General features: G+C 66.6%; 60 protein-coding genes and 1 tRNA gene (1 of these 61 only partly in view). 16 read left to right on the top strand and 45 right to left on the bottom strand.

Features of this window, described 5'->3' with window-relative positions; translation table 11 throughout:
• Positions 1-790 carry the 5' portion of a hypothetical protein gene (locus BST13_RS32510; RefSeq protein ID WP_142282888.1) on the bottom strand. The gene continues 77 nt to the left of window position 1, outside the view, so only the first 790 of its 867 coding nucleotides appear in the window; the start codon lies at positions 788-790; the stop codon falls past the left edge of the window.
• A gap of 394 nt (positions 791-1184) precedes the next feature.
• Between BST13_RS32510 and BST13_RS32505 the strand changes: the two genes are divergently transcribed.
• Positions 1185-1520, top strand: a complete 336-nt coding sequence (locus BST13_RS32505; protein WP_083169516.1) for an ArsR/SmtB family transcription factor — start codon at positions 1185-1187, stop codon at positions 1518-1520.
• 132 nt (positions 1521-1652) lie between these two features.
• Here the strand turns inward: BST13_RS32505 and BST13_RS32500 are convergent, their stop codons facing one another.
• From BST13_RS32500 to BST13_RS32470, 7 genes are all read right to left on the bottom strand, one after another.
• Positions 1653-2531 carry a metal ABC transporter permease gene (locus BST13_RS32500; RefSeq protein WP_083169482.1) on the bottom strand — a complete coding sequence of 293 codons (879 nt, stop codon included), beginning with the start codon at positions 2529-2531 and terminating at the stop codon, positions 1653-1655.
• Entirely contained in the window at positions 2528-3253 is a 726-nt protein-coding gene (locus BST13_RS32495) for a metal ABC transporter ATP-binding protein (protein ID WP_158087239.1), read from the bottom strand. Before BST13_RS32495 ends, BST13_RS32500 begins: the two co-directional genes overlap by 4 nt.
• Positions 3250-4263 carry a WD40 repeat domain-containing protein gene (locus BST13_RS32490; RefSeq protein WP_158087238.1) on the bottom strand — a complete coding sequence of 338 codons (1014 nt, stop codon included), beginning with the start codon at positions 4261-4263 and terminating at the stop codon, positions 3250-3252. Before BST13_RS32490 ends, BST13_RS32495 begins: the two co-directional genes overlap by 4 nt.
• Complete coding sequence (locus BST13_RS32485; protein WP_083169476.1) at positions 4260-5267, bottom strand: CobW family GTP-binding protein; 1008 nt, start codon at positions 5265-5267, stop codon at positions 4260-4262. Before BST13_RS32485 ends, BST13_RS32490 begins: the two co-directional genes overlap by 4 nt.
• Positions 5242-5550: a hypothetical protein gene (locus BST13_RS32480; RefSeq protein WP_095533799.1), complete on the bottom strand. Its 309-nt coding sequence runs from the start codon at positions 5548-5550 to the stop codon at positions 5242-5244. Before BST13_RS32480 ends, BST13_RS32485 begins: the two co-directional genes overlap by 26 nt.
• Positions 5535-6485, bottom strand: coding sequence for a metal ABC transporter solute-binding protein, Zn/Mn family (locus tag BST13_RS32475; RefSeq protein WP_083169474.1), 951 nt, complete (start codon positions 6483-6485; stop codon positions 5535-5537). The genes BST13_RS32480 and BST13_RS32475 overlap by 16 nt, the downstream gene beginning before the upstream one ends.
• A gap of 308 nt (positions 6486-6793) precedes the next feature.
• A complete protein-coding gene (locus BST13_RS32470; RefSeq protein WP_083169472.1) occupies positions 6794-7309 on the bottom strand; it encodes a helix-turn-helix domain-containing protein in 516 nt (171 codons plus the stop codon).
• A 56-nt stretch (positions 7310-7365) separates the two neighbouring features.
• Here BST13_RS32470 and BST13_RS32465 point away from each other — a divergent pair, with 56 nt between their 5' ends.
• Positions 7366-8568, top strand: coding sequence for a benzoate/H(+) symporter BenE family transporter (locus tag BST13_RS32465; RefSeq protein ID WP_083169470.1), 1203 nt, complete (start codon positions 7366-7368; stop codon positions 8566-8568).
• Between the two features lie 6 nt (positions 8569-8574).
• A complete protein-coding gene (locus tag BST13_RS39155; RefSeq protein ID WP_158087237.1) occupies positions 8575-8751 on the top strand; it encodes a hypothetical protein in 177 nt (58 codons plus the stop codon).
• 79 nt (positions 8752-8830) lie between these two features.
• Here the strand turns inward: BST13_RS39155 and BST13_RS32460 are convergent, their stop codons facing one another.
• Positions 8831-9232: a hypothetical protein gene (locus BST13_RS32460; protein ID WP_142282887.1), complete on the bottom strand. Its 402-nt coding sequence runs from the start codon at positions 9230-9232 to the stop codon at positions 8831-8833.
• 85 nt (positions 9233-9317) lie between these two features.
• Between BST13_RS32460 and BST13_RS32455 the strand changes: the two genes are divergently transcribed.
• A complete protein-coding gene (locus BST13_RS32455) occupies positions 9318-9989 on the top strand; it encodes a hypothetical protein (RefSeq protein ID WP_083169466.1) in 672 nt (223 codons plus the stop codon).
• A gap of 79 nt (positions 9990-10068) precedes the next feature.
• On the opposite strand, the gene BST13_RS32450 is transcribed toward BST13_RS32455, so the two are convergent.
• The 4 genes from BST13_RS32450 to BST13_RS32435 all read right to left on the bottom strand — a co-directional run bounded on the left by BST13_RS32450 (position 10069) and on the right by BST13_RS32435 (position 12756).
• On the bottom strand, positions 10069-10923 hold the full coding sequence (locus BST13_RS32450) for an SDR family NAD(P)-dependent oxidoreductase (protein WP_083169464.1): 855 nt from the start codon (positions 10921-10923) through the stop codon (positions 10069-10071).
• Between the two features lie 72 nt (positions 10924-10995).
• On the bottom strand, positions 10996-11853 hold the full coding sequence (locus BST13_RS32445; RefSeq protein WP_083169462.1) for an aldo/keto reductase: 858 nt from the start codon (positions 11851-11853) through the stop codon (positions 10996-10998).
• Complete coding sequence (locus tag BST13_RS32440) at positions 11850-12323, bottom strand: cupin domain-containing protein (protein ID WP_083169460.1); 474 nt, start codon at positions 12321-12323, stop codon at positions 11850-11852. Before BST13_RS32440 ends, BST13_RS32445 begins: the two co-directional genes overlap by 4 nt.
• A gap of 28 nt (positions 12324-12351) precedes the next feature.
• On the bottom strand, positions 12352-12756 hold the full coding sequence (locus BST13_RS32435) for a DUF2255 family protein (protein ID WP_083169458.1): 405 nt from the start codon (positions 12754-12756) through the stop codon (positions 12352-12354).
• 168 nt (positions 12757-12924) lie between these two features.
• Between BST13_RS32435 and BST13_RS32430 the strand changes: the two genes are divergently transcribed.
• The 4 genes from BST13_RS32430 to BST13_RS32415 are packed head-to-tail and all read left to right on the top strand — an operon-like array spanning position 12925 to position 16071.
• The gene (locus BST13_RS32430; protein ID WP_083169512.1) at positions 12925-13842 is read left to right on the top strand and encodes a helix-turn-helix transcriptional regulator; all 918 of its coding nucleotides are present in this window, start codon (positions 12925-12927) and stop codon (positions 13840-13842) included.
• A gap of 56 nt (positions 13843-13898) precedes the next feature.
• Positions 13899-15161, top strand: a complete 1263-nt coding sequence (locus BST13_RS32425) for a hypothetical protein (RefSeq protein ID WP_245839897.1) — start codon at positions 13899-13901, stop codon at positions 15159-15161.
• Between the two features lie 35 nt (positions 15162-15196).
• Positions 15197-15583 (top strand): ArsR/SmtB family transcription factor, encoded by a 387-nt coding sequence (locus BST13_RS32420; protein ID WP_083169456.1) that lies wholly within the window; start codon positions 15197-15199, stop codon positions 15581-15583.
• Positions 15580-16071 carry an SRPBCC family protein gene (locus BST13_RS32415; protein WP_083169454.1) on the top strand — a complete coding sequence of 164 codons (492 nt, stop codon included), beginning with the start codon at positions 15580-15582 and terminating at the stop codon, positions 16069-16071. The genes BST13_RS32420 and BST13_RS32415 overlap by 4 nt, the downstream gene beginning before the upstream one ends.
• Positions 16072-16204: 133 nt before the next feature.
• Here the strand turns inward: BST13_RS32415 and BST13_RS32410 are convergent, their stop codons facing one another.
• Positions 16205-16711, bottom strand: coding sequence for a hypothetical protein (locus BST13_RS32410; protein ID WP_083169452.1), 507 nt, complete (start codon positions 16709-16711; stop codon positions 16205-16207).
• Between the two features lie 18 nt (positions 16712-16729).
• Here BST13_RS32410 and BST13_RS39150 point away from each other — a divergent pair, with 18 nt between their 5' ends.
• Both BST13_RS39150 and BST13_RS32405 read left to right on the top strand, forming a co-directional pair.
• Complete coding sequence (locus tag BST13_RS39150) at positions 16730-17017, top strand: hypothetical protein (RefSeq protein ID WP_158087236.1); 288 nt, start codon at positions 16730-16732, stop codon at positions 17015-17017.
• On the top strand, positions 17010-18107 hold the full coding sequence (locus tag BST13_RS32405) for a GGDEF domain-containing protein (RefSeq protein ID WP_158087235.1): 1098 nt from the start codon (positions 17010-17012) through the stop codon (positions 18105-18107). The genes BST13_RS39150 and BST13_RS32405 overlap by 8 nt, the downstream gene beginning before the upstream one ends.
• Positions 18108-18178: 71 nt before the next feature.
• Here BST13_RS32405 and BST13_RS32400 read toward each other — a convergent pair.
• The 4 genes from BST13_RS32400 to BST13_RS32385 all read right to left on the bottom strand — a co-directional run bounded on the left by BST13_RS32400 (position 18179) and on the right by BST13_RS32385 (position 21395).
• Positions 18179-18255, bottom strand: a tRNA-Pro gene (locus BST13_RS32400).
• A gap of 77 nt (positions 18256-18332) precedes the next feature.
• On the bottom strand, positions 18333-19115 hold the full coding sequence (locus tag BST13_RS32395; protein ID WP_158087234.1) for a nitrilase-related carbon-nitrogen hydrolase: 783 nt from the start codon (positions 19113-19115) through the stop codon (positions 18333-18335).
• Between the two features lie 4 nt (positions 19116-19119).
• Entirely contained in the window at positions 19120-20496 is a 1377-nt protein-coding gene (locus tag BST13_RS32390) for an APC family permease (protein WP_083169446.1), read from the bottom strand.
• Positions 20497-20507: 11 nt separating this feature from the next.
• Positions 20508-21395, bottom strand: a complete 888-nt coding sequence (locus tag BST13_RS32385) for a carbon-nitrogen hydrolase family protein (RefSeq protein WP_083169444.1) — start codon at positions 21393-21395, stop codon at positions 20508-20510.
• 101 nt (positions 21396-21496) lie between these two features.
• Here BST13_RS32385 and BST13_RS32380 point away from each other — a divergent pair, with 101 nt between their 5' ends.
• Positions 21497-22246, top strand: a complete 750-nt coding sequence (locus tag BST13_RS32380) for a FadR/GntR family transcriptional regulator (protein ID WP_083169442.1) — start codon at positions 21497-21499, stop codon at positions 22244-22246.
• A 1-nt stretch (position 22247) separates the two neighbouring features.
• Here the strand turns inward: BST13_RS32380 and BST13_RS32375 are convergent, their stop codons facing one another.
• From BST13_RS32375 to BST13_RS32300, 16 genes are all read right to left on the bottom strand, one after another.
• A complete protein-coding gene (locus tag BST13_RS32375) occupies positions 22248-23015 on the bottom strand; it encodes a sulfite exporter TauE/SafE family protein (protein WP_425437081.1) in 768 nt (255 codons plus the stop codon).
• A gap of 88 nt (positions 23016-23103) precedes the next feature.
• The gene (gene der, locus BST13_RS32370; protein ID WP_083169438.1) at positions 23104-24522 is read right to left on the bottom strand and encodes a ribosome biogenesis GTPase Der; all 1419 of its coding nucleotides are present in this window, start codon (positions 24520-24522) and stop codon (positions 23104-23106) included.
• Positions 24519-25205: a (d)CMP kinase gene (gene cmk, locus BST13_RS32365; RefSeq protein WP_083169436.1), complete on the bottom strand. Its 687-nt coding sequence runs from the start codon at positions 25203-25205 to the stop codon at positions 24519-24521. The genes der and cmk overlap by 4 nt, the downstream gene beginning before the upstream one ends.
• Positions 25202-25945 carry a pseudouridine synthase gene (locus BST13_RS32360; RefSeq protein ID WP_083169434.1) on the bottom strand — a complete coding sequence of 248 codons (744 nt, stop codon included), beginning with the start codon at positions 25943-25945 and terminating at the stop codon, positions 25202-25204. The genes cmk and BST13_RS32360 overlap by 4 nt, the downstream gene beginning before the upstream one ends.
• Position 25946: 1 nt before the next feature.
• Positions 25947-26660 (bottom strand): SMC-Scp complex subunit ScpB, encoded by a 714-nt coding sequence (gene scpB, locus BST13_RS32355; RefSeq protein ID WP_083169432.1) that lies wholly within the window; start codon positions 26658-26660, stop codon positions 25947-25949.
• A gap of 6 nt (positions 26661-26666) precedes the next feature.
• A complete protein-coding gene (locus tag BST13_RS32350; RefSeq protein WP_170064365.1) occupies positions 26667-27485 on the bottom strand; it encodes a segregation/condensation protein A in 819 nt (272 codons plus the stop codon).
• A gap of 41 nt (positions 27486-27526) precedes the next feature.
• Complete coding sequence (locus tag BST13_RS32345) at positions 27527-28396, bottom strand: ParA family protein (RefSeq protein ID WP_083169428.1); 870 nt, start codon at positions 28394-28396, stop codon at positions 27527-27529.
• A gap of 128 nt (positions 28397-28524) precedes the next feature.
• Entirely contained in the window at positions 28525-30831 is a 2307-nt protein-coding gene (locus tag BST13_RS32340; RefSeq protein ID WP_083169426.1) for an MMPL family transporter, read from the bottom strand.
• Positions 30828-31976 carry a flavin-containing monooxygenase gene (locus tag BST13_RS32335; RefSeq protein ID WP_083169424.1) on the bottom strand — a complete coding sequence of 383 codons (1149 nt, stop codon included), beginning with the start codon at positions 31974-31976 and terminating at the stop codon, positions 30828-30830. Before BST13_RS32335 ends, BST13_RS32340 begins: the two co-directional genes overlap by 4 nt.
• Positions 31977-31985: 9 nt before the next feature.
• Positions 31986-33047, bottom strand: coding sequence for a pyridoxal phosphate-dependent aminotransferase (locus BST13_RS32330; RefSeq protein ID WP_083169422.1), 1062 nt, complete (start codon positions 33045-33047; stop codon positions 31986-31988).
• Entirely contained in the window at positions 33044-34846 is a 1803-nt protein-coding gene (locus BST13_RS32325) for a fatty acyl-AMP ligase (protein WP_083169420.1), read from the bottom strand. The genes BST13_RS32330 and BST13_RS32325 overlap by 4 nt, the downstream gene beginning before the upstream one ends.
• The gene (locus tag BST13_RS32320) at positions 34843-35112 is read right to left on the bottom strand and encodes an acyl carrier protein (protein ID WP_083169418.1); all 270 of its coding nucleotides are present in this window, start codon (positions 35110-35112) and stop codon (positions 34843-34845) included. Before BST13_RS32320 ends, BST13_RS32325 begins: the two co-directional genes overlap by 4 nt.
• Positions 35109-36143, bottom strand: coding sequence for a 3-oxoacyl-ACP synthase III family protein (locus BST13_RS32315; RefSeq protein WP_083169416.1), 1035 nt, complete (start codon positions 36141-36143; stop codon positions 35109-35111). The genes BST13_RS32320 and BST13_RS32315 overlap by 4 nt, the downstream gene beginning before the upstream one ends.
• The gene (locus BST13_RS32310; protein ID WP_083169414.1) at positions 36143-36838 is read right to left on the bottom strand and encodes an SRPBCC family protein; all 696 of its coding nucleotides are present in this window, start codon (positions 36836-36838) and stop codon (positions 36143-36145) included. The genes BST13_RS32315 and BST13_RS32310 overlap by 1 nt, the downstream gene beginning before the upstream one ends.
• Positions 36819-38579 carry a thiamine pyrophosphate-binding protein gene (locus BST13_RS32305; RefSeq protein WP_083169412.1) on the bottom strand — a complete coding sequence of 587 codons (1761 nt, stop codon included), beginning with the start codon at positions 38577-38579 and terminating at the stop codon, positions 36819-36821. The genes BST13_RS32310 and BST13_RS32305 overlap by 20 nt, the downstream gene beginning before the upstream one ends.
• A gap of 709 nt (positions 38580-39288) precedes the next feature.
• Entirely contained in the window at positions 39289-39534 is a 246-nt protein-coding gene (locus BST13_RS32300) for a hypothetical protein (RefSeq protein ID WP_083169410.1), read from the bottom strand.
• 330 nt (positions 39535-39864) lie between these two features.
• Between BST13_RS32300 and BST13_RS32295 the strand changes: the two genes are divergently transcribed.
• Genes BST13_RS32295 through BST13_RS32285 form a run of 3 tightly spaced genes read left to right on the top strand, consistent with a single transcriptional unit; the run spans position 39865 to position 43316 of the window.
• Positions 39865-41184, top strand: coding sequence for a cytochrome P450 (locus tag BST13_RS32295; protein WP_083169408.1), 1320 nt, complete (start codon positions 39865-39867; stop codon positions 41182-41184).
• Between the two features lie 33 nt (positions 41185-41217).
• A complete protein-coding gene (locus BST13_RS32290; RefSeq protein ID WP_083169406.1) occupies positions 41218-42543 on the top strand; it encodes an FAD-binding oxidoreductase in 1326 nt (441 codons plus the stop codon).
• Between the two features lie 44 nt (positions 42544-42587).
• A complete protein-coding gene (locus BST13_RS32285) occupies positions 42588-43316 on the top strand; it encodes an O-methyltransferase (RefSeq protein ID WP_083169404.1) in 729 nt (242 codons plus the stop codon).
• Here the strand turns inward: BST13_RS32285 and xerD are convergent.
• The 6 genes from xerD to BST13_RS32255 form a co-directional block, all read right to left on the bottom strand.
• Positions 43313-44239, bottom strand: a complete 927-nt coding sequence (gene xerD, locus BST13_RS32280) for a site-specific tyrosine recombinase XerD (RefSeq protein ID WP_083169508.1) — start codon at positions 44237-44239, stop codon at positions 43313-43315. The genes BST13_RS32285 and xerD overlap by 4 nt on opposite strands.
• 53 nt (positions 44240-44292) lie before the next feature.
• Positions 44293-44913 carry an NUDIX domain-containing protein gene (locus tag BST13_RS32275; RefSeq protein WP_083169402.1) on the bottom strand — a complete coding sequence of 207 codons (621 nt, stop codon included), beginning with the start codon at positions 44911-44913 and terminating at the stop codon, positions 44293-44295.
• Positions 44906-46672 (bottom strand): CTP synthase, encoded by a 1767-nt coding sequence (locus BST13_RS32270; RefSeq protein ID WP_083169400.1) that lies wholly within the window; start codon positions 46670-46672, stop codon positions 44906-44908. Before BST13_RS32270 ends, BST13_RS32275 begins: the two co-directional genes overlap by 8 nt.
• A gap of 163 nt (positions 46673-46835) precedes the next feature.
• Positions 46836-47774, bottom strand: a complete 939-nt coding sequence (locus BST13_RS32265) for a copper transporter (protein ID WP_083169398.1) — start codon at positions 47772-47774, stop codon at positions 46836-46838.
• 14 nt (positions 47775-47788) lie between these two features.
• Positions 47789-48973, bottom strand: a complete 1185-nt coding sequence (gene steA / locus BST13_RS32260) for a putative cytokinetic ring protein SteA (protein WP_083169396.1) — start codon at positions 48971-48973, stop codon at positions 47789-47791.
• A gap of 100 nt (positions 48974-49073) precedes the next feature.
• The gene (locus BST13_RS32255) at positions 49074-49592 is read right to left on the bottom strand and encodes a CGNR zinc finger domain-containing protein (RefSeq protein ID WP_083169394.1); all 519 of its coding nucleotides are present in this window, start codon (positions 49590-49592) and stop codon (positions 49074-49076) included.
• Positions 49593-49737: 145 nt separating this feature from the next.
• Here BST13_RS32255 and BST13_RS32250 point away from each other — a divergent pair, with 145 nt between their 5' ends.
• Positions 49738-50199 carry a VOC family protein gene (locus tag BST13_RS32250; protein WP_083169392.1) on the top strand — a complete coding sequence of 154 codons (462 nt, stop codon included), beginning with the start codon at positions 49738-49740 and terminating at the stop codon, positions 50197-50199.
• Positions 50200-50254: 55 nt separating this feature from the next.
• A complete protein-coding gene (locus BST13_RS32245; RefSeq protein WP_083169506.1) occupies positions 50255-51097 on the top strand; it encodes a pyridoxamine 5'-phosphate oxidase family protein in 843 nt (280 codons plus the stop codon).
• A gap of 16 nt (positions 51098-51113) precedes the next feature.
• On the opposite strand, the gene recN is transcribed toward BST13_RS32245, so the two are convergent.
• From recN to BST13_RS32220, 5 genes are all read right to left on the bottom strand, one after another.
• Complete coding sequence (gene recN, locus BST13_RS32240; protein ID WP_083169390.1) at positions 51114-52877, bottom strand: DNA repair protein RecN; 1764 nt, start codon at positions 52875-52877, stop codon at positions 51114-51116.
• Positions 52878-52881: 4 nt separating this feature from the next.
• On the bottom strand, positions 52882-53805 hold the full coding sequence (locus tag BST13_RS32235; protein WP_083169388.1) for an NAD kinase: 924 nt from the start codon (positions 53803-53805) through the stop codon (positions 52882-52884).
• On the bottom strand, positions 53802-54611 hold the full coding sequence (locus BST13_RS32230) for a TlyA family RNA methyltransferase (RefSeq protein WP_083169504.1): 810 nt from the start codon (positions 54609-54611) through the stop codon (positions 53802-53804). The genes BST13_RS32235 and BST13_RS32230 overlap by 4 nt, the downstream gene beginning before the upstream one ends.
• A gap of 6 nt (positions 54612-54617) precedes the next feature.
• On the bottom strand, positions 54618-54827 hold the full coding sequence (locus BST13_RS32225; protein WP_083169386.1) for a hypothetical protein: 210 nt from the start codon (positions 54825-54827) through the stop codon (positions 54618-54620).
• Between the two features lie 77 nt (positions 54828-54904).
• Positions 54905-55711 (bottom strand): tetratricopeptide repeat protein, encoded by an 807-nt coding sequence (locus tag BST13_RS32220; protein ID WP_083169384.1) that lies wholly within the window; start codon positions 55709-55711, stop codon positions 54905-54907.
• Between the last annotated feature and the right edge of the window lie 212 nt (positions 55712-55923).

Raw genomic sequence — 55923 nt, 5'->3', positions numbered from 1 at the left:
CGTTGACCTTTTCGGTGGCCGCCTCCGAGGCTTCTGGTGTGCCAGTCGAATGTCGTGCCTTCTTCAGTTTGCGATGAAGCCATGCCGCGCGTGCAGCGATAGCTGCGGCGATCGCAGACCATGTTGTCCAGCTTCCAAAAACCTGGTGCACAGTGAAGCTGAAAGTCCGCTTCACATGGATACGCAACGGTATGTCCGTATTTACCGACGCGCCACCGTCAATCGGGACCGAAATGTGCGCCATCAGAACGAGTTCATCGAGTGGCCTCTTAGGAGTCACGTCCCAACTCCAAAGCAAAGCGATGTCACGATCCGTCGAGGCGTTGCGCGCCTGACTGGGCGTAACGATCGCATCCTCCGGGCTCGCAGAGAGCTCCGCCGTCGTCGTGGGTCCGACACGAACCGTGCCCGCAGGCGACGTAATCGTCTGTGGCAACAACGCATTGATACTGCTGCTCAGCTCAGGGGTATCCCCGATCGTCAAACCGATGACATCCGTAGTCCCTGCCGAAAGGACATCAGGGTGGTGCCACTTCGCCTTCGCAGTGACGAGTTCCGCCTGCTCGGTGTGAACACGGATCCATTCGCCAGCGATACCATCCGAGCGGTGCCCCGTCCCGACTTTCTCCGACAGCGCCGAGTTGTCCCGGCCCGTGTTCGGCGCCGGTGTCTCATCAATGCCACACGCGCTCGTCGCGAATAGCAACACCAGGACACCGCCGGTCAATGCCAGAGCTAGCGCCCCGCGTTGGCCCACTACGCGGTGACGAATACTGCAGAACAGCACCATGCCTCAGCATGACCGCAATGCGGTCACCAAGGCATGAGTAACCGACTACTCGAGTCGAGAGTCGGTGCTAACCATCGGCGCAGACACATCACCCGAAGTCGGCTCGTCCGGCGTTGCAGTTCAAGCTACGGCGCGGTTGCAGATGCGTGAGTATCGGCGCCCGTCGACAAGCCCTCTGCATGCAGATACTATCCATTAATGATAATGATAATCGTTGCCATAGAGACTTGGTGACCGCCTACCCCCAACTGGTGGGTGCGACGATGTTGATGCGGTGCGGTGCACGAATCAAGACCGTACGCTCGATGCAGCGATGGCGTGGCGTGCGTTGACAACTGATCCATGTGACGGTGAGCTGCGCGCCGGCGAGCTTCGTTTCGGCCACGCCCGGTCCGTGTCCGCATTGCCCCGAAAAGTTCACCTACCGGCGTCGCCGTCGGGCGCTGTTATCACCGCGGCAGGAGACTTGCTTCGCGCCATCGCGGCGCCGGTGCGTATCGCCATCGTGTTGCAACTCAACGAGTCCCCGTGCTGCGTGCACGAGCTCGTCGACGCGCTGCAGACGCCGCAATCACTGGTGAGTCAGCATTTGCGGATCCTCAAGGCCGCCGGGGTGGTTGCCGGGGAACGGGCGGGGCGCGAAGTGGTGTATCGCCTTGTCGACGATCACCTCGCCCGCATCGTCGTCGCCGCGGTGATTCACGCGGCGGAAGATCCGACGATCAAGTGAGCCACTGGTGTGGCGACATGAGACCATCGGTATGACGCCCGTTTCCCTTGTCCTCCAGACTAATTCGGCATTCAGGCGGTGACCGGCGTGCGGTAACCCCTGGACGCTCGGCTGTCCAGGGACGGGCGCCGACTAGCCCTGTTGCGTGACCTCATCACCGTGGCTGCCCGCACGCTGCACGGTGCGGTGGAACGCGCGTACGGGGCGCACCCACAGTGCCGCAACCACAACCAGGCCGACGGCGACGAGCGCCACGGTCGGGCCGGCCGGCAGTCCAGCGTGATAGCTGACGAGCAGGCCGACTGCGCCTGCCCCGGCCCCTGAGCCGATCGCGATGAGCAGCATCGTCTCCAGTGACCGGGCGAGCAGTCGCGCGGTGACCGCGGGCGCAATGACCAGTGTGACTGCCATCAGCACCCCGACGGTGACCATTCCGGCGACCACGGTCAGCGAGAGGACGACCAGTAGTGTGGCGTCGACCAGTCCGACATGAATGCCTACGGTGCGTGCGTGTACGGCGTCGAACGTGGTGGCCAGCAGCACCGGCCGCAGAGCGGTGACCGCCAGCACGACAAGCAGTGCCAGAGTGGCATCGATGACCACGTCGGTGCGGGTGACCGTGAGCGGGTTGCCGAACAGGATGTGGGCCAGGGCCCGGGGATCACTTTGTAGCGACACTCCGATCACGCCGAGCGCGAAGAGTCCTTGTCCGACAACGCCGATGGCGCCGTCCTCGGGTATGCGTGCCCGCACAACCAGCACCGAGACGATCAGCGCCATCGTCACGGCTGCGACCAGCCCGCCCACCAGCAGGCTGCCGCCGATGATCGACGCACCGGCCACACCCGCCAGGATGCCGTGACTCATGGCATCGGTCAGGTAGACCAGCCGCCGTGAGAGCGCCCAGATCCCGCACATCGGTGCTGCGATGCACACCGCGAGAGTGGCGATCGTCGCGCGCACCATGAAGTCGTAGCCGAACGGGTCGGCAAGCCACGACCAAATGCTCACGCGGCCGCCCGGCGGGTGAAGATACGGTCGACACCGTCGATGCTGAGCACGTCGGTGGTGGCGCCGTTGGCGACCACGGTTCCCCGTACCAGGGCCACCGTCTTGGTGAACGACGTTCGTGCAACATCGATCTCGTGCAGTGCGCACATGAGCGTCCCGCCGGCGCGGGTGAAAGCCCCCAACAGGTTGATCACGGCGTCCGCGGTGGTGACGTCCAAACCGGTCAGCGGCTCGTCCAAAATCATGATGTCGGGTTGTTGCGCCAGCGCCCGGGCCAGCAGCACTCGTTGCGCTTGGCCGCCGGACAGTTCCGTGACGGGCCGCTTCGCCAGGCTTGCCAGGCCGACGGCGGCCAGTGCTGCGGTGACCACATCACGGTCGTCTCGGCTGGGGCGTTGCCACCACCATCGCTGCGGTCGACCCGCCGCCACGACATCGCCGACGGTGAAGGGCAGATCCCATCGGGCTTGTGAACGCTGTGGGACATAGGCGATTTCGACGGTCGTTCGCAGGTGATGACACGCTTCGGCGTGCAGGATGACCTCACCGCCCGCCGCGGGCTCCAGGCCGGCCAGGGCACGCAGCAGCGAGGACTTGCCGCTGCCGTTGTGGCCCACAACGGCCAGGGATTCCCCGGCGGCGACGGTCAGGTCGGTCGGCCTCAGCGCTCGTCGCTCACCGTAGGTGACGGTGAGAGCGCGGGTTTCAAGCAATGGTGTCACGATCGAAGTGAGGCGGGCATGTGGGCGACGACGGTGGCGTCGGACCAGCCTGCAAGCAATCGGCCGGTAGCGTCCCAGCTGATCGCAGTGGCCGGGGCCTGTTCGCTGAGAATGTCCCGGGCCGCCAGCGGGCGACCCGGCCGACCGCGACGGGGTTCCCACAGCGCCACTTGACCATCGCCGGCGGCCGCGGCGAGCAGGTCGCCATGCGGAGACCACGCCAGGGCGGTGACAGTGGCGTCGTGCGCCCGCAGAATTCGTGGCGTGCGGCCCCGCGGCCCGGGGCCGGTGAAGTCCCAGACGGTCACATCCTGCCCGCCGCCGGAGGCGAGCAACGCGGAGTCGGGCGAAAATTCCAGTGTGCTGATTTTCGTTGGGTAGCCCGACATTTCGAGTTCGTCGCCGCCGCGGCCGATCCGCCACACGTGGAGCGTCGCGTCCTGATTGCCGCTGGCAGCCCATCGCCGGTCGGGGCTGATCGCCAGGGCCAGAAGCGATCCGGTGAACGGCAGAATATCCGGTGCCGCCGTCGGTGACGCGTGATACACATGCACCCCGCCGTACGCGGCGGTCGCGACGCGCCGGTTGACCCAGGCCACGGCGGTCACCGTGCTGTCGCGCTCGGCGCTGAACAGCTCGTTGCCCTCGGCGTCGAGGATCATCACTGCGCTCCCCACTCCGGCAGCCAGGCGGGATCCATCAGCACTCCACGCCACCGATGCACACCAACCCTTCCGCCGACTGCACAGGACCGTGCCGTCCGCGTCGAGGATGTCGACCCCGTGGATCGAACCGACCGCGATCCGGTCCCCGGCAGGCGACCAGTGCACCGCCAAACAGCCTCGTGAGAGATTGCGTCGCCGCTCGATCGCTCCTTGTCCCGACACCAGCACGAGGGACCCTTCTGCGCCGGCCACCGCGACCCGGCCATCAGGTGCCGCCGACAGGGCCGCCACGGCGTCATCGACGTTGATCCGCCACGAATGTGCCGGCAGGACTGCCGCATTCATCGCGCCGACACCAGACATTGCCGGAAGCTGGACTCTAGTTCGGCGCGGTCCAGGTTGCGGCCGATGAACACCAACCGGTTGCGGCGGGGTTCCCCGTCACGCCACGGTCGGCCTTCATCACCGTCGAAGAGCATGTGTACGCCTTGGAAGACGTACTGCCGATCCTGGCCGGCAAGGGCGAGGATCCCTTTGCTGCGAAAGATGTCTACCCCTTTGGCGGCCAGGAGTCCGCCCAGCCACACGTTGAGCGTGTCGATGTCGACTTCGCCGTCGATCTGGATCCCCACCGACGTCACCGTGGCGTCGTGTTGATGGTCGGTCTGCTCCAGGAAAGCGGGGTCGTCGGTGAGGACGCGTTGTAGATCGAACGCACCTACGTCGAGGATGCGGTTGAGATCCACCTTGGCGTCCTGGGCACGTACGATCTCGGCGCCGCGATTGATGCCGCGCAGCCGGTCCTCGACGGTGGCCAGATGCTCTGGAGAGACCAGATCGACCTTGTTGAGGATCATTCGGTCCGCGAACGCCACCTGTTCGACCGCCTCGTTCTCCACGCCCTGCGGTTTGTCCTCGTCGAGATGGTCCAGGACATGGGCGGCGTCGACCACCGTGACGATCGCATCCAACCGCAGCTGGCTGCGCATCTCGTCGTCGACGAAGAACGTCTGGGCGACCGGCGCCGGATCGGCCAGTCCGGTGGTCTCGATGAGGATGTGATCGAAGCGGTCCCGGCGGTGCATCAACGCGCCGAGGATACGGATCAGGTCACCACGCACGGTGCAGCAGATGCAGCCATTGTTCATCTCGAAAATCTCTTCTTCGGCGTCGAGAACGAGCGCATCGTCGACGCCCACCTCCCCGAATTCGTTTTCGATCACCGCGATCCGCTTGCCATGCTGTTCGGTGAGGATCCGGTTGAGCAGCGTGGTCTTGCCCGCGCCGAGGAACCCGGTGATCACTGTCACGGGCACGCGATCGTCAGTCACGGTGGTCACGGTGGTCATGGTGGTCTCCATCGGGATAGGCGACGAGTGCGGCGCGCAACTCCGCGACCGCAACGTCGATGGTCGGTTTGGGGAACTTCCAGGTCCGCCGCGGCGGCCCGAGTATGGCGATGACGGTTTCCACCGGTGGACAGTCCGGCTCGGTGCATGCCAGCTGCTGCACCAGCACGGGCGCTGCGGAGTCGAGTTGCGCAACCGTGCGCACGATGCCTTTCAGCCGACTGACATGCTCGCTGTTCGGCGTGAAAGCCGCTGCACCACCGAGGTTTACGGGCCCGCGCACTGCAGGCCCTTCTCCAGCCGATCGAGATTGGCCCGCATCACGGTGAGGTAATCCTGATCGGGGCCCAACGAGCCGCGGGGATCGAACTCCAACGCCGAGAGCAGGCTGACCTGTGCCCCGATCTCGTCGGCAACGGTCTGAGACAGGTTCTTGGGCAACGCGTCCTCGAAAAACACTGTCGTGACGTGGCGTTGCCGCGCTACCTCGGCGATCGAACGCAGCGTCTGCGGGTCGGGTTCGTCCTCAGGGCTGACCCCGGCGATCGGCACCTGCTCCAGCCCGTACTCGTGGGCCAGATAGCCGAAGGCGGCATGGCTGGTGACCAGTACCGGCGTCGCGCACCGTGTCAGTCCATGCTTGTAGTCGCTGTCCAGGCCCCGCAAGCTCTGCTGCACCTGCGGCAATGCCGCGTCGACGCGACCGCGTAATTGTGGTGCGCCGGAGATGATCGCAGCGGCCGCCGCGTCGGCCATCGCGATCATCTCGGCCGGAGACAACCACACATGCGGATCTTTGTTGCCGGCCAAGGCTTCCTTGCCGATATTGCCCGCGGTCAGCAGCTCCACACCGGGCGCGGTGAGCAGGTCCAGCGTGGTGACATCAGGGCCCAGCTGGGCGATCGCCCGCTGCACATCGGGCTGGAAATCGGCACCCAGATACAGCACAACGTCAGCGCGACCAAGAGCCTTCTGCCCGTTCGCATCCACGGCGAGATCGTGCGGCTCGGTACCCTCCGGAGTCAGCGAGACAACCTCGGCGTCACCACCGGTCAGCGCCATCGCCAGCCACTGCACCGGATAGAAATTCGTCACGATCACCGGCTTAACCTGCTGCGGCACTGCGTGTTCACTGTCACTGCCCGAGCCAGACGAGCATGCAACCGCCGAGCACAGCAGCGCGGCCGTGAGTATCGCAGCGAGCCCCCGTGTTGCCATCTACATCCCTTCTTGAAAATGATTTTCAATAAGATAGCACAGCGGCATGCTCAGGGCCATGGGCTCAGACGCGCATGACAAATGCCTGGGACGACCCCACCGCCCCGACCGAAACAAGCGCATGCTCTAACCGACAGCGGCCGTCACCTTCAGCCTCCGCACGCGCCTGAAGGCAGCAATTCACAAGTGCGCGTGACGGTTTCGATACATCACTCCCCCAGCCGAAACCCACGGCACCCCAGCGAGTCCCACAAATCGGCCGCGGGATGGGGCCGCAGACAGGCCAATTCGTCTGCGGCACTCACACGTCACCGCGGGGTGGTGATCACCACCACCGCTTCTGCAGCACCATCGAGGGCGGCGAACCGGTGGCGGCGATCGCTCAGCCAACTCGCCGTCGCGCCCTCCTCGATCAGGATCTCCTCACCGACCGGTCCGGCCAGCACCTTGCCGTCGACCACCGTGAGGTGCTCACGCACGCCCGCCCCATGCGACGGAGAGACGTGCTCGGCGCCGGCGGGGAACTCCAACCGGAACACCTCAACGGTCACCCGCGGCAGGTGCCGCACCGAGAGCAGCACCGTGCGCATCCCGCCGCCGGCGGCAGAGTGCACGCCCGGCGACTCGCCGACCAGCGCGGTCAGCGGCACGTCGAGGGGTTCACACAGGGCGTAGAGCGTCTCGACCGTGGGATTGCGACCGCCCGACTCGATCTCGGACAACGATCCCTTGCCGACTCCCGCTCGGCGGGCGAGCTCGGACAGGCTCAGACCCCGCTCAACCCGTAGCTCCCGCAACCGGCGACCGACCTCTCCCGCATACATTCCCTCATGCTACGTTCCGTCTACAGAACGTTCCGTAATCAGAACGGAGGGCGTGGATGGAACAGGACGTCTCGAAAGCGGTCCCGATCAGTGCCGGCGTGGTGTGCGCGCTGGTGGGCTTCACGTCTTCGTTCGCAGTGGTACTCGCGGGATTGCGGGCGGCGGGCGCAAATCCGCAGCAGGCTGCCTCTGGCCTGGTGGCGGTGAGTTTGGCGATGGGCGCGGCATCGATGCTGTTGTCGTGGCGGTTCCGGATGCCGATCACCAGTGCATGGTCGACGCCCGGCGCGGCACTGCTGGTCACGACCGGTGCGGTGGCGGGCGGCTGGCCCGCCGCCGTCGGCGCGTTCGCGCTCACGGCGGTGCTGCTGTTGGCCACGGGCCTCTGGCCGGCGCTCGCGCGCCTGGTCACCCGCATCCCCAACCCCGTCGCGCAGGCGATGCTCGCCGGCGTCCTGCTCCCGCTCTGCGTTGCTCCGGTTACCGCGTTGGCCCACGATCCGGGTGCGATCGCGCCGGTGCTGGTGGTGTGGCTGATCGTGCTCGCGCTCCGACCCCGCTGGGCGGTACCGGCCGCGTTCGGCGCCGCCCTGGTGGTGATCGCGGTGACGCTGGTCCGAAACCACGCCCTGCCCGCAGCCACTGCATGGATCCCCCACCTGCAGATCACGGCGCCCAGCCTGACCGTGCAGGCACTCACCGGCATCGCTCTGCCTCTGTACATCGTGACCATGGCAGCGCAGAACATCCCCGGCGTCGCAGTCATGGCAGGTTTCGGTTACCACGTCCCGTGGCGCCCAGCGCTGACAGTGACCGGCATCGGTTCATTGCTGGCGACCCCGTTCGGCGGACACGCCGTCAACCTGGCCGCGATCAGCGCCGCGTTGGCAGCCGCACCGGACGCCGATCCCAATCCCAGGCGCCGCTGGATCGCCGGGTTCACGACAGGGGCGGTGTACTGCGGGCTCGGTCTGGTCTCCACCGGACTGACAGCGGCTGTTCTCGCAGCCCCGGACGGGGTCGTACAGGCCGTTGCGGGAGTGGCGCTGCTCAGCGCTTTCGCCGGAGCCTGCACGGGAGCGATGGCCGACGAATCGGTGCGACTCCCCGCAGCGGTGACACTTGTCGTCGCAGCCTCGGGGACGACGGTGGCCGGCGTCGGTGCGGCGTTCTGGGCGCTGGTGATCGGTGTCATCGCACACCGACTGCTCAGGCCTGCGCCCGAACCCGCTCCTGAACCGTCGGCGCCGGGGCGGTAGGTCCCTGTGGCTCCGATAGTCGGAGCGGCGATCATCCTGTCCGCGTTGTACGAACGGCCAGGGTTTCTCGGCGGCGGTCACCTCGACCTTCCACCACTGGTCGTGTTCGTCCTGGTGCTAGTCGGCATCGCCGTCCGCGAAGTGTGGAGCCGGATCCTGGCCCCTTGGTTCGTCCGGCGATAAGCGAGGAATCTCACCGGCGGTCATCGCAGCCGTGCGACGACAGAACGCGGTTGTACCCTGATCGGGTTCGTGTCCCGACTCACCGGCCGCGCCACGTCACGGTGCCGCACATGACACACATCGAACCGAAGGGGCAGCCCCTGCCACGCCGGTGAATCGGCACCGTCCCCGCCGCCCAAGGAAAGAGGCCGCCGCCCTTCGGTACCTGGCCCTGTGGCGGCGAGAAGTCGAGGACGCCGAACGCCTCGACCGCGTAGTCCACTCTCGCACCGGATGTCCCTGCTGCGAGTGGCGGATCGAGCAGGATCCCCGAGCGCGACTGGAAGCCCTCCTCCACCGCGGTGGCAAGCACGCCCACCAACTCCGGGTAGAGGTGCACCGGCTCGACGAGCGCTTCCGCGCGGTCACGGTTGAACGTGGTGCATGGGCTTCCGCTCCCTGGTGGCGTCGCCGGAAACCACGGGACTGACCACGTTGACAACGGCCTGCGGATCCAGCCGGTCAGCTGATGGTCCGAGACGAAATCAGCGCACGGGTACCCGATGCGTCTCGTTTAGGCTCAGACGATGACGCCCGGTGAGCCTTCGCCGTATGGACCTGTCGCACGCAACGGCGACCACGCCCCGCCGTGGCAGGCACAGCAGCCCCTCCCAGGAACCTTTGCCGGGCACAGCATCCCGCCGTCTGTCAACCCGTGGCCGACTCCCCTGCCTGCGCCGGCCAAGCCGCCGCCGAGGAAACTCTGGTACGCCATCGCCGCGGCGCTGGCGCTGGTCGGGATCGCCCTTGTCGCAACAGGCGTTGGGCTGCTCGCACATACCGCGGACTCCCTGCCTGGCGACGCCAGCGAGTTCCAAAGCGGAGAGTCCACCACCGTCGCTCTTGAGCCGGGGGTCACCCAGACCGTATTCGTGCACACCGAGTCGGCTGATCACTCGGTCCGCTGCCAGTTCCATGACAAGTCCGGCGGCACCGCCATCGACACCTACCAGGGCACCCTGACCATCAACGGCTGGCAGGCCGCCCTCACCGTCAGCGCCAAAGAGTCCGGGAAGTATGCCATTCGGTGCTCCGGCGAAGCGTCCGACCGTTTCCGCATCGGCGAAAATCCCGGGGCGGGAGGGATTTTCGGCGGTGTCGCAGGCATCATCGTCGGCGGCGGTCTGATCGGGATCAGCATCATCGCCGCTGTTGTGGTCGCTCTGCTGCGGCGCCGACGCCCACGGGCCGGCCCCTGAGTCACCCGGGCTGTCCACTCCCCTAATTACATGTTTCACAACATGTTTCATGACATTCCGACAGTTCGAGCCGAGTGTGCTACGCGGTGATGTTGGCGCTGTCTCCCGCGGTGGCCGCGAAACTGGTGCCGGTGACCATCCGCGCCTCCTCCGAGGCGAGGAACACGACCAGCGGTGCGACGTCCTCGGGCTCCACCCAGGGCACGCCGAGCGGTAGCTTCTTGCACTGCGCGGCCGCCGCGGTCTGCTCGTCCTTCTGGACATCACCAGTAGGTTCATTCCCACCGCTGCGGATGATCTGGGCGTAGCGGTCCTCGTGCCGAGTGAGTGCGGTGTTGATGAGCCCGGGAACCAGCGCGTTGACCGTGATCCCGTACTGCCCGAGTTCTAACGCCGCCGACTTCATCAGACCGATCAGCCCCCACTTCGACGCCGAGTATCCACTGCCGTCGAGGGTTCCGTGCTGGCCCTGAGTGGATGAGGTGATGATGATGCGCCCGCCGCCGCGCTCGATCAGCAGCGGGGCGGCGACGCGCAATACGTTGGCGGTGCCGGTGAGGTTGATGTCGATCTGGTCGTGCCAGAGCTCGTCGCTCATCTCCAGCAACGGGGCGAAGCCCTGGACGCCGGCGTTGGCGAACACGACGTCGACGCCGCCGAAGCGGTCCACCACCTTCGCGAATCCTTCACGCACGGCGGACATGTCGCGCTGATCGAACACCACGGGCAGCCACTGCCCGCCGGCTTCCTCCACAAGTTCCCCGGTCCGTGCGAGATCCTCGGGGGTGGCCGGCGCGTAGTCCATCGCTGAGCTGGCGAGCGCCGCGATATCAGCACCGGCGATCCGATAGCCGGCCCGCGCGAACGCGATTGCGGTGGCCCGGCCTATTCCGCGTGCGGCCCCGGTGATGACGACGACTCGGTGGTCATCCATGGTGTGCTCCCTTTCCGTTCACGAGCCAGCTGACCGCTTCGCCCGGAACAGGTTGGCGTGGGCGAAGTTTCGCTACTTTCCGCGGTAGACGGGGAACACGCTGGCGTCGCCGTAGTCCCGGGCGTGCAGGTTGCGCAGCGCGTTCATGTCCGAATCCGAGACCACGAAGTCAACCTGCGCGTTGGAGCGCATGTGCTCGGGATTGGCGGTCTTCGGCAGCGACACAGTGCCCAGCTGCAGGGTGTAGCGGATGCACAGTTGCGGCACGCTCACGCCGTACTTCTCGGCCATCGCTGCGACGTCGGGGTTGTTGAGGATTTCCCCGTGTGCGATCGGCGAATACGCCTCGACGAGGATGTTCCTGCCGTCGCAGTAGGCCAGGAGATCAGTCGGGGTGTTACCCGCGTGCACGAGCAACTGGTTCACGTGGGGCGTAACGGTGCCGCTCGACAGGATGTTCTCCAGGTCGTGTTGCTCGAAGTTCGACACCCCGATCGCTCGGAGTTTGCCTGCGCTGTGGGCGTCCTCGAGTGCGCGCCAGGCCTGGCGGTTGCCCTCGGCGTAGTCACCACCGCGGAAGTCGTTCCACGGCTGTGGGCTGTGGATGAGCATCAGGTCGACGTAGTCGAGCTTGAGCTTCGCCAGCGACCCGTCGATCGCGGCGACCGCCTGGTCGTAGTCCTTGATCTCGGCGGCCAGTTTGGTCGATACGAAGAGGTCCTCACGTGGGGTGCCCGAGGTGTGGATGCCCTCGCCGACGCCGCGTTCGTTGCCGTAGGCCTGCGCGGTATCTATGTTGCGGTAGCCGATCTCGACGGCGTCACGCACGGCGGCGGCGGCCTTGTCGTCGGCGATGAGCCAGGTCCCCAACCCCAGTTTCGGAATCTCGACGCCGTTGGACAGGGTGTAGGTCTCGGTCAGGATGCTCATGCGTTATCTCCAATCTTCGGCAGTCGGCCGTACACATCGTCGGTGACGGGCTCGAGCCATTCGTTGCTGACGTCCGCGCCGGGCGTGATGAAGGCGACGTGGGAGAACCATGAGTCGGCCTTCGCGCCGTGCCAGTGCTTCGTGCCGGCAGGCACCCGGATCACCGTTCCCGGTTCCAGGCTGACGGGGTCCGTGCCGTCGGCCTGGTACCAGCCGCTGCCTGCCGTGCACAGCAGGATCTGGTCACCACCGCCTCCGGTCCCGTGATGGATGTGCCAGTTGTTGCGGCAACCAGGCTCGAAGGACACGTTGCTCACCGGAACACTCCCGGAGACGAGTGGGGCCAGGTAGCTCTGCCCGAGAAAGTACTGTGCATAGGCGTCATTGGGCTCCCCGAGTGGGAAGATCTGGTCGAAATCGCCGGGGGTGTGCCGCCCTCCGGTCCAGCCGGGGTTCTGATGGTCGGTCATCGCTCGTTTCCTCTGTCCGGGGCTGTGGTCAGTGCTGCGGATCGACACGCAACGTGGCGGCGACGGCCTTGTCGGCCAACATCGGCCGCAGATAACTGTCGCCGTAACGGGCGTACTTCGCGCGGTAGGCGCCGTCTACTGCCGGGCCAACATCCTGCCCAGCAGGGGCGAAGGTGACGTCCATCTGCTGCCCGCCAGTCCAGATCGACCCGGCGGGATGTGCCACGGCGTGCCGGTACCAGGCACCCTCACCGCCGTGGTACGAGCGGACATACAGCTCGCCGTCGACCACGACGGCCCAGATCAGGACATACCCACGCAGGGAACCGTCAATCCGGCGGGTGCTGATCTCGATCTCCCCGGCGGAGCGGAACCGGTCGAGAACGCCTGGGGGCCAAGCCTGCGCGGAAGCAGTCGGGGTCGGGTCGGACATCTGGGCTCCTCATGGTGAAGTGCGGGGACGGCGCCGAGTGGCACGCGCACAACTCGTCACCTCATTCAGACAACCCCTTTCAGCCTCTGTGTGGCAGGTCGAGTCAGAGGGGGTACAAACAGGACCCCCTTCGTTGCGACGGCTGGTCGTACCGTCGGATGTGTGAACATCAGCGGCACCCCGGACCGCGCCGACATCCGTGACTTCCTGGCCACCCGCCGCGCCCGGATCACCCCGGATCAAGTCGGGCTCCCTGCGGGCGGGACTCAACGGCGCGTTCCCGGCCTGCGACGCGAGGAAGTCGCCGTACTCGCCGGGGTGAGCACCGATTGGTACACCCGCCTGGAGAAGGGACACATCAGGGGCGTATCCGATGACGTGCTGGCAGCCGTCGCCCGCGCCCTACTGCTGGACGACGCCGAAACGGCCCACCTATTCCATCTGGCTCGCGCCGCCAAACCCACGCGGACCCCGCGCCGTCGCACTCCTGCGCGGCTCCCCGAGAGCCTGCAGCAACTCCTCGATGCGATGACAGGGGCAGCGGCGTTCATCCGCAACGGCCGACTCGACATCGTCGCCAGCAACGCTCTCGGTCGGGCGCTGTACGCACCGGTGCTCGACGAGCCTGCGTGGAGAGCCAACATTGCCCGGTTCAACTTCCTCGACGAGCGTGCCGCCGACTTCTTCCCGGACTATGGGGGTTCGATGGACACCACCGTCGCGCTGTTGCGTACCGAGGCGGGCCGCGACCCCTACAACAAGGATCTCACTGACCTCGTCGGCGAACTCGCCACCCGCAGCGAGGATTTCCGCAGCCGCTGGGGCGCTCACAATGTGCGTAACCACAACACCGGGCTCAAACACTTCAACCATCCCATCGTCGGCCCGATCGACCTCGCCTACGACTCGCTCGACGTTCGCTCAACCGGCGATGACCGACTGGTGCTCACCGGATACACCGCGCCTGCCGGCAGCGCGGCCGACGAGAAGCTGCGAATGCTCGCCAGCTGGTCGGCCGTCCGCTCGGAAGAACCGGGCTCGCGCACAACTGAGCACGAAGGGGTCGACGAGCCGTCCGACATCTGATCCCGCGGGCCGGGGATATGCACATATCGCTGAGCCACGCTTTGACAATGGTTTTCATGATCGATAAGCGTGATGCCATGCGCCTTGAACACACGATCTCCGCGGTGGCCGCGGCTGTCCTGCTCACCGCCTGCGGTTCCGGTACGGAGCAGTCGGCACCGTCGTCCGCGGGTGAGGCCGCCGCCGGCGGCACTGTCGAACAGCGGCGGCCAACACCGCGCCTGGCCGTTACCTACGACGGCGGGGTGATGATCCTGGATGCCACCACCCTGGAGCAGATCGCCGACCTGCCCGCAAGCGGCTACCTGAGGGTCAAGGCGGCCGGCGACAACCGCCACGTGATGCTCGCCGACGGTGACGGCTTCACCGTGCTCGACACCGGGACCTGGGCGAAGGAGCACGGCGACCACGCACACTTCCAGACCGCGCCGCCGAAGCTGACCGACATCCGCATCACCGCGCCCGAGCCGGGCCACGTGGTCACGCACGACGGCATCACCGCCCTGTTCTCCGATGGCGCCGGCACCGTCACCTCAATCCCCAGTAACCGGATTGGCGACCAGTCAGCCCCGCAGTCGGTGTACACCGCGCCACATCCGCACCACGGCGTCGCGGTACCGCGCGCCGACGGATCGTTGGTGATCACCACCGGTGACGAAACCGTTCGTACCGGAGTGCAGATCCTCGATGCGCAGCAGCGACAGATCGCCGACAGCACCGAATGCCCGGGCGTCCACGGTGAGGGTGCTGCGCAGGACGCCGTCGTCTTCGGTTGTGAGAACGGCGTTCTGGTGGTGCGCGGAAACCAGATCACAAAGGTTCCAGCCCCCACGCCGGGCTACGCCAGGATCGGCAATGTGGCTGCGACGCAGGCACATCCGGTGGTACTCGGCGACTACAAGGTAGACAAGGCCGCCAAGCTCGAGCGCCCCACCCGAGTCAGCCTCATCGATACCCGCACCAACTCGGTTCGCCTGGTCGACCTCCCCGCCTCATACAGCTTCCGTTCCCTCGCTCGCGGACAGTTCGGCGAGATGATCGTGCTGGGCACCGACGGGCGGCTCCGCTTCCTCAACCCCGACACCGGCGCCGTGATCGGTGAGCTCGCGGTGACGGAGCCGTGGGTCGAGTCGACCACCTGGCAGGACCCTCGACCAGCGGTGAGCACGCTCGGCTCAGTGGCCTACGTGACCGACCCCGCGACCAGGACGGTGACCGCAATCGACATCCCGACCCGGACGGTGCTGAGGAAAGCGACCGTTACGCAGGTACCCGACGAGACGGCAGGCGCGACCGGGGCGCAAATGGCACACCAGTGAGGTCAGATGCGTAACCGATCGGTTACATTGTTTGAGTGAGCGTGTTCCCCGCCATCGCGGACCCGGTACGCCGCCGGATCTTGCTCCTGCTGCGTGGCCGGCCCCTGCCCGCCGGTGAGGTCGCCGCCCAGTTCGGGATCAGTCGCCCTGCAGTGAGCCGGCATCTGCGGGTGCTTCGGGAGGCCGGCCTCGTCGAGGTGGATGCGGACTCCTCCGATGGCCGTGAGCGCACCTACCGGCTCCGGCTGGAGGCCCTCGGCGAGGTCGATTCCTGGCTTCGGGAGCTTCGTGGACCCGCCCGCGCGGCCGAACTGCTGGCCGGCGCGGCACTGGACACCGAAGTGCGTCGCGCCCGCAGGGAACGCGAACATGCAGCATCCGGCGGCAGCGTCGACCGCACCGAACGAAAGGGAACTGCATGACTGTCAACGGAACTGGGCGCATTCAGCGCAGCGAGACCGGTCGGGATCTGATCCTGGAGCGGCGCTTCAACGCCACTGTCGAGGACGTATGGGCGTCGATCACCGAATCCGATCGCACCGCCCGCTGGTTCGGATCGTGGACCGGACAGGCCGGCGTCGGCAACACGATCACCGTGCGCCTGGGGTTCGAAGACGAGATCCCGGAGAGCGAGATGACGATCGTGGCCTGCGATCCACCGCATCACCTTGCGTTGACCGCGGTGGACGAGTACGGCAGCTGGCATCTGGAGGCGCGGATCCGGGCCGACGGTGCCGGCGCGGTCCTGGTGTTCACCCACCACCTCGGAGAAACCGACGACGCCAGCCAGGCGGGGCCCGGGTGGGAGTACTACCTGGACAACCTGGTGGCAGCGGAGACGGGTGCCGGCGCGCCGGACTTCGCCGACTACTACCCGGCGTTGGCGGAGTACTACCGCTCTGCCGCCTGACCGGTGCCCTTCTGCCGCCTCACATCGACGACGGAGGCTGCTTTCCCTGCGACTCAGGTGTATTCGGCTCGGGCGAATTGCCATGCTGCCCAGTCGAATACGAATGCCTCAGGGAATTCTCGTCCGGGTACAGTCACCGCGGTGCCTGGCGCGTATAGCCGCACGGCGCCTCGGGCGGTGAGTTCAGCTCCGTGCACGCCGACAACACGGTCTCGAACGTCGGGCCGACGCCGGGGCCGATGACGGGCAGCGGGCCGGCCGGGTGCTCGGCCACGTACCCGACACGAGACGGCGGCTCGGGAGTGACGAAGGTGAAGCGGGCGATACAGAACTTCCCGTCGTCGCCCTGGCGGCGGGCTGGATCCTCCTCGTACCGCACGTGCAGCGTGGCCGTCGCCCTTGCACCATATCCGGTCAGTGAGACCACGTCGAGCTGAGCGCCGTCGCGGACGCCGGCGAACAGGCCTCTCCCCCGGCACTTTCCGCCCGGCAGCACGTCGAAGCTGTCGGTGTAGGCGAAGGTGACGTCAACCGGTCCGCTGTACGGCCGCGGTGCGGTTGCGGTGCCGGCGATCGGCAGCGCGCAACCCGTGAGACCGACAGCTGATGCGGCGGTGAGCATGATCCACGGCGTGGCCATGGCTGGACGGTACCGCCGATGACGCCGTTCGTCCGCTGCGTGCACCTAATCCCGGTACGGAGAATTTGGCTGCACCATGAGCGCATCCTGACAGCGGGATACGACAACCGGCTGGCTCTGAGCGGCGGCGTTAGCTGGCGCGCCGATGCACAGTGTGTGGACGTTGATAGAACTGTGCCGACGATCTCATCACGGCAACAACACGAGAATGTGCCGAATCTTCCCTATGGGATACATTTCCGGCGTTTACGTGACAACTTGTTCCAGGAAAACCGGCATGGTGAAGACGGAGAATTGGTTGAGTAGGGCCGAGTTCAAGTTTGCTACTGATGCTCTGCGTGACGGCCGTTTCATGCGCGCCTTCTGCCTGGTGACGGCGCTGGGCTGTTTCGCACTGGCGGGGTTGGGCATCATCGTGCAGTTCAACCCGGCGGGGCCGGCCGGTGTCGCATCGCGATCGGTACAGGCCGTGGCGGCGATCTCCGGTGCCGTGATCGGGTGCCGGTGGTTACGACGGCCCTGGCCGCGGTACGAGGCCGCGGTCGCCTTCGTGGTGTGGGCCGACATCACCGTGGCCGCCGTCGCGGCGACCATGTCCACCACCGAGGCGCGTCTGTGCACCACGCTGTACCTCGGCATCACGGGAGTCTTCGTCGGATTCCTGCTCGGGGCGCGACTGCTGGCGGTGCACTGCGCCTTCGGCGCCATGCTGATCGCCGGCATCACTGGCTGGGCCGTCCGTGTACGGCACGACAGCCTCTGGGGTCTGTACACGATCTACATGCCAGCACTGATGTGGGTGGTACTGGTGCCACTGACCGGCTGCGTCCTCATCGAGAGCGGTCGCCGTGCGGTCACCCAAGTCGCACAGTCGGCCCACCGTGATCAGCTGACCGGGCTGCGCAACCGTCGCGGCATGCACGCGGCCGTGCGTCGAATCGTGTCGGGAAGGACGCCGCCGGCCAATCTGGTGGTGGCCGTCTGCGACATCGACCGATTCAAGCGGCTCAACGACGACGCGGGCCACGCGGCCGGCGACGTGGCGCTGATTGCGATGGCGGGGCGGCTGCGGTCCATCGCCCGCCCCGGGGAGATCGCCGCGCGGCTCGGTGGTGACGAGCTGGCGCTGGTGACGATGATCGATGAACCCGGCGGCATGGTGGAACTGCTGGATCGGCTCGCTGTACTCACCCGTATCGAGGTCGGTGACCGGACACTGTCCGTGAGCGTCGGTGTGGCGTCGATTGCGGCGACGGAGCCGCACTTCTCCCTCGATCAGGTGATCCGTCACGCCGATTCCGCGATGTACGAGGTGAAGCGGTCCGGTGGCGGGGCGTGCGCGGTGCATCGGCGGGAGACCGACGGCACCGTTCAGGGCTTCCTCGCCGGTTCATAGGGCTTTTCTGGCCGGACGGACAGCAGCCGACCATCAAAAAACTCGCTCGGCTACGCCGGCGAGTTTCTTGATGGTCGGGCTGACAGGATTTGAACCTGCGACCACTTGACCCCCAGTCAAGTGCGCTACCAAGCTGCGCCACAGCCCGTGGTGCATTCCGGATCTCTCCGGCAGCGGTCGAAAGCCTACCGCAGCCGCCCGCTGTTTCCGTAATCGCCCCACCTGTCACAGATCGACGGTCAGCGCGTGAGGGTCGGCCTGCCGCTGGCGTTCGGTCAGAGACGCGTCAACCGTCACCGTGACCAGCGCGGGAGCGTCGCCGAGAGTCGCCAGCACGGTTCCGTCGGGCGCCACGGCCAGGCTGTGTCCGGTGGAGACCGGCGCCGCCTGGGTGACGGCGGCGACATGGCAGATGTTCTCGATCGCGCGGGCAGCAGCGAGCGTCGACCATTGCGTGACCTTGCCCGGCCCGGGCACCCAGGACGACAGCACCGCGAGAACTGTCGCACCCGCGCGCGCCTGGCGCCGGCTGATCTCCGGGAAGCGGAGCTCGTAGCAGGTCTGGAGGCCGAAGAGGGTAGAGCCGACGCGGATCACCGACGGATCAGTGACGTCGCCGGCACTGATGTATGTCGACTCGCTGAACACCCCGACGTCGTAGAGCAGCGCCTTGCGGTGCCGGCCGAGAAACGCCCCGGACGCACTCCAGGCGGCCAGGGTGTTGAACGGCCGCGTGGGGTCGTCCGGATTGTCCTCGACCAACCCGGCCACGACGGCGATGCCGAGCCGGGCGGCCAGTGCCGCCAAAGACGAACCGAACGGCCCGTCAAGCGGCTCGGCCACTTCAGCGAAACTGCCGTCCACGACTGGCTTTTCATACATCGAATATTCGGGGAACAGCACCACCTCGGCGCCGTCGGCCCGTGCCGCCGTGGCGGCAGAGGCGATCTGCTCGAGGTTGGCGGCGATGTCGGTGCCCGAACCGATCTGCGCCAGTGCGACTTTCACGTACTCACTGTGCCGCAGGTTCGGCGATATCGATCTCCGCTTCGTCGACTGCGATCTCCGGTGGCAGCTCCTTGAACCCGTGACTGGTCACGGCCAGCACCACGATGCCGATGCCCAGCCAGCTCAGCCCGAGGATGATCGCCCGGTTGTCGAGTTGCATCAACAGATACGACGTGATGACCGCGCCGATCGCCGGCGCCACGACGTAGAGCAGCGGGTTGTGCACGACACCCGCGGCGCGCTGGCGGAAGTAGTAGACGATTACCGACACGTTCACGAGGGTGAACGCGACGAACGCACCGAAATTGATGAACGACGTCGACGTCGCGACGTCGAGAAACACCGCCAGCAGACCCACCACGCCGACCATCACCAGATTGACCGCCGGGGTGCGGAACTTCGCGCTGATCTTGCCGAACACCGCTCGCGGCAGGGTTCCGTCGCGACCCATTGCGAACAGCAGACGCGACGCCGAGGCCTGCGCGGCGATCCCGGAAGCGAACTGCGCCAGGATCAAGCCGGCGAGGAACACCGCCCCGAACAGGTTGCCGCCGATCTGTTTGGCGATCTCCAGCGCCGCCGACGATGAATCGCTGAATTCCCCTCCGGGATGGACCAATTGGGTCGTGTAGGCGACAAGCAGAAAGATCGAACCACCGATCAGCGCGATCAGCATGATGGCGCGCGGCATGTTCTTACGAGGTTCGACGGCCTCCTCGGTGAATGTGGTGACCGCGTCGAAACCCAGGAAACAGTAGGCGGCGATGGCGGCACCGGCGGTCACTCCCCCGATGCTCGCGCCGATCCCGGTGAACGGGCTCGCACTGACCAGACCACCGGCACCGTCATTACGGAACACCGAGGCGACCGACAGCGCCACGAACAACACGATGACCAACAGCTGGAAGGCCATCAGCAGGTAGTTGGCCTTGTCGGCGACCTTGATCCCGATGACGTTGAGCGCAGTGGTGATCAGGATGAAGCCGACGACCCACAGCCAGCCCGGCACCGCGGGAAACTGCGCCTCCAGGTACGCCGCCCCGATCAGCCAGATGACCATGGGCAGGAACAGGTAATCGAGCAGCACCGCCCAGCCGGTGAGGAATCCGATGCGGGTGTCGATGGTGCGCCGCACGTAGGTGTAGGCCGAACCCGATACCGGGTAGGCGGCCGCCATCCGGCCGTAGCTGGATGCCGTGAACAGCATGGCCGCCAACGCGATCAGGTAGGCCGACGCCGAGGCGCCCGCCGTCGCAGCGGCGACCACACCGAAGATGCCGAGCACGATCAGCGGCGTCATGTACGCCAGGCCGAACAGCACCAGCGAACGCAACCCGAGGGCACGCACCAAAGTTGGTTGCCCTGCGGCTGTTTGGGTCATTGCGGTGCCTTTCAGTCGGCGTGATTCGAGGGTGACCAGCGCTGCGGATCGATGCGCCCGTCGTACAGCGGGAGCGGTATCGGGCGGTCGGACGGCCCGAACTGATCCCACATCCGGTTGGTTCCGGCGGTGCCGCGTTCGCGTACCGCGGCGACGGCTCCGAAGTCGATGTGCTGATAGAACACCTCAGGTGATTCATCCGGACTTTCCTGCAGCACAGCGCCTTCGGGATCGACCAGGATGCTGCGCCCCATGCCGACGGGCCCGGCGCAGTTGACGCTGACCGTGAACACCTGGTTCACAATCGAATTCGCCCGGGCCAGCACCAATTCCTGGAAGCGGTCCGGGGTGGTGGTCTTGACGACGTTGACGATCACGTCGGCGCCCATCCAGGCGAGGTGGCGGCTCAATTCGGGGAACCAGGCGTCGTAGCAGATGGACATGCCGAGGCGGCCAACGTCGGGGATGTCGACGGTGACGAAGGCGTCCCCCGGCGTGAACTTCTCGTACGGGCGCCACGGGAAGATCTTGCGGTAGGACGCCGCCAAGCGGCCGTCGGGAGCGAAAACCGGTGCGGTGTTGAACAATTCGCCGTTGTCTCCGAGCTCCAGCACCGAGCCGGGCACCAGCCACGCGTCAGCGGCACGGGCGACCTCGCCCAGTGCCGCGATCAGCGGACCGTCCAGCGGTTCGGCGGCCTTGGCGAGGGTTTCGGCGTCGTCGGTGCCGAACAGGTGGATCTCGGGATAGACAATCAACGCCGGGCCCGTCACCTGTTCGCGGACACGCACGACGTCGGCCGCGAACTCGGTGACGGTGTCGGTTCTGCCGAACACCGGCAGGCCTTCCATCGCCAGCGGTGTCGCCTGAACCGCAGCGACTGTGATCGATCCGGGCACCGGGACCTCCGAGAAAGTTAATAGCTCACAATGAGCGAATTGAGGACCGATATTAGTTCAGGATGAACAAATAAGGCAATAGGTCCCGTACTCTCAATGTCATGACGTTGCAGGCCGGGGACACCCACCCGGCGTTGAGCGCTCCCGCGGTCGCGGGCATCACCCGCCTCAGTGCGGCCGACACAGTGCGGGCACGGCTCGAATTGGCCATGGAGTTGGAACTCATGGCCGCCGGGGACAAGCTGCCCGCCGAACCCGACATCGCCGAGGCACTCGACGTCAGTGTCGCCACGGTTCGCCGTGCCCTGCAGTCGATGGCCGACGAGGGCCTGGTGGTCCGTCGACGCGGGCGGGCCGGCGGCACCTTCGTCGCCCGCAGCGGCACCGGGGTGAGCCCCGGATCCGACCGTCCGTCGGCCACCTTTCGCGCCGACGCCGCCGAGGTGCACCGCCTGATCGACTTGCGCGCGTTGGCCGAGGACGCGCTCAGCGCTGCCGCGGCCCATGCTGCCACCGACGAGGAGATCGACGCGCTGTCGGCCATCGTCGCCGAGGCCGCCGCGACGACGGACTGGACCAGCTATCACCACGCCGATCAGCGGTTCCACGAATCAGTAGCGGCGGCAAGCCATCTCGACTGGGCGATGAACACCTACTGCGATGTGCTGCACGGCCTGTACCGCTACTTCATCCCGTACCCGATCAGCTATCTGCACAAGGTCAACCTCGAACATGCCCAGCTGGTTGATGCCTTGCGACACCGCGACAGCCGGGCGGCTTCCGAGATCGCCCGCAACCACGTCCTGACCCTGCACAAGACGATGTACGTCGGCCTGCGGCAGCCGAACTAGGTCAGACGGTCAGCAGCCGGTAGAGCCCGATCAGTCCCACGACGACGATCACACCCCGCAGCGCGTTCGGCGACAGCCTGCGTCCGTAGTGCGCGCCGAGGAATCCGCCGATGAGAGACCCCACCGCGATCAGACCCGCCGCGGTCCAGCTGATCCGGTCGAACGCGACGATCGTGTAGGCGACCGCGGCCACGATGTTCACCAGCAGCGACAACAGATTCTTGGCGGCGTTCATCCGCTGGATCGACTCGGGCAGCAGTGCGCCCATCACCGCGATCAGCAGAATGCCCTGTGCGGCAGTGAAATATCCGCCGTAGATGCCCACGGCGAAAGTTCCCAGAACCAGCGCGACCATCCGTCGCGGGCTGACGTGGTCGGCGGACTGCCCGGACTCCTCGGCCCGCCGCCGCGCCCACGCTTGGATGCGGGGACCGACCACGACCAAGACCAGCGCCAGGATCAGCAGCACCGGCACCACCTGGACGAAGACCTTCTCCGGCAGGTGCAACAACAGCCACGAACCGAGTCCGGCGCCGATCAGCGAGCCGGGAATCTGCCATCGCAGCCGGTTCCACTGCCCGCGGAGTTCGCGGCGGTAGCCCCAGGTGCCGGAAACGCCACCGGCGACGAGGCCGATGGCGTTGGACATCGTCGCGGTCACCGGCGGAAAGCCCAGCGTCACCAACGTGGGAAAGGTGATCAGCGTGCCCGATCCGACGATGGCGTTGATCGCGCCCGCCCCGACTCCAGCCAAGGCAATCAAGATCATGTGGGTGACAGACACTCGGGCCACCCTATCGGCCCGACTTGTGGAGTCTCAGCCGCACCCGGTACGGCCAAGACTCCACGAGTCACGGCTAGCGGCGCTTGGGAGCGCCCCTCTTCTCGCGGACCCGCACGTTGATCCGAATCGGGCTGCCCTCGAAACCGAACGTCTCACGCAGCCGGCGCTCCAGGAACCGGCGATAACCGGCCTCCAGGAACCCTGAGGTGAACAACACGAACGTCGGTGGCCGGGTCGCGGCCTGGGTGGCGAACAGGATCCGCGGCTGCTTGCCACCGCGCACCGGCGGCGGCGTCGCGGCGATCACCTCCTTGAGGAAGGTGTTGAGCTGGCCGGTCGAGATGCGCATATCCCAGGAGGCCAGCGAGGTCTCCAGCGCAGGCACCAGCTTCTGCACCGCTCGGCCGGTCTTGGCGGAGATGTTCACCCGCGGCGCCCACTGCACCTGCGCCAGTTGCCGCTCGATCTCGCGGTCCAACTCGTAGCGCCGGTCCTCATCGACCAGGTCCCATTTGTTGAACACCAGCACCAGCGCACGGCCCGCTTCGATGACCATCGACAGCACCCGCTGGTCCTGCTCGGTGAGCGGCTGGGATCCGTCGATCAGGACCATCACCACTTCGGCGGCGTCAATCGCACCGTGGGTGCGCACCGAGGCGTAGAACTCGTGACCGCTGGCCTGCCCGACCTTACGACGCAACCCGGCAGTGTCGATGAAGCGCCAGACCTTGCCGCCCAGTTCGATCAGCGAGTCGACGGGATCGACCGTGGTGCCCGCCACGTCGTGCACCACCGACCGCTCGTCACCGGCCAGCCGGTTGAGCAGTGAGCTCTTCCCGACGTTGGGCTTACCGACGAGCGCGACGCGCCGCGGCCCGCCGCCCCCGCCGGACAGTTCCGACACCTCGGGCAGTTTGGCCATCACCTCATCGAGCAGATCGGCGACCCCGCGCCCGTGCATGGCGCTGATCGGGTGAGGTTCCCCGATGCCCAGCGACCACAACGCCGCAGCGTCGGCCTCACCGCGTTCGGTGTCAACCTTGTTGGCCGCCAAGAAAACCGGCTTGCCGGACTTGCGCAGCAACCGGGCCGCGGCCTCGTCGGCAGCGGTCGCCCCGACCACCGCGTCGACCACCAGGATGATGGCGTCGGCCGTACGCATCGCGACCTGTGCCTGGTCGGCCACGAGCTGTTGCAGCCCCTTGGCGTCGGGTTCCCATCCCCCGGTGTCCTGCACCATGAATCGCCGGCCCAGCCAGTTGGCGTCATAGGACACCCGGTCTCTGGTGACGCCGGGGATGTCCTGCACGACGGCTTCGCGCCGGCCGAGGATCCGGTTCACCAGGGTGGACTTGCCGACATTCGGCCGGCCCACCACCGCAACCACAGGGGGTGGCGCCGCGGCTTCCTCGATCGCTTCGGCGACCTCGGCCGCACCGAGTTCCCAGTCGCTTTCGTCAGCCCACGTTCCGTCGGAGGATTCCGAGCTCATCGTCGCACTCCTGCATGCTGGGTCACGAGCTCCAAAAGGTGTGTGACCACTTGGCTTTCATCCATGTCGCTGGTGTCGACCACCAGCGCGTCATCGGCCGCGCGCAACGGTGAGACCGCCCGCGTGGAATCGAGATGATCCCGCCGCTGCACATCGGCCAGCACGGTCGCATAGTCGTCGGGCAACCCGCCCGCGATGTTCTGCGCGTTACGCCGCCGCGCCCGCACTTCGGCAGAGGCTGTCAGGAAGATCTTCACGTCCGCATCCGGCAGCACAACTGTGCCGATATCGCGCCCCTCCACCACAACTCGGCCACCGCCGGCCGCCAGGGCACGCTGCAGGTCCACGAGCCGGGTCCGCACCGACGGCACCGCCGACACCGCCGACACGGCCCGCGTCACCTCGTCACCGCGGATCTCGGTCGAGACGTCCTCGCCGGCGAGGTACGCCCGGTCTTCCTCGGGATCCGACCCCACCCCGACTTCCGCGTCGGCAGCCACCTCTTCGATGGCAGGCACGTCGGTGAGGTCGACGCCTGCGCGCAGCACCGCCAGCGTGACGATCCGGTACATCGCCCCGGTGTCGAGATACCGCGCACCCAGGGCACGCGCCAAACCCCTTGACACCGAAGACTTTCCGGTTCCTGCCGGACCGTCGACCGTTACCACCAATGACCCGCTCACAAACCCACCGCCTGATAAAGCTCGCCGACCTCTTTGCGGCTGAGCGCTCGGATACTGCCCGGACGCTGATCACCCAGCGACACTGTGCCGATCTCGGTGCGCACCAGTTCCTGCACCGGGTAATCCACCGCGGCCAGCAGCCGCCGCACGATCCGGTTGCGTCCCTCGTGCAGGACCACCTTCACCATGGTCTTGCCCGGCAAGGTGTCGACCACCGCGAAATCGTCGACATGAGCCGGACCGTCCTCCAATTCGATACCGGCCCGCAGCTTCTTGCCCAGCCCGCGCGGCACCGTGCCGAGCACGGTCGCGACGTAGGTCTTGGGCACCTCGTAGGACGGGTGCATGAGCCGATGGGCCAGCTCTCCGTCGTTGGTCAAGAGCAACAGACCCTCGGTGTCCGCATCCAGCCGGCCCACATGGAACAGCTTCTGGTTACCGCGAACCCGGTGCTCTACCAGATCGCCCACACACGGACGGCCCCGGTCATCGGACATCGTCGAGTGCATGCCGCGGGGTTTGTTGATCGCCAGATACACCAGGGTGTCGTCGAGCACGATCCGGGACCCGTCCACCCGGATCTCCGCGACGGCAGGATCCACGCGCGTGCCCAGCTCGGTGACGACCCGGCCGTCGACCTCGACGCGGCCGTCGGTGATCATGCGCTCGGCGACCCGGCGGGACGCAATTCCAGCTTGAGACAACACTTTCTGCAGTCGCACACCTTCAGGTTCAGCCATGTCAGTCCTTGTCCACGTCGAAAGTCTGCGGCTGATCGCTCTTCGGCGAACCACCACCCAGTTTGGCGAATCTCGGTTCGTCGCCGAGTGTTTCGCTCAGATCGTCGATCACGTCGACATCGGGCAGCAGCGGCGCGATGTCGGGCAGATCGGTCAATGAGCTCAGTCCCAGCCGCTCCAGGAACAGCTCGGTGGTGGCGAACGCCGTCGCGCCGGTGTCTGGATCGGTACCGGCCTCGGTGATCAACCCGCGCGCCAGCAGTGTCCGCATCACCGCGTCGACGTTGACGCCACGTACCGCGCTCACCCTGGCCCGTGTCACCGGTTGCCGGTAAGCCACGACCGCGAGGGTCTCCAGGGCGGCGCGGGTCAGTTTGGACCGCGCCCCATCCAGCAGCAGCCGCTCCACGTACGGGGCGTAGCGGGCCCGGGTGTACATCCGCCAGCCGCCGCCGGCCTCCCGCAGGTCGATGCCGCTGTCCCGGGCGGTGAACTCCTCGGACATCAACCGCAGCTTGGCCGCGATGCGATACGCCGGCTGTTCGGTGGCGCTGGCCAGTGCGTCGATGGTCACCGGAGTGTCGACGACCAGCAGCAGCGCCTCCAGCACCGAACCCAGTTCGCCGTCGTCGAGTTCGGGGACGGCGGCGACGTCGACATCCGGGTCCACTCCCAGGTCGACGCCAGGATCGCCGCCGGCAATCTCGTCAGTCATCGTTCTCTATTCTTCCGCGTCAGCGGTTGCCAGGTGTTCGCTGGTCGGCCGATCCCCGGTCCACGAAACCTGGAGCACACCAAGCGGTTCTGATTGCTCGAATGCTACCGCCCTGGCCCGGAACAGCTCGAGCAGCGCCAGGAACCGTCCGACGATCTCGATGCCCGCCGAACAATCCGCCACCAGCTCGGTGAAGGTGGCCCACTCGCCGATCCCGCGCTGTTCGAGCAGGTCCAAAAGACGATGCGCCTGTTCGGGCACCGACACCTTGGGCGCGTGGATATGGTCGGTGCCGACCGTGGGCACCGGACGCGGGGTGAACGCGGCGGCTGCGATGGTGGCGAACTTCTCGGCGTCCACTCCGAGCATCACCTCGGGCAGCAGGTCCGAATACCGGTCTTCCAGCGACACCGCACGTGGGTAGCTGCGCAGCGCGGCCGCCTCGAGTTCGGCGAACATCTCGGCGACATGCTTGAACGCCCGGTATTGCAGCAACCGGGCGAACAGCAGATCCCGGACCTCGAGCAGGGCCAGATCCTCTTCGTCGTGCACCTCACCGGCCGGCAGCAGGCGAGCTGCCTTGAGGTCCAGCAGTGTGGCCGCGATCACGAGGAAGGCGGTGGTCTCGTCGAGCTCGAGGCGCGCGCCGATCTCCTTGGTATAGGCGATGAAATCGTCGGTCACCTGGTGCAACGCCACTTCGGTGACGTCGAGGCGGTGAGCGAAGATCAGTTGCAGCAGCAGGTCGAACGGGCCCTCGAAGTTGTTCAGCCGGACCTGGAACCGGCTCGGCTGGCTCTCGCCCGAAGCGTCGGCCGGTGCCACGGCCGCGGCGGCATCGGTTACCTCGGTGCTCTCGACATCCTTCACACGCCGAACCGATGAATGACTTCGGCGGCCAGCGATCGATACGCCTGTGCGCCGCCGGACTTCGGTGCCCACGTGGTGATCGGCTCGCCGGCAACGCTGGTCTCGGGGAATCGGACTGTGCGGGTGATGACGGTGTCGAATACCAAGTCGCCGAATCGCTCGACCACACGGGCCATCACCTCGCGGGCGTTGACTGTGCGGGGGTCATACCGGGTGACGAGGATCCCGCTGATCCGCAGCCGGGGGTTGAGGCGGTCGTGCACCTTGTCCACGGTGTCGGTGAGCAGCGCCAGACCGCGCAGCGAGAAGTACTCGCATTCGGTGGGGATGATCACACCATCCGCACAGGCCAGGCCGTTGACGGTGAGCAAACCCAGCGACGGCTGGCAGTCGATGAGCACATAGTCGTAGCGGTCCAGTACCGGATACAGCGCCCGCGCCAGCGACTGCTCGCGGCCCACCTCGTTGACGAGCTGGATCTCGGCGGCCGACAGGTCGATGTTGCTGGGGACCAGGTCGAGGCCGCTGACCCGGGTTTTGATGAGCACCTGGTCGATGGATACGCGCGGCTCGACCAGCAGGTTGTGCACGGTGTGGTCGAGTTCGTAGTGCGGCACGCCCAGGCCCGCCGACAGCGCGCCCTGCGGGTCGAGATCCACCAGCAGGACCCGGCGGCCGTATTCGGCCAGGCTGGCGCCCAGGTTGATGGTCGAGGTGGTCTTGCCGACGCCGCCCTTCTGGTTACACATCGCGATGACCTTGGCCGGACCGTGGCTGGTGCGGGGCAGTGGCTCGGGAATGGTGCGCGACGGCCGTCCGGTCAGGCCCAGCTCAGGTAGTGGGTCGTGTCCGTCGCCGTCGGTCACTTCGGCTCCTCACGCAAGCGCTGTGTGCGCGGCCACCACAGGCCGGGCAACCCACACTTGGCGAACATCCGGGCAAGTTTAACGTTGCGACGCCTCAGTTCCGGGTCGACCCGCGGTCAACGTGCGGATCAAGCCTGCACCGGCTCGGCCGGCCGGTCGGAGTCCTCAGCCCGGTGGCGCCCTTTCGCAGAGCTGCCACCGCCCTCCTCACTGATGCCGATGCGCTGGTGCAGCCGAACCAACGGGCCCGGCGCCCACCAGTTCACCCCGCCCATGACATGCATGAACGCCGGTACCAGTATCAGCCGGACGAGCGTCGCGTCCATCAATACGGCAATGGTGAGCCCGACACCGAACATCCGCATGAACGAGACTTGCGCGGCCATCAGGGCAGCGAAGGAGATCGACATGATGACCGCTGCGGCGGTGATCACACGCCCCGTATGGGCCAGTCCCTTGGCAACGGCCTCGTCGGTACGCACCCGTGCGGATTCCAGGGCTTGCCCGCCGTCCGGATGACCGGAGGCCAGCCAGTACTCCCGAATCCGCGAGATGAGGAACACCTCGTAGTCCATGGACAGCCCGAAGGTGATGCAGAACAGCAGGACGGGCATGTTGGCGGCCAGGGTCCCGGTGGCCGTGGTTCCCAGCGCGCCGAGATGGCCGTCCTGGAAGATCCACACCAGCGCACCGAACGCGGCCGTGAGGGACAGCACGTTGAGCACCAATGTCTTGAGCGGCAGCACGACACTGCCGGTCAGGAGGAACAACAGCACAAAGCTCGTCACCGCGATGAGGGCCAGCACCTTCGGCAGCCCCGAGGTGACCGCAGCGACGATGTCCCGGTTGATCGCAGCGGTGCCGGTCAACAAGGCACCGCGGCCACCCGGCCCCGGCACCGCGTGGAGCCGATCGAGTTGGGTGGTGGAGGCGTCGGAGAACAGTGGCGCCGTGCTGGCCACGGTCAGATAGGTCGTCCCGTCGGTCGTAGTGCCCTCGGCGCCGGGACCCACCTGATGGCCACCCTTGAACGTCCCGACGGGCGACGAGACCCAGGACACATCGGCGACGGAGGACAGCGCGGAGGCATAGCGGCCAAGTTCGGCGGGGCTGACACCGGTGACATGCGGCACCACGACGCTGATGTTGTTGGCCGAATCGGTGGCGAAGTCGGTCCTTAGCTGGTCTCCCACCTGACGGGCCGTGGTCGACGTGGGCAGTACGCGGTCGTCGGGGAAACCCCACCGCACCCCGAGGAACGGTGCGCCGAGCGCCAACAGCAGCGCGGTGACGACGAGACCGACGGGCACCGCCCGGCGAATGATCGCCTTGGTGCTGCGGTACCAGAACATCTGCTCGACGGGCAGGGGCACGGGATCGGGCCGCCTAAGGATCCGCCGCACCAGCCGGCGGACATCGAGTGCGTCCAGCCTGGCGCCGAGCAGCGCGATGGCCGCGGGTGTGACGACGAGGGCCGCGCACGCCGCGAAGGCCACCACCGCTACGCCGGCGTAGGCGAACGATTTGAGGAAGTACATCGGGAACAACGCCATCGGCAGCATCGACAGACCGACGATCAGCGCCGAGAACATCACCGTGCGCCCGGCCGTCGACATGGTCCGCAGCAACGCGTCGTCGCGGGAATGTCCGTCGACCAATTCGTCGCGGTATCTGCTCAACAGCAGCAGCGTGTAGTCGATGGCCAACGCCAACCCCATCGCGACCGCGAGGTTGAGCGCGAAGATCGACACGTCGGTGATGAACGTGATGGCCCGCAGCACGGCCATGGCCCCGAAGATGGCCATCGCCCCGACGGCCAGTGGCAGCACCGCCGCGACCAGCCCACCGAACACCCAGACCAGCACCAGGAAGCTCATGGGTATCGCGATGGACTCCATCAGCGTCAGGTCGTTCTCGGTCTGCTCGTTGATCTGTGCGTACACGGTTGCCGAGCCGCCCGCCCGCACCGTGACACCGTCACGGTCGTGGGCGAGTTGGTCGGTCAGTTCTTTGGCATAGGTCGGCGCGTTGGTCTCGCCCCCGCTGAGTCCTGCGACGATCAATGCGGTCTTGCCGTCGGTGCTGGTGAACTGGGCGGCGTTCTGCGGCGCGGTGTTCCACGGTGATTCCACATGGGCGACGTAGGGAGATTCCTTGAGCCGCGCGGTGATATCGGTTCCTACTGCCCTGGCCCGGGTACTGTCGATTCCCTTTGGGTCGCTCACCGTGACGAGGAACTGCATGTCGGGCTGGTGGAACGTGTCGGCCAACACGGCCGAGGCCCACGATGATTCGGAACCGGGGTCCCGGAATCCCCCGCCGGACAGGTGCTTTGCCACCGGGACACCGAACACCGCGCAGCCGAGCATCACCAGCAGCGCGACCGCGATGACTCGCCGGGGTGCCGCCATGGCGAGCCGGGTGACGCGCGTCATGGCGTGAGCGACGGTGCCCGGTCGAGTTCGTCGGCGATCTCCTTGGCGACCTGTACGGACTGCTTGGCGACGAACGAGATGAGCCCGGGTCGCGACAGGAAGCCGACGAACCGCAACCCGGGTGCGGCAGCCACCGGCCCGGTCGCGCACGGCAGCCCGTGCTCGTCCAACACGCCGAGATGGCCGACCATCGGTTCCAGGCCCCGGTGGTATCCGGTCGCACAGATCACCACGTCGGGTTGCAGAAGCTGCCCATCGATGAGCCGAACCGCATCCTCACTGAAGGATTCGATGGTGGGCACGACCTCGAAGCGGCGGGCACGGATGGCGTGGATCACCTCGCGGTCGACGATCACCGGCGCCCGGCCGAGTCGCTTGCCGCGGGCGAACACGCCTTCGCGCGGTGTGGGTAGGCCGAATTCGGACAGATCGCCTACGTCGACCCGCAGCGCCACCCGGGAGACGGCATCAGCCAACCACAGTGGCGCGTCGTAGAGCGGATTGGCGATGTAGTCCGACGGGAATCCGCCGGGCAGCGCGCGTAACAGGATGTGCGGTGGGGTGCGCACAGCCAGCCAGGCCTGCGCCGCTCCCCCGGTGGCGACATCGTGCACGATCTCCATCGCCGACGACCCGGCCCCCACCACCAGCACCCGTTTCCCGATGTACAGCTTGGGGTTTCGGTAGGTAGCCGAGTGCAGCACAGTTCCCCGGTACGAATCCATGCCGGGCCATTCCGGGATCTTCGGCGTGTGCTCGTAGCCGGTGGCCACGACGATCTGCGGGGCACTGATATCCCCCGACGAGGTGGCCAGCACCCAGTTGCCCGCGATCCTGTCGATCCTGGCCACACACGTGCTGAGCATCAGGTCGACGCCGTCCTCGTGCGCGTGATGGTCCAGGTGCGCGACGACTTGATCGCGGGTCGGGAAGATCGCCGTGCCCTTGGGGAACGGCCGGTTGGGCATGTGCGACGTCTGCCGACCGGTGTTGAGCTTCAGCCGGTCGTACCGCCCCTTCCAGGACGACCCGACATGGTCGGCCCGGTCGATCAAAAGCGGGCGTAAACCCCTGTCGCTCAAGCTCAGAGCCGCGGCGACACCCGAGGGTCCCGCACCGATGACGACAACCTGATGTTCGCGCACAGCGGCCTCCTAGAGCTTGTTCCGCAGTGCGGTCAGGACCGCCCCGGTTGATGACCGTCCGCCGATGGTGACGCGCACACCACCGTCGGGGTAATGCTTGACGCGCACGCCCGCGTCATCGAACACGTCGCGCCACGGCGTGCCGTTCGCGGGAAGGTAGATGAAGTTGGCGTGGGCCTCGGTGCTGGCGATACCCATCGCCCGCAGCCGCGACTGCAGGTTGCGCCGTTCCGAGGTGAGCAGCCGAATCCGTTGTCGTAGCTGGGATTCCGCTCGATACGACGCGGCCACCGCAACCAGGCTGGTGGTGCTCATGCCGAACGGCAGCTGCATCGCCCACAGTTTGGCGGCCAGTTCGCGAGACCCGAAGGCATACCCGATGCGCAGGCCGGCGAGCCCGTAGGCCTTGGAGAAGGTGCGGATCACAACGACATTCGGGAACCTGCGCACCAGATCCACCGAGTCGATGCGGTGGTCCGGGCCGACGAACTCCGCGTAGGCCTCGTCGATGAGCACGACGGTGTCACTGGGGATCCGCTGCAGGAAGGCATCGAGTTTCGCTACGGACTCCACGGTGCCCGTGGGATTGTGCGGCCGGCAGATCGCCACAACTTTGGCCTCCGTTGCCGCGTCGGCCATGGCATCCAGATCGTGGCGGCCGAAACTGTTGAGTGGCACCTTGATCGGCGATATCCGGACCATCGCCGAGATGATCGCGTAGCCCTCGAACGTCGGGTCCGCGAAGACGATCCGGTTGCCCGGGTCGGTGATGGCATGCAGCACCTGCAGCATGACGCCGGTCGCGCCCGGCCCGAGGATGACCTGCTCGTCGGAGATCCCGATGTGATCGGCGATGAGGTGACGCAACCGCTCGGGCAGGAACTCCGGATATCTGTTGGCCGCGTCGATCGATTCGATCAGCGCGGACCGCACCGCAGGCAGCGGTGGGAACGGATTCTCGTTGAGCGACAACGCCATCGGGTCCACGGCCATGGGTAAGGCGCCGATGTCCGCGTTCAGCGGGAGTTTGGTGACGCGCGGCAACGGCCGTGATTCAGCGACCACAGTCATGATTCCCTCCCACCCGCGCCAACAGCGCGATCGGCCGGTCGTTTGTTTGCGGACAGACGGGTATAGGTGGCCTTGGCAAGGGAAACCTGCCCCTTGGCCGCGTACCACATCAACCGCATGGCGGACACCTTCTTGGGCGCCGTGAGGGTTCCGGCCTGCCACTGCCTGGCCGATTCCCGCCGGCGCAGTTTCCCGCTCGATGTCCTGGGCAGTGTTCCCGGCGCGAGCAGCTCGACATGACTGGCCAGGATGCCGGTGCGTTCCCACACCCGCTTCGAGACGTCGCCTGCAAGGCTGGGTGGCGCCTCGGAGGTGGTCTCGACCAGCAGAGCCAGTGCTTCCTGCTCCTCGCCGGCCGGGACATAGCCGACCGCCACCGCACAGCCGGTGCGCACCCCCGGCAGTCCGTCCAGTGCCGCCTCGAAATCCTGCGGGGCGTGGTTGGCGCCCCGGATGATCACCGTGTCCTTGGCCCGCCCGCACACGAACAGCTCGCCGTCATGGACGAAGCCGAGGTCTCCGGTCTCAAGCCAGCCGTCGTGCAAGGCTTGGTCGGTGAGATCGGGCCGGCCGAAGTACCCCGCCATCACACTCGGCCCCTTTACGAAGATGCTGCCGACCTTGTCGGCCTCCATCGCCCGGGACATGTCGTCACGGACCTCGATCTCGACCCCGGCCAGCGGCCGGCCCACGCTCACGAGCTCTTTGCGTCCTGGTGCCACCCGTCCGGAGTAGGCCAAGGTGTCGGCTTCCACACCGAAGGTTCTGAACGTGGTCCTGGGCGGCTTGAACGTCAGAGCCAGTGACGCCTCGGCCATCCCGTAGCAGGGCGTCAACGCCAACGGATCGAAGCCCCAGCGCGAGAACCGCTCGGCGAAGCGGCGCTGCACGGCGGCCACGACGGATTCCGCACCGTTGAAGCACACACTCCACGACGACAGGTCCACCCCGTCGAGCTCTTCGTCCTTGATCCGGTTGACGCACAGGTTGAATGCGAAATTGGGAGCCGCGGAGTAGGTACCGCGATAGCGCGAGATGGCCCGCAGCCAGGCGGCAGGCGTGGTGACGAACAACTCGGGTGGAAGCAGCACGAGTGATGCCTCGATGTAGAACGCCGACAGCAGATTCCCGATCAAACCCATGTCGTGGTACAGCGGTAGCCAGGACACGCCCACCGGGGTTGCGGTGCCTTCCTCCGCGAGCCGGGTGTCGATCGAGGCGAGGTTGGACAACAGGTTGCGGTGGGTCAGCGCCACAGGCTTGGGATCGTGCGTTGTGCCAGAAGAGAACTGGATCAACGCGACGTCGTCGGGTGCCACGTCGACCTGGTCGGCGTCCGCACCTCCCAGCTCCGATGCGGTCACGCAGCCCAGCCGAGGCGCCGCGGCCTCGACCGCGACACCGAGAAACCGGCGGATACGGTCGTCGGTCACCACCAACGCCGCGTCGACCGACTGCAGCATCGCCGTGGTCCTGCGGTGGTATTCGTCCATCTTGCCCAGGCGGACCGGCGGGTACAGCGGCACGGGAATACCGCCCGCGCATAGCACCCCGAAGAAGCAGTCGACGAACGCGGGGCAGGTCGGCAACACGAGCGCGACCCGATCCCCTTTCCGCACACCGCGTTTCATCAGGTCCGCGGCGATCGACAGGGTCCGCTCGTGGACCAGCGCCTTGGGCACCTCCTGGTCCTCTTCTTTCGCGTTGACGAAGAACAGGCTCAGATCGGTGTGCGCCGCGGCCGCGAGCGCGGCAGGGAGTGTCTCGTGTTTCGGGACTACGGCATCAGGGCCTTTCATGACTGCTTCTCCGTGATGCGGCGCAACACGAGTCGACCGAGGTCTCCGACGGTCAGCAGCTCATCGGCGTCATCGGCATCAAGGTCGATCTCCCAGCGGTTCTCGATCCGCAGGACCAGCGACATCACCCGCAGCGAATCCAATCCGCCGTCGAGCAGCGAGGAGTCGGCCGTCAGATCGGGAATCGGCATCTCGGCCCTGATCATCGCGATGATGTCGTCGGTCACCGCGGTCAGACTCGGCGCCTGCTCCGTAGGAGATGTCATTGTGGCCTCCCGCCCCATTGAATGGCGGCAGCGCCTGCGAAATCCCCGGCGTGGGCGAAGCCCGCCATCATCACGACGTCGCCGCTCTTGACCTCGCCGTCGTTGATCGCGGCCTCCAAGTTGGCCGGTATGCCGACCGCGAAGAGATTGCCGCACTGCCCGAAAGTGTCACGATGCCGCTCGCGTGGCAGTTCAAGTGCTTCATCCCAGTTGCGCAGCAACAGCCGATTGGGCTGGTTGGTGACCAGCAGGTCGAGGTCGTTGGACTTCACCCCGATCCGCTCGCACACCGCCTTGACCACCTGGGGCACCTGGCGATTGCCGCGCGAGAGCACCTTCATGATCTTGGCCTCGTTGAACCCGACGTAGCCCTGCCCCGGCCCGGCCTCCCACCACTTTCGCGGCGGATCGGTGTCGAGGGTCATGTCGACGGCGTTCTCGCCGAAGAACCGGCATTCGATGTCCAACACCGGGGACTGCTCGGAGAGCGCGACCAGGCCCACCGCGGCCCCGTCACCCGGAACCGAGGCCTGCGCGAGCTTGACGACCTGATCCTGTTCGAAGATCTTGCCTGCGGCGTTGACCGAAGCAGCGATCAGTGCGGTACGGCCCGCTCCGGACCACATCAGCTGACGCGCCAGGCTGAGCATGTAGACAAACGCGGCGCACCCGCCGTTGTGCACGTCGAGGATCCACTTGGGCTTGATGCCCAGCCGGGCGGCCGTCTCACCGCCGGCGCCGACGATCGGCAGATCGGGCATCTGCGAATGTGTCAGCAGGATGTCGACGTCATCGAGCATGCCCCGGCCGTGCCTGGCCGTGAGTGCCGAAACAGCCTGCTCGATCATGTCGACGTTGGATTCCTCGAGTGCCGAGTGATGGCGGTACTCCGGCGGCGCGAACATCGGATTGTCGCGCAACGTATCGGTTTCCGCGTGATCGGCATACCACTGCGCCGGCACGCGGTTCTCCGGTAGGTAGGTCGCGATGTCGAGCAGGCTGACGGCCGGGGCGCGCGTGGTTCTCACCATCAGCCGACACTCGTCTTGTGCCGGCTGGACTCCCGCATCCAATCCGGGGTGATGGGCAACCCGTTGTGATGCCGGTACTCGGCGATGGCCTTCAGATTCCGCAGTTCCAGCAGATGACCGGCGCCGAACATGTCCCAGAAGTCACCGACCCATACCGGCCGCCCTGCAGGCGCAGTCTCCGGATAGGGGTTGTGGTCGTAGAACGGATGATGGCAATTGGTCCACAGCACAACCGATCCGGGCTTGTTGAGCACCAGTTGCGCGTCGACGACCCGCATCAGATAGATCATCCACAGGTGCTTGCCCTGATCCCACGCGCAGTGGTAGTCGACTGTTCGGGCTTCTGGGTTGGCCACCGTCCTGGTGTAGATCTCGGTCTCCGAGCCCAGTTTGTCCCACGCGAGCCACAGGCCCGATTCATCGGTCTCTTCGAACCCGCGCAAACTGTACGTCCACTCCTCGAGACAGCGCGTGTCGGAGAGGTACTCGTACAGTGCGTCGGGCGGGCAGTCGATGTAGTCGTTGACGGTGCAGTATTCACCGAACACCTGGTCGTGTGGATACACCGAGTGCATCATCTCCAGGATGATCGGAGTCGCCTTGTCCCGCGGCGACGTCTCGATGCGGTGGACCCCGGGGATGGCATCGGAGCTGCCGGAATGGGTGGCGATATCGTCAAGCGCTGGCAGGGACATTGACCGTGCCCTCCTCTTCTGTTGATTGACTGTGTTGGGCTGCGGAAGTACCGATCGCCGTGAGAAACGGTGCGAAGGGCGGGATTTCGTCCGCAGAGCATTCGATACTGACGACCGAAGGGCCGTCGGTTCCCAACGCGTCGGCGAGCGCGGCGGGCAGTCGGTCGATGGCGGTGACATCTGTCGAGGCCAGGCCCGGGAACATCGCTGCCAGGCCGGCGCCGAGCCGACTGGGCGAGAATCGGTTGTAGCTGTAGAGATCGTTGTAGTAGAGCTGCTCACGGGTGACGCACATGGCGTGGGCGTTGTTGTTGAACAGCACCACGGTCACCGGCAGGCGGTGCTGAATGGCGGTGTGCAACTCCATCCCGTGCATGTAGAAGGATCCGTCACCGGCGATGATCACCGTGCGCTTGCGATTGGCGAACGCCATGCCGATGCCCGCGCCGAAGCTGTAGCCCATGCCGCCCATGCCCAGCGCGACGACGAACCGCCCGCCGCGCCGCACCGGCAGGTAGTGCACCGCCGAGGCCCCGGTGTTGCCTGCATCGACGACGATGTTCACCCCGTCCGGTAAGGCCCGGTCGAGCGCAAGCATCGCGTCGCGGTAGCGGACGCCCTCGTCGGAACACCATGGCGGGGCAAGTTCGTTGTGCGGCACCATATCCGGCACCCGGACACCGAGCGGCCTGCCGTGGCCGGTGAGCGCACGAGTGAGCCGGTTCAGTGATGCCCGCAGATCTTCTGTGTGCACGTGGGTGCACGGCAGGTACGGCGGGGCCGACCCGATCGACAGCGTGCGCGTTGAACCGAGCGCGGCGTCCAGCCCGGTCCGGGCCATCACCGGCATCCGGGTCCCGACCAACAGACACACCGCACTCTGCGCGACCGCCTCGACAGTTCCCGGGTGCCCGATCACCCCGGTGACCCCCAGCGCCGACGACGAGCCCATACCGGGTGTGCCCGCGACGTCTTTCGCGTCGGGTACGCACGCGACGCGTGCCCGCAGGACGGACCGCAGCTGCTCCAGTTCGGCGCGCGCGTCATCGCGGGCCACCTGCTCGCCGGCGATGATCGTGATCGGCCCGTGCGCCTTGCGCAGCGCGCGGACCAGCGGATGCGGATCCCCCACCTGCCGCTGCCCCAATGCCTGGCCGTTGTGCGATTTGGGCCCACTGAAACCCAGTGGTTGTTGCTGGATGTCTTTGGGCAAAAGCAAGACCGCAGGACCGCCGGTGCGAGCCGCGGCGACGGCCCGCGGCAATGCGGTGACGATGTCGGCGGGCCGCAGCACCCGTTCACAGCTCACCGACACCGCGCCGAACAGTGCCTCGGCGTTCAGCGAACCCGCGCGCCCACTCGTGTCCTGGAAACTGCCCCTGCCGTCGAGCGCCGTGGGCGCCTGGCCGACGAGCGCCAGAACCGGAACCCGGCTGGCGAGCGATTCTCCGAGCCCGGGGATCAGATTCAGACAGCCGCCGCCCGATGTGGCCATGACAACGCCGAGACCTGCACCGCTGCGGCTGTACCCGTCGGCCATGGTCGCCGCGGAGAATTCATGCTTGGCGAGCACCGCAGTGATGCCGTCACGGAAGTATGCGGCGTCGTACAAATCTTCGATGTTCGCGCCGTCCACACCGAATATATGGGACACCCCGCCCGCTGCCAGGTAGTCGACGATGTGGTCGACGACGCGGTACACGGCTGGACGTTCAGATACGCCCCTTACTGAAGCTGTCATATTTCACCCTCGGGTCAGCGATGTGAAACAAACGGCGACAGTCACGATCCCCGTTCGCGATGTCGCGGAGAGCAACAACATACAACGCTATGCAGGCTATATATAAGCGAAAACACAGCGTCGACATTCCGATCGTTTCGCGTGCAAAGACCTGGTTGTAAGACGGGCCTTTCAAGATCAGTGGGCCAGGCTGTAGAGCTGGCTCTTTACCTATCGGTAGCAATACTCCGCAGGGCAGGAGTCATCCAAACAAGGCGCACTTCACGCGTGCGCTGGCAGACGCTCTGACCACTGAATACCGGTATCTATTTGCGTATGCAACGAACGCCTCGTTGAAGTTCTCGCAACCAGGCAGCAGTCCGCAACTGAACCGTTTCGACGAGGGCCGACCGCCTCCACGCGGCAGCCCTCACAGCCCAGGCGGAGCGGGGGCCCCGACGCTGGCACACCATCTGCGCAGGTCTTTTTCAGCGATTTCTGTGCAGATTCAAATTGATGACCTAGCTTCGGATCGCGCCGGGCGGGTATCCACCAACGAGCCGGCGGAAGAGGTTGAGCATATTCGGGCCGTTGAGCGAACTATTGACACGTGGGATCTCAGGCCCAGCGGCCGCCCGAAGGGGCAAGGCTGCATGTCCACCTCTTATTTGCTGTCTTAACGATTGCCCGACGCGGCACACGTGTGCCATCCTGTATCTCGCAAATCACCTCAGGTGCCCGATCGGGCAATCCGACAGGGAAAGGTGAGGGAAATGTCGATCCTGATTATGCATTCATCCAGCCCCGCACCTCCCTGTGCAAATTCGCCATTTATCACGTTAATTTTCGCGAACACCGCAAAACCAATCAAATTAACCGCCATGAAAATTTCCCTGTCTATTGCATTTGAGAAACCGGCGGCGAATTCTGCGAATTCGATCGCCGCGGTCGGCATCAGGACGACAGCCGCACCCACATCGGCGCGCGGAACTTTCGACCGTGCCCGCCGAACGCACCCAGGCATGACGCTCGGCTCCTGCGCAACGCCGTCAGATGCTGCCGCTAGCTGCGGAAACGCTCTCCGGACCGACGTTGTACAGGCCCGCCGAGCCAATGATCAGAGCTCCGCCGAAGGAGCCGTCGGCACGCGCAAACTCGGTTACCAACGCGCAATTTCGCATCCATTCCGGCTACCTCCAACGAGTACCAGCCTGCGCCTCAACACTGAGCACCCAGGTGTGACCCAAATGAGACGGTTTCGCAATCATGTGGATCGTTGCCAAACCCTGTCCGGAAGGTTGCGGCAATGCAGACTCAGTTGATCAAGTCGCCCGCCGGACTGCTCCGCGCGGCCGCTGCCGGGGTCGATCCGGTCGGGTTCTTCCACCGGCACGCCACGGGTCCCAGCCCCTTCGTACTGACCTTTCCCGGTCTCGGAGAGGTGAAGTTCTTCGGCACTGCCGATGCCGCCCGCGACATCCTCACGATGCCGGCAGCCCAATGCGAGGCGCCCACGCCGAATCCGATCGAGCCCGTGGTGGGACCAGGATCGCTGATCCTGCTGTCCGGTGAACAGCACCACCGGGAACGCAGCCTGTTGATGCCGGCATTCCACGGCGAGCGGGTCAAGAAGTACAGCGACATCATCGCCTCGGCGACATGCGAGGAGATCCGCAACGTCCGGCCCGGGGACTCGATCGCCGTGCGGCAACTGGCCGTCGCCGTCACCCTGCACATCGCCATCCGGGTGGTGTTCAGTGTCGCCGAACCCGACCGGCGTGCCATGTACACCGAGGCGATCACCGCGTTGATGCGGGCCAACACCGCGCCGCTGATGCTCGTTCCCGCGCTGCGCCGCGAACTCGGCGGCCACGGACCGTGGGCCCGGTTGCTACGGCTGCGCGACGACCTCGACCGCCTGCTCTCCGACGACATGGACAGCCGGGCACGCGGTGGCCTCGCCGGTGCGGACATGCTCGACGTGTTGTTGTCCGCAACCGATGACTGCGGACGCGGGCGCAAGGGCCAGGGCATGCACGATCAGCTCAGGACGCTGCTCGCCGCGGGCCACGAGACGACCGCCACCTCGATGGTGTGGGCGCTCTACCACATCTTCCGCGACGAAAGGCTGCGGCAACGGGTCGCCGACGAAGTGGCCCAAGCTCACACCCCCGCCGAGATGGTCGCGCTGCCCTACCTGGGTGCGGTCATCAAGGAGGCCTTGCGCATGCACCCGCCGGTGCCCATCGTGCTGCGGCGGCTGATCGATCCGCTGACCATCGGCGGCGTCGACTGCAGTCCCGGCGACGTCGTCGGAATCGCCTTGTACGCACTACACTTCAACCCGGATATCTGGACCGCCCCCGAGCAGTTCCGCCCCGAACGATTCCTCGACTCACGGGTCTCGCCGTTCGAGTTCGCCCCGTTCGGCGGTGGCTATCGCCGGTGCATCGGTGCGGCGTTCGCGAACTCCGAACTTTCCATCGCGATTGCGACCATCATGAAGACATTGGAACTGCGGATGCCTGCGCGCGACCGCGCCCGCCCCGCACCACGCAGCGTGGCGCGGGGAATCGCCGTGGCCCCGGCACGCGAGGTCGCCCTCGACGTGATCGACCGCTATTGAGTCCACCCGTCCGCCGCCGGTACTGGAGGTGAAATGTCAACAGACGCACGACAGTTCCGTCGAGGCGCTGACGGCTATGAAGAGGCGCGTCGTGCCACCGTCTGGAACGGTCTGGTGCCCGACCGCTACCCCGACCTGATCGTCCAGGCCCACGATGTCGACGACGTCGTGGCCACGGTCACCGGCGCCCACGGACCCATCAGCATCGTGTCGGGCGGACACAGCTGGGCTGCCAGCCACCTGCGCGACGGCGGCACGCTGCTCGATGTCAGCCGTCTCGACCACTGCGTGATCGACGCCGAACGCATGTCCGCCGTCGTCGGGCCGGGAAAGGTGGGCAGTGAGCTGGCCGCCGACCTCGACAAGCTCGGCCTGTTCTTTCCCGCCGGGCACTGCGAGGGCATCTGCCTCGGCGGGTATCTGCTGCAGGGCGGATACGGCTGGAACAGCAAAGTGGTCGGACCGGCATGTGAGAGCGTCATCGGAATCGACGTTGTCACCGCCGACGGCCAGCGGATGTATTGCGACGCCGACGAGAACTCCGACTTGTTCTGGGCCGCACGCGGTTCGGGTCCCGGATTCTTCGCGGTGGTGACCGCCTTTCATCTCCAGCTGCACCCGCGTCCGGCGGTCTGCGGCAGCTGTCTGTACATCTACCCCGTCGAAGTGCTCGACGACGTCTTCACCTGGGCCCGCCGGATCAGTCCGGAAATCGACGACCGGGTGGAACTACAGATCATCACGTCACGCAATCTGCCTGCTCTGGGGCTCGAACACCCGACCATCGTGGTGGCTTCCCCGGCATTCGCCGACACCGAAGCTCAGGCCGAAGACGCCCTTTCCATCCTGTCGAGCTGCCCGGCCGTCGACCGCGCAATCGTCAAGATCCCTTACACCACCACCGATTTGGCCGGATGGTACGGCGCGGTGATGAGCAATTACCCGACCGGGCACCGCTATGTCGCCGACAACATGTGGACCTCGGCGTCCGCGGAGGATCTGCTGCCGGGCATCCACCGGATCATCGAGACCATGCCGCCGCCCCCGTCGCACTTCCTCTTGTACAACTGGAGCCCGTCGCCGGCTCGGGAGGAGTTGTTCTACGGGCTGGAGGACGAGATCAACATGGCGCTCTACGCCGTGTGGCCGGACCCCGCCGATGACGAACGCTACCGCGACTGGCCGCGTGACAACATGGCGGCCATGGCACACCTGGCCACCGGAGTCGGCTTGGCCGACGAGAACCTCGGTAGACGACCGGCCCGGTTCGCCACTGATCAGAACATGGCGCGGCTCGACATACTGCGTGCCAAATACGATCCGGAAGGACTGTTCAACAGCTGGATGGGACGGTTGTGAGCTGGCAGCGCCACGCTCCATTTCTTCGACCGTCCTTTTGGCGCATGGCATTTCACCAGCGCAACATCTTCACCGTCGGCCAGATCGGTGACGGCCGTGAGGCCGCCGCGGCCCGCTACGTCGTGGCCAACGCCCGTCGCGGCGATCCCGACGACGTCATCGCCACGATCGACCGCTTCGCCTACGAGGAATCGTTCCTGATCAACGTTGGCGACGAGAAGGGCGCGCTGCTCGACGCTGCGGTGGTTCGCGCACAGCCGCGGCTCGCGTTGGAACTCGGCACCTACTGCGGCTACGGTGCCCTGCGCATCGCCCGGGCGGCGCCTGCAGCGCGGGTGTTCTCGGTCGAACTGGCCGCGGCGAATGCCGAAATCGCGCGCAGCATCTGGGCTCACGCCGGGCTGGCAGACCGCACCACGTGTGTGGTGGGGACCATCGGCGACGGCGGGCGCACCCTCGATGCGCTCGCTCAGTACGGATTCGGCACGGGGACACTCGATTTCATGTTCATCGACCACGACAAGAGCGCGTATCTGGCCGATCTGCGCAGTGTGCTGGACCGAGGTTGGCTGCGCGCTGCGCACGCGAGCAATGGAGGAGGCGGCGCAATCGTGGTCGCCGACAACGTCAAACTTCCCGGGGCACCCGACTATCTGGCGTACATGCGCGCTGAACAAGGCGCGCGGTGGAACACCGTCGAACACAAGACCCACGGCGAATACCAGACCCTGCTGCGCGATGTGATGCTGGAGTCCGAATACCTGGGCGGCTAACGGGCCCGCGGATGCGCACCGGCCCACACCTCGCGCAGGGTGTGCACGGTGACCATGGTGTAGATCTGCGTGGTGGTGACCGAAGCGTGCCCGAGGAGTTCTTGGACGACGCGCACGTCGGCACCGCCGTCGAGCAGGTGCGTCGCGAACGAGTGCCGCAGCGTGTGCGGTGACACCGCGGAGGTGATCCCGGCACGCTCGGCCGCGTCCTGCAGCACCTGCCACGCGCTCTGGCGCGACAGCCGACCGCCGCGGGCGTTGAGAAAGATCGCCGGGATGCCGCGGCCGCGGCGGGCCAGGTCGGGCCGCCCGCGCACCAGGTAGGCGTCGAGGGCGCTGATGGCGGGGCGGCCGATCGGGACGAGCCGTTGCTTGCCGCCCTTGCCGTGCAGCAACACCGACCGGTTGTGGGTGTCGATGTCGTCGACGTCGAGCCCGACGGCCTCGGAGATGCGCGCCCCCGTCGAGTACAGCAGCTCGAGCAACGCGCGGTTGCGCAGCGTCAGCGGACCGTCCGCCTCGCTCTCGCCGCCTGCGGCGTCCAACAACGCCAGTACCTCGTCGAGCGTCAAGCTCTTGGGCAGCCGACGGCTGGGGGTGGGTGGCCGAACCTCGCGAGCCACATCGAGCTCGGTGAGACCTTCGGCGGCGGCGAACCGGTGCAGTCCTCGGACCGCGACGACTGCCCGTGCTGCTGACACGGCCGAGAGCGCGGCCTGCCCGGCGTCCGGGTCACCGCGGCGCAGCGCGACCAGAAAGTCGCTGACGTCGGACTCGGCCACCTTGGCCAGGTCCTCGATACCGCACCCGTGCAGATGCTCGGCGTACCGGCGCAGATCACGTCGATAGGAGCTCAGGGTGTTGGCAGCGACTCCCCGTTCGACCGTCAAATGGTCGAGGTAGCTGCGGATCTGGGTCTCCAGCACCGACGGCGCGACACCTGATGGGCCGGTTGCACGGAGCGGAGACTGCAGCGTCACTGCAGGCCTTTGCGCCGCCGAAAAGCCGTCGGCCGATCGGTCCACGGGGCGTCGACCGTACGCAACGAGTCCATGTCCGCCATCGTGTGAGCGGCCAGGATCCCGGCCACCGCAATGGAATTCACGATCTCACCGGAGAACACCCGGGACACCGCCTGTGCCAACGGCACTCGCTCCACACGCATGTCGGCTTCTTCGTCGTGTGCCTCGGGCCGGTCGATGTGGCTCAGGCCGGTGGCCAGGAAGATCCGCACGCTCTCGTCGGAGAACCCCGGCGTGGAGTCCAGGTCGACGAGCACGCGCCAGTTCGCGGCGACCAGGCCGACTTCCTCTTGGAGCTCGCGGGCCGCGGTGACCTGGGGTGGTTCGCCACCGAGATCCAGCAGCCCGGCGGGCAGCTCCCACAGTCGCCGGCCCAGCGGGTGCCGATATTGGTACACCAGCACCACATTGCCGTCGTCGTCGAGTGCGACAACGGCGACCGCACCATAGTGCTCGACCACCTCACGCCGGGCAGATCCGCCGCCCGGCATGCTGACCTCATCGGCCCGCAGGGCGAAAATATTTCCGACGTAAACGGTTTCGCTTGCGAGCGTCTCGAAGTCGTGTTCAGCCACGGATCTCCGATGTCTCCAAGGAGCTGTCGAGCGACTCGTCTGAGGCTTCGGTCTCCTCGGTGTACGACTCGGGCAGGTCCATACCGGGCAGCCGTTCCTCGGCCTTGTAGGCAAGCGCGGCCCCGATGAACGCCGCGAACAGCGGGTGCGGTCGGGTGGGCCTGCTCTTGAGCTCCGGGTGCGCCTGAGTGCCCACCAGGAAAGGATGGACCTCGGGCGCGTACTCGACGAACTCGACCAGGTGACCGTCGGGCGACGTGCCCGAGAACCGCAGACCGCTCTTGGCGATGCGATCCCGGTAGGCGTTGTTGACCTCGTAGCGGTGCCGGTGCCGCTCGGACACCTCGGTGGATCCGTAGGCCTGTGCGACCACTGAGCCCGCTTGCAGAACCGCCGGGTAGGCACCGAGGCGCATGGTGCCACCGAGGTCAGCTTCTCCGGACACCGCGTCCTGCTGGTCGGCCATCGTGGAAATCACCGGGTCCGGGGTGACCGGGTCGAACTCCGCGGAGTTCGCGCCGGTGATACCGACGGTCCGCGCAGCCTCGATCACGATGCACTGCAGCCCGAGACACAGTCCCAACACCGGCAGCCCGCGCTTGCGCGCATAGCTGATGGCGCCGATCTTGCCCTCGATACCGCGGATGCCGAACCCACCGGGAATGAGCACACCGTGCACGTCCGACAGGGCTGCCGCAGCTCCGCTCTCGGTCTCGCAGTCGTCGGAGGCCACCCACCGCATCTCCACCTTGGCGCGATGCTTGAAGCCGCCTGCGCGCAATGCCTCGGCTACCGACAGGTACGCGTCGGAGAGGTCGATGTACTTGCCCACCAAGGCGATCCGCACGGTCTCCTGTGGATCGTGGACGCGACGCAGCAGGTCGTCCCACTCCGTCCAGTCGACGTCCCGGAAAGGCAGGTTCAACCTGCGCACCACATAGGCGTCGAGTTCCTCGCGGTGCAGCACCTTGGGGATGTCGTAGATCGACGGTGCGTCGGGCGTGGAGATCACACCGTCGACGTCGACGTCGCACATCAGCGCGATCTTGTTCTTCAGCGGTTCGGGCACGTCGCGGTCACAGCGCAGGATCAGGGCGTCGGGAGTGATACCGATGCTGCGCAACGCGGCCACCGAATGCTGGGTGGGTTTGGTCTTCAGCTCACCGGACGGCGCGAGGTAGGGCACCAGCGACACATGCAGGAAGAACACGTTGTCGCGACCCACGTCGTGGCGGACCTGGCGGGCCGCTTCGAGGAACGGCTGCGATTCGATATCGCCGACCGTGCCGCCGATCTCGGTGATCACCACGTCGGGCCGGACCCCCCGGGCGTCCGGCTCGGCCATGGCCAGGATGCGGTTCTTGATCTCGTCGGTGATGTGCGGGATCACCTGGACGGTGTCGCCGAGGTACTCACCGCGGCGTTCCTTGGCGATGACCGTCGAATAGACCTGGCCCGTGGTCACGTTGGCCGAGCCCGATAGATCGCGATCGAGGAAGCGCTCGTAGTGGCCGACGTCGAGGTCGGTTTCGGCGCCGTCCTCCGTGACGAAGACCTCGCCGTGCTGGAACGGGTTCATGGTGCCCGGGTCGACGTTGAGATACGGGTCGAGCTTCTGCATGGTCACCTGCAGTCCACGCGCGGTCAGCAGCTGACCCAGGCTTGATGCGGTCAGACCCTTTCCGAGCGATGACACCACACCACCAGTGACAAAAAGATGCTTGGTGGCGGTTTGCGGGTGCTTGCGTAAGGGGGGCAAAAACAACCTCCGTGACGACGGGCAGGGGATCGCCGAACTGGCCTGGGGCCTGCCGACCCACGGAATCTCACCTTAACACCGTCGCCGACAAGCCGTCGCAGACGCACCGCGGACGCGAGGAGCAAATCAGGTACCGCGGACGTGAGGAGCAAATCACGTGCCGCTATTGCGGCAGGGTGACCGACGCCGCACCGCGGCCCGTGCCGTACTGACCTGGGCGCCCGCCACCAGCGAGTTCGCCGAGGGCGAGCACGGTAGTGATCTGACCGGCGCTGGTGTCGGCGTCGTCGACGGTGCTGACAGCGCCGGTGAGACCGGCATCAGATCTGACCACCGCGACCGGGCCGGTGCCCGAGGCCGAACCGTCCCGGCCGACCAGGACGACACCGGATCCGTGCGGAGCCAGTCCGGCGGCCAGCCGCGCGACGGTGGTCCCGCGGTTGCCGCCGTCGTCACCCAACGGCCCTCCCGTCACGATGATGGCTGTGTTGGCGGCGCCGACGTGCCCGTTGTAGCTGAGGAAGCCGGTATCGCGCAGCGCGGTCAGCACGGTGTTGCGCTGGGTGTCGTCGACCGGTGGAACCGTCGGGTTCTTGTCGATCAGCAGCGCCATACCGAGGAGGTCGCCTGCCTGCGAGCCCTGGTCGAGGGCGACCGTGTTGAGCTGTTTGCCCGCGGGCACGACCGGCGAATTGACCACCGAGAGCAGCTTGTCGGCGGAGTTGGCCTCGACGAACTCGTTCGTCATCGACACCGCCCCGCTGACGGTGCCGCCGGCCTGCCCGATGATGCGCGCGATCGCGTCGACATCGCCGTCGGCCGCGTCGGGCGTGCGGAACAGCACCACGGACTTGTCCTTTAGCGCGTCACGCACCATCCGCGGGGCCAGTTGCGCATCGAATTCGCCTGCGGCGGTGAGCTTTTGGTTAAGGGCGTTCTTGTCTTCAGTGAGCGAATCGATCTGGTGCTGGAGCTGCTGTTTGTCGTCACGCAAACCGGAGAGCACCGTGTTGGACAGCAGCCCGGACCCGAGCGCGACCCCGATGGCCAGCGCCAGGAACACCGCCGCCAATGAGATCGCGTGTGCGCGTAGGGAAATCACAGCTCAACCGTCGACTAGCTGACCAGGCCCTGCACCCAGGTGACGAACTGGTGCCAATAGTTGGCCACCCAGTCGAGCACCGCGGTGTCGGCCCGCGACACCCACAGCGCGACGATGACGGCCACCAGCATGGCCAGCACCAGCAGCGCGATCGCACCGCCGGACACGCGGCTGCGGTAGAGCGTTGCCACCGCCTTGGCGTCGACCAGCTTCTCCCCCACCTTCAGCCGGGTCAGGAACGTCGACGGGTTGCTGGCCTGCCGGGAGCGGTCGAAGAACTCCTCGATGTTGGCGGCGTGGCCTGCGGTGACGATCAGCGACGCGCCGTGGTGGTCACACAACAGCAGCGCGAGGTCGGCGGCAGACCCGGCGGCCGGGAACGTCATCGCGCCGATCCCGAGATCCTGGATGCGCTCGAGACCGGCGGCGTGGCCGTCGGCGTCGGCGGGCAGCACCACCTGAGCGCCGCAGCGCAGTACCTCCACGCTCAGCTTGTCCGGGTCACCGACGATGAGCGCCGGCCGGTACCCGGCCTTGCGCAGGACGTCGGCGCCGACCCCGACACCGACGAGAACCGGCTGGTACTCCTTGATGAACGGTTTGAGGGCCCTCAGGTCCGCGGCGGCGTTGGGTTCCTCGGCGACGATCACGACGTGCCTGCGGTGCAGGTCGACGTCGACGTCCGGGATGCCGATGCCGTCGATCAGCAGCGGGCTCTCGCTGCGGATGAACTCGATGGTGTTGCCGGCGAAGGCTTCCAGATGTGCGACCAAACCGCTCTTGGCCTCGTGCATGAGGTCGTGGATCTCATGGTCGGTGCGCTCGGTGCCCAGTGCGAGGCGGCGGTCACCGGCGTACACGCCGCCGTTGTGCAACCGCACGCGCGCGCCGTCTTTGACCTTCTTGAAGATCTCGGGACCGGCCTCGTCGATGAGCACCACGCCGTTGGCGACCAGCACCTCTGGTCCGAGGTTGGGATAGCGGCCGGAGATCGAGGGAGATGCGTTGACGACCCCGGCGACATTGGCCTCGACGAGTGCGTCTGCGGTGATCCGGTCCAGGTCCTGGACGTCGAGCACGACGATGTCCCCGGCACCCACGCGGCGAAGCAGTCGATCGATGTCGCGATCCACCCGGGCAGTTCCCGTGATCCCCGGGCGCGAACTGGCATTGCGGGCAAGCAGCGCTGACATCTTCATGCGCCGATTCTGTCGGGGATCAACGGGCAAGCCACGGAGGCGCGCCGTAACATCAGCCCCAGAAGTGAGCTTTAGTCACATCTGTAACAACCAATCGGTCTCAATCGCGCTTCGCGGCGTAGTGCCGTGCAGCCTTCGCCCGATTGCCGCAGAGCGCCATCGAACACCACCGCCGCGCGCCGTTCTTCGAGGTGTCGTAGAACCACAGGACACAGTGCTCGTGCGCGCACTGCTTGATGCGATCGGGCGCATCCCCGAGCAGGCTCAACAGGTTGTCTGCCGCCAGCCATGGCGCCAGCCACGGCTGCGGTACGTCGGCCAGTTCCTGCGGGCCGGATTCGCCGAGCGTCCGCCGGATTCGGCCGCGGTCGAGCACGGCATTGAGGTCGTCTGTAGACCGGTGCTCGACCACCGCCAGGATCGCCTCGCGCGTGGCCACCAGCGCACTCCGAACCTCGTCGTCAGCCTGGCAGCGATCGGCGAGGCCATTGGTCGCCAGCCAGCACCGCACCCCGTCCACATCCGAGAGCAGGTCCTGGAGCCCGTCGCTCGACATCCACCGCGTGTTCAGCAGATCCAGCGCCGTGGGTTCGCCCAGATGGGGGCGCGGATCGCGCATACCCGACATTAACGCCCCTCCTTCCGTGGCGAACGGAACCCCGACCAGCTAACCAGTCAAATAGGTTTCACCGGTTGACATCCAATCGACATTCTGCCTAACCTTCTTTTGTCATTTTATCGGTTATACCTCTTGGAGGAGCGCGATGACCACCGCCATCACCCCCCGCCTCGCCACAGGCCATGTCGGGCTCAACGTCACCGACCTCGAGCGGTCGATCGAGTTCTACCGGCAGGCACTGGGTTTCGAGCCGCTCCGCATCGTCACCGAGGAACAACACCAGTACGCGTTCCTGGGCTCCGAGGGCGTACTTCGGCTCACCCTGTGGCAGCAGAGCGACGGTAACTTCTCAGCGAATACACCTGGCCTACATCACCTTTCGTTCCAAGTCGACACCATCGAGCAGGTCAGGGCGGTGGAGGCGGTACTCAAGGAGCACGGGGTTCCCTTCGCGTACGACGGCGTCGTCGCACACGAGGACGGCGCCGCATCGGGTGGCATCTTCTTCACCGACCCGGACGGCATCCGCCTCGAGGTGTGCACGCCGAGCGGCGCGCAGGACTCCCCGGCACCGACCGGCTCGGCGCCCAGCTGCGGCTTCTTCTGAGACGTCTCCGGTGAGCGGCCTCTATCACTCAGGTGAGCTCGCGGTTCAGCAGCGGATGGGCCAAGCCGAAATCGCCGAACGCGTCGGCCGGATGGTCCGCAAAGAGATACCCGCTGCCGCCGCGGCCTTCCTGACCGAACAACCCTTGGTCGTGCTGGCCGCGGCCGACGACGCGGGCCGGATGTGGACCAGCCTGATCGCGGGACAGCCCGGTTTCGTACGCGCCGACGACGCGCGAACCATCACGATCGGCGGGCTACCCGCTGCAGGCGACCCGCTGCGCGACGCCCTGCAGAACACGCGCCCCGTGGGTTTGATCGCCGTCCAGCCGCAGACGCGACGACGCATGCGAGTCAACGGAACAGCCGAGCCGATCAGCGGCGGCGTGCGCATCCGCACCGCGCAGGTGTACTCGAATTGCCCGAAGTACATCACGCGCCGCCACGTCGAGGCGGTGCAGCCGCCTTCGGTCCCGCGAGCCCGCCGCGCGACAGTTCTCTCCGAGGCTCAACGCAGAACGATCGCCGCGACCGATACGTTCTTCATCGGGTCCGCCGACGTCGAAGGAAACCCCGATGCATCGCATCGCGGCGGCAATCCCGGTTTCCTCCAAATACTTTCGCCGACACGACTGCGGTGGCCGGATTACCGGGGCAACTCGATGTTCATGACGCTCGGCAACATCAGCGCCAATCCCCGCTGTTCCCTGCTGATTCCGGACTGGCACACCGGCGCCACCCTTGCGCTGGCCGGAACCGCCGAGATCGTCTGGGAAGCGGAGCCGGCTGCCGGTGCTCAGTGCTGGATCGACTTCACGGTGACCGAACTGGTGGAACTCAGCGATGTGAGCTCGTTGCGCTGGGGCGCAGCCGAACTCTCCCCGGCCAATCCAGCCTGACCGCAGGCGTGCCCCGTCAGGGCGCAGTGCGTTCCTGCTGCGCTGCTTCCAGTAGTTCCCTGGCATGGGCCCTGCCGCTGTCGGACTCCCCCAGGCCCGCCAGCATCCTGGCCAGTTCCGCGACCCGTTCGTCGTCATCGATCCGCCGCACGCCGCTGGACTTGCTGCGCCCGTCGCCGGCATCGACCAGAAGGTGCGCGTCGGCATAGGCCGCAACCTGCGGGAGGTGGGTGACGACGATGACCTGATGGGTGCGGGCCAGCCGGGCCAGCCTGCGGCCGATCTGCACGGCCGCGCGCCCGCCCACACCGGCGTCGACCTCGTCGAACACCATCGTGGTGCCCTCGGCCGAAGCCGACAACACCACCTCGAGTGCGAGCATGACGCGGGACAGCTCACCGCCGGATGCGCTCTTGGTCAACGGGAGAACATCGGCCCCTCGGTGCGCGGTGAAGCCGAACTCAACGGCGTCGACACCATCGTGACCGGCGTGCACGACCGTCCCGTCCGGCAGCGTCACCGGCGAGGAGTCGTCAGCCCGAGCGGGCATCGGGGTCACGTTGATGCTGAAGATCGCGTTGGCCATGGCCAGGCCGGCCAGTTCCGCCGTGACCGCCTTGGCCAGACCCTTGGCGGCCTTCACCCTGACCTTGGTCAGCTCGCCTGCAGCCGCCACCACCTGGCCTTCCAGTTCGCCGACGCGGCGCTCCAACGTGGCCAACGTCTCCTCGGACACGTCGAGCTGTGCCAGCCGGTCGGCGGCGTCGCGGGCCCAGGCCAGCACCCCATCGATATCGGCCGCGTACTTGCGGGTCAAGGTGCGCAGCTCCGCCTGCCGCGCCAGCTTGGTCTCCAATGTGCTTGCATCGCTGGGCAATTCGTCCAGGTAGTGGCCGAGCTCCGCGGTGACGTCGCTGATCACCACGACCGCTTCGGCCAACCGGACGCCCAATGCCTGCAGCGACGCGTCATCCGTGGACTCCAGAGCCGATTTCGCCTGGCCCACACCGTCGGTCGCCGACATCGCATCCGGCGATGGATCGTCGAGCGCGCCGGACAGCGCCACCCGCGCCGTCTGCGCGGCCTCCCTCAGCGCGTCGAGCTCAGAGAGCCGTCGGATGTCGGCGACGATGGCCTCGTCCTCACCGGGCTGCGGTGCCACGGCCTCGATCTCGTTGATACCGAAGCTCAGCCGGTCGGCCTCCTGGGCGAGTTCGCGCGCCCGTTGCCGACGATCGATCAGATCCTTGCGCGCGAGCTGCCATTCCTCGCGGATGCGGCGATACCGCGCCAGCAGCTTGTCGACGTCGGCATACCGGTCGAGAGCCACGCGCTGCTCGTCCGGACGCATCAATCGCAACTGATCGTTCTGTCCGTGCAACGTCAGCACCTCAGCGGTGAAACTGCTCAGCGACTTCGCCGGAACGCTGCGGCCGCCCAGATACGCCCGCGAAGGCCCGGCCCGGCTGACCGAACGCGCGGCGATCACCGTTCCGTCGTCGTCACGGTCCGCGCCGGACGATTCCAGCAGCTCGTCGACACGCAGCGCCACGTCGGCGCCCAGTTCGGTGGTACTGAAACGTCCTTCGACGACGGCGCGGTCAGCGCCCGACCGCACCCGAGTGGCATCTGCGCGGGCACCGCCGAGCAGATGAAGGCCCGTGACCACCATGGTCTTGCCCGTGCCGGTCTCGCCGGTCAACACGGTAAGCCCGCGGTCGAACTCGGCGGTGGCAGAACTGATCGCGCCGAGCGATTCGATTCGGATCTCAGCTAGCACGTGCCTACTTCCCCCGCCAGCCTCGGACCGGCAGCTGGAATTTGCGCACGAGCCGGTCGGTGAACGGTGCGCTGTCGAGCCGGATCCACTTCAGCGGTGTCCCGCATCGGGTCACCTCCAACCGGCCGCCGGCGGGCAGAACCATCTCCCGGCGACCGTCGCAGAACACCAGGGCGTCGTGACCGCCGGCCTCGATCTCGATGGCGATCGACGCGTCCGGGCTGGTGACCATCGGCCGGGCGAACAATGCGTGGGCGTTGTTGGGCACCACCAGGATCGCCTCCAGGTCCGGCCACAGCACCGGACCACCCGCGGAGAACGCGTACGCCGTGGACCCGGTGGGTGTCGAGACCAGCACCCCGTCGCAACCGAACGCCGACACCGGCCGGCCGTCCACTTCCAGAACTACGCCGAGTACCCCGAGCCGGGGTCCCTTCTCCAAGCTCGCTTCGTTGAGCGCCCAGCCCCGGTTGATGATGTCGTTACCGACGCGCACCGACACATCGAGGGTCATCCGGTTCTCGATCCGGTAGGCCCGGTTGATGACATGGTCGAGCACGTGATCGATGGCCTCGGCTTCTGCCTCGGCCAAGAACCCGATCCGCCCGAGGTTGACGCCGAGCACCGGGATCTCCACATTGCGCGCCAATTCGGCGGCGCGCAGGAAAGTGCCGTCACCACCCAGGACCAGTACCAGCTCGCAACCCTCGGCGGCACGTTCGTCGGGGTCGACCACCTCGATCTCGACGCCGAGCGCGCGCATGTCGTCGGGAGCCAGGTGCAGCGGACCCCGGTCGACAGCTTCGGCTGACAACACCCGCAGGCCGATCCCGTTGGCGCCCAGCACTTTTTCGACTCGGCGGGCGACCTCGGTGGCCTCATCGCGTCCGGTGTGTACCACCAGCAGTATCGTGCGCTCGCAGGTCATTGCGGGCCCTCCTCGACCGCTCGCTGTACCGCCTGTTCCAGCGATTCACCGTGCAGTGGCTCGTCTGTTTCGGCGCGCAGCCGCAAAAAGTACTCGACATTGCCCGACGGTCCGGGAAGCGGGCTCGCCGTCACGCCGACAGCATGCCAGTGCAATTCCGCCGCCCTTCGGGCGACCGTACACACCGCCTCGGCCCGCAATCGCGGGTCGGACACCACCCCGCCCGCCCCGACGCGATCCTTACCGACCTCGAACTGGGGCTTCACCATGGGAACGATATCGGCGCCTGGTCGGGCGCATGCGGTGAGCGCGGGCAGGACAGTCGCCAAGGAAATGAAGGACAGGTCGGCCACGACGAGATCCACCTGCCCATCGATGGCCTCAGGCGTCAGCTCACGGACATTTGTGCGTTCGATCACCCGGACCCGGTCATCGGAGCGCAGAGACCACGCCAGCTGCCCGTAGCCGACATCCACCGCGACCACCTCGGAGGCGCCCCGGTCCAGCAGCACCTCGGTGAATCCGCCCGTCGAGGCGCCGGCATCCAAACACCGCCGATCCGAAACGTCGAGCCCGAACGCGTCCAGCGCGCCAATCAGCTTGTGGGCGCCGCGCGACACCCAGCTGCGCTCCTGGGTTTCGGCGACGACGATATTGGCGTCGACCGTGATGGCTGTCGCCGGCTTGGCGGCTGGCATGCCGTCGACACGAACCCGGCCTGCGGCGATCAACTCCGCCGCCTGCTGGCGTGACCGGGCAAGCCCGCGTCTTACCAGCTCGGCGTCAACACGAGCCCGACGAGCCACCGCCACTCACCTACCGGGCTCGGCACTGCCGCCGGCGGCACCCCTGTCGACCGACTCCAGCGCGGCCACCAGTACTCCGTGAGCCTCTTCCAGCCGGGACGCCACAGCCTCGATCTCTTCGATGGGCACGTCGGCGCCGTCTGCGTCGCCCATGTCCGGCAGCTGCGCGAGCACGGCAGCGACCAGCGCCCGCACCTGTTCTGGATCGGTAGTCATAGCGCTTGTCACGCTAGTCGATGGATGTGGACAGCAACGACCACCGCTGCCGCGCGTGCCGGGCAAGCGTCATCACGTCAGGCGAGTTCCGTTACCCGGTCCTCGGCGTCGGTGACGCCATCCACGTCGGCCGCAGCCGCATTGATGAACCACTGCAGCGCCTCGTCCGAGCGCTTGAGCGCCAGCAGCGTGTCCGCGTAGACGTAGAACAACCGCGCCGCAGTCTGTCCGGTCTGGGCCGGATCCAGTTGCGGGGTCGAGAGAATCGCGAGGGCTTGTTCGAACTGGCCCAGATCGGACCGGGCTCCGGCGACCACGATGCGCAGCTCGTCGGCGTCGTCGCCGGTGAGCGCGGCGGCCTCGTCACTGCGGGCCAGCTCGATGGCACGTTCCGGGCGGCCCACACCGCGTTCGCAGTCCGCGATCATCGGCAACAGCGCCGACTTGCTGCCCATTCGACGGGCGGCACGCAGCTCGGCGAGCGCCTGGGCCCAGTCGCCGGCGTGGTATGCGGCGATGCCCACCGCTTCTCGAACCGCGGCGATACGCCCGGCCCGGTTGCGCGCAGCGCGGGCATGCGCCAGCGCCGCGTCGGGATCCTCATCGATCAGATTGCCCGCCGCAACCAGATGGCGCGCAACATAATCCGCGGTGGCCTTGTCGAGGGTGATCAGTTCCCGCCGGACCTCGGGCGCCAGCTGCTTGGCCTCGATATCGGCACCGAGTAGCGGTACGTCTGATCCCCGTTGATCATCGGTGCGCGGCTGCGCGCCGCGCGCACGGTTGGGACCGGACGAGCGCGGAGCCGACTGCCGGCGCTGACCTTGGCCGCCCGATGCACGCCGCGGCCGACGCTCGCCGCCGCCTTGTCTGTCTCCGACCACGTGTGCCTTTCTGCCTACCCTCCCGCAAAGGATACTGGCAGGCGCGAAGCCGACATAATCGTCGAATTCGGGAATGGTGTGGGTAATTTGGGTGTGGATATGAGAATCGCCCCCCACCGGTGGTGGGGGGCGATTCTTAATGTGTGTTCGGCGGTGTCCTACTTTTCCACCCGTGTGGGTAGTATCATCGGCGCTGGCAGGCTTAGCTTCCG

It is taken from the genome of Mycobacterium aquaticum, from assembly GCF_002086485.1.
In the GTDB taxonomy this organism is placed as follows: Bacteria; Actinomycetota; Actinomycetes; order Mycobacteriales; family Mycobacteriaceae; genus Mycobacterium; species Mycobacterium aquaticum.
This window is presented reverse-complemented; position numbering and strand designations above follow the sequence as displayed.

Excerpts from the sequence above, each read along its gene's own strand:
- BST13_RS32490 (WP_158087238.1), bottom strand. The coding sequence starts at position 4,263 with ATGAATGCGGCAGTCCTGCCGGCACATTCGTGGCGGATCAACGTCGAT.
- BST13_RS32485 (WP_083169476.1), bottom strand. The coding sequence starts at position 5,267 with ATGACCACCGTGACCACCGTGACTGACGATCGCGTGCCCGTGACAGTG.
- BST13_RS32475 (WP_083169474.1), bottom strand. The coding sequence starts at position 6,485 with ATGGCAACACGGGGGCTCGCTGCGATACTCACGGCCGCGCTGCTGTGC.
- BST13_RS32470 (WP_083169472.1), bottom strand. The coding sequence starts at position 7,309 with ATGTATGCGGGAGAGGTCGGTCGCCGGTTGCGGGAGCTACGGGTTGAG.
- BST13_RS32465 (WP_083169470.1), top strand. The coding sequence starts at position 7,366 with ATGGAACAGGACGTCTCGAAAGCGGTCCCGATCAGTGCCGGCGTGGTG.
- BST13_RS32455 (WP_083169466.1), top strand. The coding sequence starts at position 9,318 with ATGACGCCCGGTGAGCCTTCGCCGTATGGACCTGTCGCACGCAACGGC.
- BST13_RS32450 (WP_083169464.1), bottom strand. The coding sequence starts at position 10,923 with ATGGATGACCACCGAGTCGTCGTCATCACCGGGGCCGCACGCGGAATA.
- BST13_RS32445 (WP_083169462.1), bottom strand. The coding sequence starts at position 11,853 with ATGAGCATCCTGACCGAGACCTACACCCTGTCCAACGGCGTCGAGATT.
- BST13_RS32440 (WP_083169460.1), bottom strand. The coding sequence starts at position 12,323 with ATGACCGACCATCAGAACCCCGGCTGGACCGGAGGGCGGCACACCCCC.
- BST13_RS32435 (WP_083169458.1), bottom strand. The coding sequence starts at position 12,756 with ATGTCCGACCCGACCCCGACTGCTTCCGCGCAGGCTTGGCCCCCAGGC.
- BST13_RS32425 (WP_245839897.1), top strand. The coding sequence starts at position 13,899 with ATGATCGATAAGCGTGATGCCATGCGCCTTGAACACACGATCTCCGCG.
- BST13_RS32415 (WP_083169454.1), top strand. The coding sequence starts at position 15,580 with ATGACTGTCAACGGAACTGGGCGCATTCAGCGCAGCGAGACCGGTCGG.
- BST13_RS32410 (WP_083169452.1), bottom strand. The coding sequence starts at position 16,711 with ATGGCCACGCCGTGGATCATGCTCACCGCCGCATCAGCTGTCGGTCTC.
- BST13_RS39150 (WP_158087236.1), top strand. The coding sequence starts at position 16,730 with ATGACGCCGTTCGTCCGCTGCGTGCACCTAATCCCGGTACGGAGAATT.
- BST13_RS32390 (WP_083169446.1), bottom strand. The coding sequence starts at position 20,496 with ATGACCCAAACAGCCGCAGGGCAACCAACTTTGGTGCGTGCCCTCGGG.
- BST13_RS32380 (WP_083169442.1), top strand. The coding sequence starts at position 21,497 with ATGACGTTGCAGGCCGGGGACACCCACCCGGCGTTGAGCGCTCCCGCG.
- BST13_RS32375 (WP_425437081.1), bottom strand. The coding sequence starts at position 23,015 with ATGATCTTGATTGCCTTGGCTGGAGTCGGGGCGGGCGCGATCAACGCC.
- der (WP_083169438.1), bottom strand. The coding sequence starts at position 24,522 with ATGAGCTCGGAATCCTCCGACGGAACGTGGGCTGACGAAAGCGACTGG.
- BST13_RS32360 (WP_083169434.1), bottom strand. The coding sequence starts at position 25,945 with ATGGCTGAACCTGAAGGTGTGCGACTGCAGAAAGTGTTGTCTCAAGCT.
- scpB (WP_083169432.1), bottom strand. The coding sequence starts at position 26,660 with ATGACTGACGAGATTGCCGGCGGCGATCCTGGCGTCGACCTGGGAGTG.
- BST13_RS32340 (WP_083169426.1), bottom strand. The coding sequence starts at position 30,831 with ATGACGCGCGTCACCCGGCTCGCCATGGCGGCACCCCGGCGAGTCATC.
- BST13_RS32330 (WP_083169422.1), bottom strand. The coding sequence starts at position 33,047 with ATGACTGTGGTCGCTGAATCACGGCCGTTGCCGCGCGTCACCAAACTC.
- BST13_RS32325 (WP_083169420.1), bottom strand. The coding sequence starts at position 34,846 with ATGAAAGGCCCTGATGCCGTAGTCCCGAAACACGAGACACTCCCTGCC.
- BST13_RS32320 (WP_083169418.1), bottom strand. The coding sequence starts at position 35,112 with ATGACATCTCCTACGGAGCAGGCGCCGAGTCTGACCGCGGTGACCGAC.
- BST13_RS32315 (WP_083169416.1), bottom strand. The coding sequence starts at position 36,143 with ATGGTGAGAACCACGCGCGCCCCGGCCGTCAGCCTGCTCGACATCGCG.
- BST13_RS32310 (WP_083169414.1), bottom strand. The coding sequence starts at position 36,838 with ATGTCCCTGCCAGCGCTTGACGATATCGCCACCCATTCCGGCAGCTCC.
- BST13_RS32305 (WP_083169412.1), bottom strand. The coding sequence starts at position 38,579 with ATGACAGCTTCAGTAAGGGGCGTATCTGAACGTCCAGCCGTGTACCGC.
- BST13_RS32295 (WP_083169408.1), top strand. The coding sequence starts at position 39,865 with ATGCAGACTCAGTTGATCAAGTCGCCCGCCGGACTGCTCCGCGCGGCC.
- BST13_RS32290 (WP_083169406.1), top strand. The coding sequence starts at position 41,218 with ATGTCAACAGACGCACGACAGTTCCGTCGAGGCGCTGACGGCTATGAA.
- BST13_RS32285 (WP_083169404.1), top strand. The coding sequence starts at position 42,588 with ATGGCATTTCACCAGCGCAACATCTTCACCGTCGGCCAGATCGGTGAC.
- steA (WP_083169396.1), bottom strand. The coding sequence starts at position 48,973 with ATGAAGATGTCAGCGCTGCTTGCCCGCAATGCCAGTTCGCGCCCGGGG.
- BST13_RS32255 (WP_083169394.1), bottom strand. The coding sequence starts at position 49,592 with ATGCGCGATCCGCGCCCCCATCTGGGCGAACCCACGGCGCTGGATCTG.
- BST13_RS32250 (WP_083169392.1), top strand. The coding sequence starts at position 49,738 with ATGACCACCGCCATCACCCCCCGCCTCGCCACAGGCCATGTCGGGCTC.
- BST13_RS32245 (WP_083169506.1), top strand. The coding sequence starts at position 50,255 with ATGGGCCAAGCCGAAATCGCCGAACGCGTCGGCCGGATGGTCCGCAAA.
- BST13_RS32235 (WP_083169388.1), bottom strand. The coding sequence starts at position 53,805 with ATGACCTGCGAGCGCACGATACTGCTGGTGGTACACACCGGACGCGAT.
- BST13_RS32225 (WP_083169386.1), bottom strand. The coding sequence starts at position 54,827 with ATGACTACCGATCCAGAACAGGTGCGGGCGCTGGTCGCTGCCGTGCTC.